This is a genomic window from Flavobacterium sp. (assembly GCF_050696275.1).
In the GTDB taxonomy this organism is placed as follows: domain Bacteria; phylum Bacteroidota; class Bacteroidia; order Flavobacteriales; family Flavobacteriaceae; genus Flavobacterium.
The window spans coordinates 102,757-150,251 of the sequence record NZ_JBOGUT010000004.1; the positions used below are offsets into that span (position 1 = coordinate 102,757).

A 47,495-nucleotide genomic window follows, 5' to 3' on the forward strand; every position below is an offset into this window, starting at 1 on the left:
ATTGCCGATAGTCCAGTTCGGAGCCGTCCACGTGCCTACCGATGGAGTCGCGCTCACAAAAGTATACCCTGCCGGGAGTACATCACTAACAACTGCGTTTGAAGCATTATGAGGACCATTTGCTGTAGCAGTTATTGTAAAAGTCACAGTACTGCCTACATTAGGGGTCGGATTATTCACTGTTTTCACAACAGAAACATCTGAACAGCCCAATATATTTACTGAAATTGGCGGAGAAACAACATTATCACCACAAGGAAGTAAAGCAGAATAAGAATATGATCCAGAAACTAATGTAGTATAAGTTTGACTATTTGCTCCTGAAATTGGAACATCATTCAAATACCATTGATAATTTGAATATCCAGATTGTGCAGTCAACAAAGCTTGATAATCAACACATGACCCCATTGAGTTATATGTAACCGAAGGAATTTCTGGCTGGCTTACAAAATTTGAAAAAATGGATGACATTGAAAACCCCCCACCTTGTTGCACCATTGAAACTGCTATATTAACCGGGCAAGTAATCAATATGTCATTTGGATTGGAAATCTGCACATTAGTAAAATCAATTAAATACCAACCTGATGTTCCCAATTGTCTCCTAACTCCAGCAATCGTTTCAATGTTAACTCCATTTACTAAGATAACAGAAGTAGCATCATGAACCAAAACATATCCAAAATAGGGTAAATTTCCTAATGCATAGTTTCTAAATTTGTATGTCTCAATAAGTCTTGAACCATTACAGGGAGAACTCACTGGAGTTACTGATGTGATATCAACCTCACAAGATTGCGCCTGACCGGCATAAACAACAACTTTTTTTGTAGCTAATATTCTATTTGCAGAAAAAGCAGTAGCACCATCACCATTTGAAAAAGTAACAAAATCTCCTGCATTGACCAATGTAGTCGTTGAAGAAGAAATAAAAGCTCCAGTAGTAGCATTATAAATTTCATTTGTCACAACAGTATTAGCTTCAGTTGCAACAACTGTATTTTGTTCAGGCGTAGCTGTACCTGAAGAACGATATACAACATATTCTAAACCTAATGAAGAAACCGGAGGTATTTGATCATAAGTACCATCTCCGCAACCTCCTGGAGAATCTAAATGCTTGTATACAGTCATAACAGAACCTTTCGACGCTGTAACCAAAGAACCCATAGCTGTTGTCGCTCCGGGAATTATATAACTCTGTCCAGCGTTTAGGGTTACTAAATTAACACCATTTAAACTAACCTGAGTTGCATTCTCAATTGCCATTATTGAATATCCCAAGTCTGCTGCAGCTCCAACATTCCTGTAATAACCAACTCTAAAATTTGTTCCTATCCCTGAACTTCCAAAACTAAATAAAGAAGCATTACCTTTAATGAAAGCATCAAATCCACCAGAATCTGACATAACATTTCTTAAATTCACTGAAATTGGCTGATCAGCAGAAACAATAATACCTGCGCCATTCAAAACTGTACTTTGTCCCCAAACAGCAGCACTATTTGGAGCAGCAGCAAACCTGTAAACCGCAGGAGTACCCAGAGTAGCGGTTAAAGCAGAAGTAATTACCGTACCATCACTTCGGGAAATTGTTATGTTTGCTGTTAAAGCTGAATTAGTACAAACAACAATTTCATTTGCATTTGTAAAATAATTCCAATCAGCAGGTGCAATGTAATGCCTAGGATAAAACTGAGCTGCGGCATCAAAACTTACCATGATTAGCACAAAAAACAGAAGATTCCTGACGGCTGTTTTCAATGCTGAAATTTTATTTTTATTGTCAACCAAATTGTAATTACTATACTTCATTTTATTTGCTTTTCAATTACTACTTTATAATTTATGTTGATTCCTGATTTTTAGGTTTTGAACATTCTTCCTTAAAAGCAATAAAATGACACTACATGCCTGATAAATTTTTCATCTTTTATTTTCCAGATCCGATGTGGATGTCTGGCGAAAATTTACAGTTGAAAATTAATCTGGATATGCATCAATTTCATCGTTCTTTTATTTAAGAAAAAAATCGATTTTCACTTTTATAATATTCTAAAATATTTTTAGATCGAGCTGGCACTCTATTATAAAATAAGACGGGTATTGGGTTTGCAAATCTTTCCCTTGTAAAAGTATTTTTACTCATAGGCGAAATTTTAGTTAGTGAGTTGTTCATTTGCCGCAAAAGTATATTAATATTTATTACGGTTTAACCGTAATAATACTTAAAAAGACAAAAGCAGGCAAAAAACCGACAAAACGCATATAAAACCGATAAAAAACATAAGATTAGGACTACGAACTCTTAATTTTCGGTATGAAAAAAGGGAATTTTATGCTTTTTGAACCTATTATTTATGTTAAAAACTTAAAATATATCTCACTAATACTTAACACTTTGAAAAAGTAATCAACAAAAATCTTTATTAATTTTACAAATATTAGATGGAAATTAGCGTGGTAAAAACCCGAATTGAAGAGCGAGATTAATCAAAAAAGTACCGTTGAAAAACGAAAAAAACAATCGGATTATATCCTGAATTTTGTCTATTGGAAAGTGTGAATGAAAAACTATTTCAGGTCTAAATGAGAAAAATTTCAGCCTTTATTTTCTCAAAAAAACTGATGAAATAAAGGCTGAAATTTTGCAATATTCTATAAAAAAAGTGACCGTGGAGGGGTTCGAACCCCCAACCCTCAGAGCCGAAATCTGATATTCTATCCAGTTGAACTACACGGTCAATAATTTACTGTTCTCCTAATAATAAGGAGGAGCAAATTTAAACGATTATTTGTTTATACCAAAAGTTTCTTAACGATTGCCGAAATTGTTTTTCCTTCTGCCTGGCCGCCAATTTGGGCTGAAGCCAATCCCATTACTTTCCCCATTGAAGCTATACCCGAAGCACCGGTTTCAGTTATTATTTTTGCAATGATAGCTTCTACTTCTGTTTCTGATAATTGTGCTGGAAGAAATTTTTCAATTACTGCAATTTGCGCCAATTCAGGTTCTGCCAGATCCGGACGGTTTTGCTCTGTAAAAATACCAGCACTGTCTTTACGCATTTTCACTAATTTCTGTAAAATCTTGATTTCTTCTGCCTCTGAGATTTCTTCTTTGCTTCCTGATGCCGTTGAAGCAAGTAACAATTCCGATTTAATTGCACGTAATGCTTCTAGTGCCACTGTGTCTTTTGCTCTCATGGCGTTTTTCATTTCGTCCATGATTTGTGTTGATAAGCTCATATTTTATGTCTTTCTAATTCGTTATTATTTAGCTGTTTGCCCCTGATGGAAGTAAAAAGCCTTTTGAGAGAAAATGGATTTTTTCTTAAAGTGGAAAAGCGACCGAAGGAAGCTCTTTACAGTTTTTAGAAAAAAGCATTTTGCGAAAAAAGCTTGAAACGTACAGCAGGATCAGGCACGCAAATTTAGTGAAATTTAGATTGCTTCGCACCTTGTAGCGATAAAAAATAACCCGAAAAATCATTAGAAATTTCGGGTTATCAAAGTTTAGTTTGCGATAGTTAATCTACGTTGTCGTGCAAAAAGGAGTTATTAGAACGCAACTGAACATCGTCGTTACTATCTAACCCCAGTGACAGACGCGATCTGTTATTGTCTATAGGATTGTTTGAAATATCTATCCCCATTCGTTTGTATGCCGGCTCTTTTTCAAATTCATCAACGCGTGCTGCATTGTTATGAAATTTATAATTGAATTCTTTCATCTTACGACGGCGCTCTTCAGCTCTCATTTTCAGAGAATCTTCGATTGACATTTCTACAGGAGAAATATCGTTTACCGGATTTTGAGTAGCGTATTGTGGCTCAATATCTACTTTTTTAACAGTAATATTCAGCTCTTCAGGAGTCGTTTCAACTACTGTATTCTCTACCTTTTTAGATTCGAATAAATGGTTTTCAATATCCATGTATTCTTCCAACGAATGTTTGATTACTCCGTTTTGAGTCACCTCAGTTATCGGAACAAATTCTACAGCTTCATTAACTTTTATCTCTTTGATTTCGTTTGTCAAATCGAAAATCAGTTTATCAGTATTTACTGTTTCCTGCACTTTCTGAATTGGCAAATCAAAAGTAAGTGCAATCTGATCCTGTTCTTTTACTACAAATTGCGGATCGACAACTTCAATTTCTTTTACTTCCGGTGAAGTGAAATAGAAATTGTTTGCCTCAATACTTTTTGCTGAAACAATTTCGAAAGTAACATCCAGATTTTTAATCAATTCGGTTGTTGGAACCAAATCCATAGCAAAAATAGGTTCAACCATATCCGGAATCTCTTCTTCTAAAGAAAAAACAATTTTTTCTTCTTCTTTTGGAGTTTCTGCAACAATCGGGTTTTCTGTTATTCCATTTGATGAAAAATCAAATCCTTTTGCTTCGAATTTTTGCGTTAGATCACGAACGATTTTCTGTTCGTCCTCTAAAGCATGGATTATTTTTTTAGGCTCCGTATTAACGATCTCGTTTTGTTGTTCTACACAAAAACCAGTGGCAATAATTGTCACCGCAATGGAGTCTCCAAGTGTTTCGTCTTCACCAACTCCCATAATAATATTGGCGTTGAATCCTGCTTCTACCTGGATATGATCATTGATCTCTCCGATTTCATCGATAGTAATTTCGTTAGTTCCAGAAACAATAAGCAACAATACGTTTTTGGCACCTGTAATTTTATTATCGTTTAACAATGGAGAATCCAATGCTGAAATAATGGCATCTTTAGCCCTATTTTCACCTTCAGCTGTTGCAGAACCCATAATGGCAGTACCTGAGTTTGAAAGTACTGTTTTAGCATCTTTTAAATCGATATTTTGCGTGTAGTGATGTGTAATTACTTCGGCTATTCCGCGCGAAGCAGTCGCCAACACTTCGTCAGCTTTAGAGAAACCTGCCTTGAAACCAAGATTTCCGTATACTTCTCTTAATTTGTTATTATTGATAACAATAAGCGAATCTACTTGTTTTCTTAATTTTTCTACTCCTAATAAAGCTTGTTCAGAACGTACTTTTCCTTCAAATTGAAAAGGAATAGTTACGATTCCAACAGTAAGAATATCTCTTTCTTTGGCCAATTGGGCAATTACCGGTGCAGCTCCTGTTCCGGTTCCTCCACCCATACCGGCTGTAATGAAAATCATTTTAGTATTTCCATCCAACATTTTTTCGATATCCTCAATACTCTCAATAGCTGATTGCTGTCCTACATTCGGATTCGCTCCAGCACCCATTCCTTCGGTCAGGTTGATACCCAACTGAATTTTATTTGGCACAGCGCTGTTATCTAAAGCCTGTGAATCTGTGTTACAAACCACAAAATCCACACCTTTAATACCTTGTTTGAACATGTGGTTAATAGCATTACTACCTCCGCCACCTACTCCAATTACTTTGATTACATTTGATTGGTTTTTTGGTAAATCAAATGAAATGCTTCCAAATTCTGAGTTGCTTTCCATACTATTTGGTTTTTATTATTGTATTATATGCAACAACGGACGATTACTCGGCGTTGTCTAAGAAATCTTTAATTTTATCTATATACTTGTCGAAAAAGGATTTACGAATCGTTTTTTCGGTACTTCTTGAGTCTGCTTTAGCTTCCTCTAATATTTTTTCTGCTTCCTGCTGGATGACTTCCCGCTCAGCAATTGTCGGCTTCTGAATCAAAACCGGCTCAGGAATGTAATTGTCCTGCGGCACAGCGCTTACCGTGTTATTGCGAACGCTATTCATAACCAAACCAACAGCAGTCGCATACAATGGACTTGAAATTTCTTCATTGGAATTCCCTGCCAAATGTTCGTTTGGATAACCAATACGGGTATCCATTCCTGTGATGTATTCTACCAATTGCTTGATATGCTTCAACTGTGAGCCACCACCTGTCAGAACAATCCCTGCAATTAATTTCTTACGAGGATCTTCATGTCCGTACGCTTTGATTTCCGTATACACCTGCTCAATAATCTCTACCACGCGGGCGTGTATTATTTTTGACAGGTTCTTTAACGAAATTTCTTTCGGATCTCTTCCGCGTAAACCAGGAATAGATACAATTTCGTTGTCTTTATTTTCTCCCGGCCAGGCAGAACCAAATTTTACTTTTAACAATTCCGCTTGTTTCTCGATAATCGAGCAGCCTTCTTTAATATCTTCTGTAATTACATTTCCTCCAAAAGGCACAACCGCCGTATGACGGATAATTCCGTCTTTAAAAATGGCTAAATCTGTTGTTCCTCCGCCTATATCAATCAAAGCCACACCGGCTTCTTTCTCTTCCTGACTTAAAACAGCATCTGCCGAGGCCAATGGTTCTAAAGTTAATCCTGACAAATCAAGCCCTGAACTTTTAATGCAACGTCCCACATTTCTGATTGACGATGCCTGCCCGACAACAACATGGAAACTGCTTTCCAGACGTCCGCCGTACATTCCGATAGGCTCTTTTATTTCAGATTGCCCATCAATTTTAAATTCCTGTGGCAGCACATGAATAATTTCCTCACCCGGCAACATCGCTAATTTTTGAACCTGATTGATTAAAACATCAATATCGTGCTCACTTATTACTTCTTCCGGATTGCTCCTCGAAATATAATCACTGTGCTGAATGCTACGAATATGCTGTCCGGCAATACCAACAACAACATCTTTTATTTTATATCCTGAATCATTCTCCGCTTCCGCAATTGCCTCCTGGATAGATTGGATGGTTTGTGTAATGTTATTTACCACACCTCTGGCCACACCGAGACTTTTAGATTTTCCGACGCCTAAAATTTCTAGCTTTCCATACTCATTTTTCTTGCCTATCATAGCTACAATTTTCGTTGTACCTATATCAAGTCCTACTGCTATATTCTCTCTTTCCATACTAATTTATTTTGTACAAACCACTTGTTTGGTAAATTTCAAATTAATTCTCTTATATGAATCTATCAAAGTGTCTTGTACAGCTTTTTGAAAAAACGCTTTATAGTTATTAAATTTTCTTTCCATTTGAATGGTTCTTCCAAAATCAATATCATAACTATAATTTCTATTCTTCATAATTACGCTTCCATCAGGTAAAATTTTAAGCCCGATGATGTTTTTTTTCAAAAAATCATCGTTATAAATTGCCTGCAAAAGCTCCACACAATTCTTGCTATAAGCATTGTTAATATCGCCATAAACAAGCGGAACTCTCGCCGTAAAATTACTTGAAAGAGGCATCTTACCTCCCTTATAATCAATATAGAAGGACGTATTATTGTTAAAAACTCTAGCAATTGGGGTCTTTTGTTTGACTATCGTTTCTAACTTCCCATCAACGCTCACATACACCTCTGAATTATCAATCATGCTGTGTTTATTGATAGTTTGCTCAATATTCTTCAAATCTAGGTCATCTTTTTGGATAGTGGAAGTGCCTCCAAAATTTTCTATCAACAACTTATTAACCATTTCATGAGTTACGAACGGACTTTCAGAATCTAAAAATTCAATAACCGGTTTCGAAATTTTTCTGTGTTCATTCCTTTTTGAAGTAAATGAATACAAAAAAACCACCAATCCTAAAATGGCGACAAGCTGAATATTTATCAAAATATTATTTCGCATCCAAAGCATTTTTTATTTCTGAAACCATTTCTCCGATATCCCCAGCGCCAATTGTAACAATTACAGGAGCATCTGAGGCCTTTAACAAGGAAATCAATTCATTTTTCTGAACTAATTTCTTATTTGGGTTCTCTATTTTATTCAACAACCATTGGGATGTGACACCTTCCATAGGCAATTCTCTCGCCGGATAGATATCCAACAGTAGAACTTCGTCAAATTGCGATAAACTTTTCGCAAAGTCATCTGCAAAATCTTTAGTTCTGCTAAACAAATGCGGCTGAAAAACCGCCAGTACTTTTTGTCCCGGATACAATTCGGAAACTGCCTGATGCACTGCATTAATTTCTGTTGGATGATGTGCATAATCATCAATATATACAAAATCCGGTTTTCTGATCTGGAAAGAAAAACGACGTCTTACCCCTTTAAAGGTTGCTAGTGCTTTAGCAATGGATTCGGTTGGGGTTCCGAAAGTTCGAGCCATTGCTAAAGCCAGCAAAGCATTGGTTAAGTTGTGTTTTCCCGGCAAGCCGAATCTTAAATCTTTTATATTTTCGGTTGGTGTTTTTACATCAAATACGTACCAACCATCTTCAATCCTGATGTTATGAGCTACAAATTTCGAATCGTCGTTTGCTCCAACCGTAATGCCTTCCAAAGGCAAACCGTTGATTACAAAAAGATCATTTTTATCAGCAACTTTGTCTGCAAATTCTTTAAATGAAGCTTTAATTGCCTCATCATCGCCATAAATATCCAGATGATCTGCGTCCATTGAGGTTACACAGGCGATATTTGGATGCAAATGCAGAAAAGAACGATCAAATTCATCCGCTTCAACTACGGTAACGGTTTTTCCTGTTCCGATTAAATTGGAATTGTAATTTTCGACTATTCCGCCAAGAAAAGAAGTCACATCGGCACCGCTCTCATACAAGATATGCCCAAGAATACTCGATGTTGTTGTTTTTCCGTGGGTTCCGGCAACCGCAAAACAAAAAGTGTCTTTTGTGATAATCCCTAATACTTCAGCTCTTTTTTTAACCACATAATCCCTCTCAAGAAAATAATTCCATTCCGAATGTGATTTCGGAACTGCAGGCGTGATAATTACCAACGTATTTTCTGCAAAATAATCTTTAGGGATTAAATCGATACTATCCTCAAAATGAATCGAAATACCACTTTCAATCAATTCATTTGTTAATATAGTAGGCGTTTTATCGTAACCAGATACGTTTTTACCAATGGCTTTAAAATAACGAGCCAAGGCACTCATTCCGATGCCTCCGATACCTATAAAATAAACGTTATGTATTTGGTTTAAATTCATTTTCTTTTATTTGATTAACTTAACTATTTCGTCAACAATTTGTTTTGTTGCGTTTGGCAAAGCCAATGCTGTAATATTTTTACTTAAATCATCCTGTTTTCCCTGATCCTTTAATAAGGATTCAAAAACAAGACTAAATTCTGATTCCAATTCCGATTCTTTCAATAAAATAGCACCGTGTTTCTCAACAATGGCCAGTGCATTTTTAGTCTGATGATCTTCCGAAACATTTGGAGAAGGAATAAAGACAACCGGTTTTCCCACCAAACACAATTCAGAAACCGAAGAAGCGCCAGAACGTGAAATCACGATGTCAGCAGCAGCATAAACCAGGTCCATTCTATCGATAAATGCTAAAACCTGAACATTTTCTCTATCTGAAAAATGCTTAAACTCTTCAAAATACAGTTTCCCGCACTGCCAAATAATTTGAACATTTTGCGTTAATAACCAATCTAATTCTTTCGAAATCAATTTGTTAATTCTTTTTGCACCTAGACTTCCTCCCAAAATCAGCATTGTTTTTTTGGATGCATCCAAATTAAAATATGCCAAAGCTTCTCCTCTTTTCTCCTCTACCGAAATCAAATCCTGACGTACCGGATTTCCAGTTAAAATCATATTTTCTTTTGGAAAAAATCGCTCCAAATTTTCGTACGCTACACAAATTTTATTGGCTTTTTTAGCCAGTAATTTATTGGTAATGCCCGGATACGAATTTTGCTCCTGAATTACAGTAGGGATTCCTATCATGGAAGCTACCTTTAAAACGGCTCCACTTGCAAATCCTCCGGTTCCAATAACGACATCCGGCTTAAATTGTTTTATGATTCCAAAAGATTTAACCAAACTTGATATTAATTTTATTGGAAACATAGCATTTTGCAATGTTAATTTTCGCTGAATGCCGGCAATCCATAAACCTTTAATTGGATAACCTGCCTGAGGCACTTTTTGCATTTCCATTTTATCTTTGGCACCTACAAAAAGAATTTCAGCTTTAGGATAGCGGGTTTTCAATTCGTTGGCAATGGCAATTGCAGGATAAATATGCCCTCCTGTTCCGCCTCCGCTGATTATAAATTTCGGATTGTCTTTCATCATTTAAATTATTTATTCAAAACAGCATTCATTGGATTAATCGCATGGTCTTCAATCGAATAATTTTCTTCAACAGTTTCTTTATCTTCTTCTAATTGTCTATCAATTAATTTTTGCAGGGCTTCGTCTCGTTGTTGTTTTTCGAGATTCTCCTGAACAATTTCTTCTTCTTTTTTAGTCACATTCAAAATAATACCGAGTGCAGCACACGTCATCCAGATAGATGTTCCTCCACTACTTATTAAAGGCAATGTCTGTCCTGTTGTAGGTAATAATTCGACAGCTACTCCCATATTTATAAATGCCTGAAAAATGATGGGAAAGCCCAATCCGGCGACAATTAATTTACCGAATAATGTCGGGGCTTTGTAGGATGCAATTATGAATCGGATGAAAAGCATCAGATATAAAAACATCACTACAAATCCACCGAAAAGCCCGAATTCTTCTATTATAATGGCAAAAATAAAATCGGAAGAAGACTGTGGCAAAAAGTTTTTCTGAATACTTTTCCCGGGACCTAACCCGTAAATTCCTCCGGAAGCAATGGCTATTTTGGCTTTTTCTATTTGGTAATCATCTTCACCAGGCTTGTCAGAAGTAAAATTCTCAATACGACTTATCCAGGTGTCTACACGATTAGGAAATGCATCCGGAAATGCTTTAACAATCAAAACAAAGAACGCAAACGACACGATTCCGAAACCAACGATGATTCCTATATTTTTAATTGGATATTTACCTATAAAAGTCAACATCAAAACCATAGAAAAAATCAAAGCTGTAGTAGAGAAATTGGCTGGTAAAATCAACATCAGGGTAAAGAAAACCGGTGCCCAAAGTTCTAATAATGATTTCTTGAATGTCATTTCTTCGACTTCGGTTTTAGACAAATACCTCGCTACAAAAAGCAGCAACGAAATGGAAGCAAAAGCAGAAGGTTGAAAAGTAATTCCTAAAAACGGAACTTGTATCCATCGGCTGGCATTTGCTCCTTCAATCATAGTTCCTTTAAGCAAAGTATAAACCAGCAATATCCAGGCCAACGGCAATAAAATTCTGGATAAACTCCTGAAATAATGGTAAGGTATTTTTTGCATCTGGTACATAATAATGAAACCCATTAGAAGATGCACGAAATGTTTAATTAAATATACCAGCGTATTTCCTGTACCATGTTTGAGATACGCTAAGTTACTACTTGCGCTGTATACCGGCATAAATGAAAATAACGCCAAAAGCGCCACGAATGACCAGATGACCTTATCTCCTTTAAGATTATGTATTAGCGTTTTCATTTTCTATATTTAGTCGATTAAACTATTTTCTTTTAATTATTGCTGTATTATAAATTCTGAACAGCTTGTTTGAATTGCCTTCCTCTGTCTTCGTAATTTTCGAACAAATCGAAACTTGCACACGCTGGCGATAATAACACAGAATCCCCTTTTTCAGCTATTCTGTAGGCTTGTCTTACCGCTTCGGTCATAGAGGTAACTTCAACCAATTCATCAACAACATCTGCAAAAGCATCAATGATTTTTTTATTATCAATTCCAAGGCAAATAATAGCTTTTACTTTTTCATTCACCAAAGCCATCAATTCTGCGTAATCGTTTCCTTTATCAACACCGCCGACAATCCAAACCGTTGGAGTTGTCATGCTGTCAAGTGCAAAAAAAGTAGCGTTTACGTTTGTTGCTTTTGAATCATTGATATATTGTACGTTCTGGATCTTCAATACTTTCTCCAAACGATGTTCAACACCTTGAAAATCAGATAAACTCTCTCGAATAGTTGCTTTCCTGATTTTTAATAATTGTGCCACCGATGAAGCAGCTAAGGCGTTTTTTACGTTGTGTTTTCCTTCTAAAGATAAGTGTGATGTTGGCATAACAAAGGGGTCGTTGTTGGTATTGATATTGATATTTTTTTCTGTTTCGAAAGCTCCGATTTCAAATTGTTTTGTCAATGAAAACGGAACTAGTTGTGCTCTTGTCTTGTTGTTTTTCAGCCAATTATTGATGGCTTCATCATCCGCATCATAAATCAGGTAATCTTCTTCCGTCTGATTCATGGTCACTCTGAATTTTGAAGCTATATATTCATCATAATTATAATTATACCTGTCTAAATGATCAGGGCTTATATTTGTAATTATGGCAATGTGCGGCTTGTAATTTATTATTCCGTCCAATTGAAAACTGCTTAATTCCAGCACATAAACATCATGTTTATCTTCTGAAACCTGCCAGGCAAAACTCTTACCGATGTTTCCGGCCAAACCCACATTCAATCCGCCTTGTTTCAGCAAATGATACGTTAGCATTGTTGTGGTAGTTTTACCGTTACTTCCAGTGATTCCGACTGTTAAAGCGTTTGTAAACTGGTTTGTAAATTCAATTTCAGAAATGACAGGAATGTTTTTCTCTTTTAGCTTTTTGATGATGGGTGCCTTATCCGGAATTCCGGGACTCTTCATTACCACATCAGCGTTCAGAATCAATTCTTCTGTGTGCTGTTCATCTTCAAATTTAATTTTATGAAGAATCAGCACTTCTTTATAGTTATTTTTAATTTTTCCAAAATCGGATACAAAAACTTCGTATCCCTTTTTCTTACCGAGAATTGCAGTACCTACACCGCTTTCTCCTCCACCTAAAACTACTAATCTCATATGCTATCTTAGTTTTAAGGTTACAATTGACACAATAGCCAATAAGATTCCGACAATCCAAAAGCGAGTCACGATTTTACTTTCATGATAGCCTTTCTTTTGGTAATGATGATGTAATGGTGACATTAAGAAAATTCTTCTGCCTTCGCCAAAACGTTTCTTTGTATATTTAAAATACATTACCTGCATGACAACCGATAGATTTTCAGCCAAAAATATGCCGCAGATAACCGGAATAAGCATTTCTTTTCGAACTGCAATGGCTAAAACTGCGATGATTCCACCAATGGTTAAACTTCCTGTGTCTCCCATAAAAACGGCTGCAGGATAACTGTTATACCATAGAAAGCCGATCAATGACCCTACAAAAGCAGCAATAAAGACCGTCATTTCTCCCGAATTAGGAATAAACATAATATTCAGGTAATTGGAGAAAATAATATTTCCTGATACGAAGGTAAAAACACCCAGTGCGATGACCGAAATGGCAGAAGTTCCTGCCGCAAGACCATCAATACCATCTGTAAGATTAGCTCCGTTTGACACCGCTGTGATGATAAAAATCACAATTGGTATAAAAATCAGCCAGGCGTAGTTTTGATAATCGTCACCTGTCCAGGCTAACAATTCGGCGTAATCAAATTCATTATTTTTAAAGAAAGGAATAGTAGTAGCCGTCGATTTCTCTTCTAATGAAACCGGATTGATCGTATTTTGAGTGGCATTTACCACAACAATATTGTTTTTTGTAACTTCTTTACGAATAGTAACACCAGGATGAAAATACAGTGTGGCACCAACAATAATCCCTAATCCTACTTGGCCAATTACCTTAAAAATCCCTTTTAATCCTTGTTTGTCTTTTTTGAATATTTTAATGTAATCATCAATAAATCCAATTGTTCCCATCCAAAGTGTAGTGACAACTAAAAGAATAACATAGATATTATCCAGCTTTGCTAACAAAACCACCGGAACTAATGTTGAAAAAATAATAATCAATCCACCCATCGTTGGTGTTCCTGCTTTTTCAACTTGTCCTTGAAGTCCCAATTCTCTTACGGTTTCTCCAACTTGCTGACGACGCAGATAGTTAATAACACGTTTACCAAAAATAGTTGACAGCAGCAGTGACAATATGATTGCCAGTGCCGATCTGAAAGTGATATACTGAAAAACTCCCGTTCCCGGAACGTCTAAAGTCTTATCTAGATATTCAAATAAATAGTATAGCATATTTTTGGTTATTTGTTTAGTTGTTCTAAAATTTCCTTAACGATCTTCATATCATCGAAATCATGACGAACACCGTTAATTTCCTGATACGTTTCATGCCCTTTTCCTGCAATGAGGATAATATCATTGGGCTGTGCCAATTGACAAGCCGTTTTTATAGCTTGTTTCCTGTCTGTAATTGACATGTACTTTTTAAAATTGACAGCTGAAATTCCAGCTTCCATTTCAGCAATAATCGTTTCCGGATTTTCAGTTCTCGGATTATCCGAAGTTAAAATAGCCGTCGTACTCATTTCGGCAGCGATGTTTGCCATTATTGGTCTTTTGGTTTTATCCCTGTCTCCGCCACAACCCACAATCGTGATTAACTGTTCGTTTTTGGTCCGTATATCATTGATAGTGCTTAATACATTTTCGAGTGCATCAGGCGTATGTGCATAATCTACAATTGCTGTGATTTTCTCTTTGGAAACAATAAACTGGAATCGGCCGGAAACACTTTCCAATTCGGACAACAATCGCAATGCATCTAATTTTTCAATACCTAACTCAATTGCTACAGCATAAATCGCTAATAAATTATACGCGTTGAAAGTTCCTATTAACCGAACCCAAACTTCCTGTTCGTTAATTTTCAACAACAATCCGCTTAATTGGTTTTCGATAATCACCGCCTTGTAATCTGCATATGTTTTTAAAGCATATGTGAGTTTTTTTGCCTTTGAATTCTGAAGCATTACAGTCCCGTTTTTGTCATCGGTATTTGAAATGGCAAAAGCGTTTTTAGGCAAATTATCAAAAAATGATTTTTTCACATCACGGTATTCGGCAAATGTCGGATGGTAGTCTAAATGATCGTGTGACAGATTTGTAAAAACCCCTCCAACAAAATGCAATCCTTCGGTACGCTTTTGATGAATTCCATGCGAGCTCACTTCCATAAAACAATAATCGCAGCCGGCTTCTATCATTTCATTCAAGTAATAATTTATCGTAAGCGAATCAGGTGTGGTATGTGTTGCCTTATATTCGACTTCATCAACCAGAATTTTCACTGTAGAAAGCAACCCGACTTTATAACCTGCCTTTTTGAATAATTGGTATAAAAGAGACGCTATCGTAGTTTTCCCATTAGTTCCTGTTATACCAACCAATTGCAGCTTTTGCGAAGGGTTATCATAAAAATTAGCCGCCAGATAAGCCAGCGCTTCGTTTGTATCTTTAACCTTTACATAGGTGATTTGTCCCAATAAATTCGATGGAAGTTCATCACAAATAATTGTAGAAGCTCCTAAAGAAATGGCTTTATCAATGAAATCGTGGCCATTTGAAACGGTACCGCGAATAGCCACAAAAGCATCATTCGATTCAATTTTTCGGGAATCAAAATGAATCGCATTCACTTCAACATCTGTTGAACCGTGAACAGCTTCGATAGCGACTTTATATAATATTTCTTTTAAAATCATTATGATAATTCTAAAATTATAGTGTTGTTTTTTAAAATAGGCTGACCTGGCTGAATGGATTGTTTTTTCACTTTTCCAATACCAATTGCTTTTACTTTCATACCCAGATTTTCGAGTAAAGCGACAGCATCCATACCTGACATTCCCTTTAAATTAGGAATTGTATTTGGCTTTTTGTTTAACTTATCGTTGTAAGTAACATAATCTTTATCCTGAAGGACATTGTGTTTTTTCAAGTTTTTCACTTCATTAGTTGAAGGCACATCGGTAAATACTTTTTGTGCAATCCTTTTAAAAACTGGTCCGGCAACATCAGCACCATAATAATTATTCATTGAAGTATTTGGCTTATGAATCACAACAATGCAAGAATATTTTGGCTGATCAGCTGGAAAATAACCTACGAAAGAAGATGCATAATACATATTCATATTTCCATCTGCTCTGTTATAGCCCACCTGTGCTGTTCCTGTTTTACCAGCCATTGAAAAATCTTTTGAATAAAGCTTCGAGCCCGTCCCTTTTTTAACTACATTTTCTAAAACAGCTCTTACCTTTTTTAAGGTTTCCTCAGAGCAGATATTTGGATTGATAACTTTTTTATCGAATTTTTTTATCGTTTTATTCCATTCTTTTACTTCTTGCACGAACATTGGTTTTACCATTTCTCCATTGTTTGCCACCGCATTATACAATGTCAGTGTTTGCAACGGTGTTACAGAAACTCCATATCCGAAAGCCATCCAGGGCAGGGAAATCCCATTCCAGCCGCGTTGACCGGGTTGTGGTATTTTGGGAACTCCCTCACCTTTAAATGGTAACCCAAGAGGCTTGTTTAAGCCCAGATTATTAATTCTGTCTACGAACTGTTTTGGGTTGCTTTTATAATTTTCATAAACGGCCTGAACCATTATGGTGTTTGAAGAAACTTCAAATCCTCTTGCTAAAGAAACTTTTCCATAACCTCCTTCATGGGAATCACGAACTTTTCTTCCATAGTATGCTATTTCTCCTCCTTTACTGTCATAGACTTTTGAAGTATCAATTTTATCATCATCTAACAATGCTATTAAATCAACTAATTTGAATGTTGATCCTGGTTCGTGAGATTCTGCAATTGCATAATTAATAGTTTCATAATAAGAACCATCACTAGCTCTTCCTAAATTTGAAATCGCTTTTACAGCTCCTGTTTTAGTTTCCATAACTACTACACAACCATGTTCTGCTTCATAAAGCTCCAATTGCTTTAATAAAGCGTGGTGTGCAATATCCTGTACATAAACATCAATTGTTGAAACAATGTCATAGCCGTCACGCGGTTCTACTTCATTGTTATCACGAATAGGCTTCCATTGTCCTTTCGAAATTTTTTGCTTTAAAATTTTTCCGTCTTTTCCATTAAGGTAATACCCAAACGCTCCTTCTATCCCAACAGGTTTTAAATCTCCATTTTCATCATAACGCTCATAACCAATTGTTCTAGCAGCAATTTTACCTATCGGATGCTCACGAACCGTTTCCTGTTCTGTAATCATTCCGCCTTTATAAGCTCCAAGATTAAATAAAGGAAAGCCTTTAATAGTCATGTATTCTGTATAACTCAAATCTCGGGCAACAAGAAAATACCTGTGTTTATTCGCTCTTGCTTTTCGGAATTCATTCAAATAACCCGAACTGGATTTACCCAATAAAACCGAAAGCGAATCCGATAATGCTTTTATATTTTCATCAAAATTCTCTTTGCTTGGCGCTAATGCATCAAAACGGATAGTATAATTAGGTATAGAGGTCGCCAGCAAACTTCCGTCAGACGAGTACACGTTGCCTCGATTAGCCGGAATTACAAAGTTTTTTACGGAACGTTCTTTGGCTAATTTTCGGTAATAGTCGCCTTCAACCCACTGTATGTTAGTGAGCTTTACGCCTATTGCCGTTACCATAATCAGGATAACCAAAGCAACGACATATATTCGTTTTAAAATATTTCTATTTTCTACTGCCATAGTTTTTCTAAAGCTGTTTTCTCTTTGATTACTTTTATTTTTTTGGGTGGAACCGATGAAGGCAAAATTCCATTTTCTTCCATTTTTGCTGCCACCGTAGATTCCATTTTTATTTTCATTAATTCCGAACGGCGATCTACAAATTCCGAACGCAATTCTTTTACTTCGTTAGTCAGATCAGAAATCTGATAAATTTTTTTCTCGTAACTGTGCGTATTTGCAATCATTATTATAGCCAGTAAAATCAAAAAAACAATGAATCTCCAGTTTTTAACTGAGTCCTCATTGACTAGAAATCTTGCTTTTAATATGCTATAAATTCCGTTTTTCATCATTTCTTTTCTGCTATCCTTAGTTTGGCACTTCTGGCCCGATTATTTATTTTAATTTCCTCGTTTGAAGGAATAATCATTTTCCCAATTAACTTGAACGGAACTTCAAACCTTCCGAAAAAATCACGTTCCGGCTCTCCTTCAAACAATCCGTTTTTCATAAACCTTTTAACCAACCTGTCTTCCAAAGAATGATAGGAAATTACGCTTAATCTTCCGCCTTCATTTAATATTTCCAATGATTGCTCTAAAAACTCTTTCAGAGCTTCCATTTCCTGATTTACTTCAATACGGATCCCTTGATAGATTTGCGCTAAAATTTTATGCGCCTTATGATTAGGCAAAAACCGCGCTAAAACTTGCTTCAGATCTTCCGTATTAACGATAGCTTCTTTTTCGCGTGCTTCAATAATAACTCTTGCTATGGCTGGGGCATTACTCAATTCGGCATATTCATAAAAAATGCGCTTTAGATTTGCTTCATCATATTCGTTCACCACCTGAAAAGCACTCAACACATTTTTTTTACTCATCCTCATGTCCAGTCCGGCATCAAAACGGGTGGAAAAACCTCTTTCAGCCACATCAAACTGGTGAGATGAAACACCAAGATCAGCTAAAATTCCATCTACTTTTTTAATTCCGTTGAAACGCAAAAATCGTTTGATATACCTGAAATTTTCCTGAATCAATGTAAACCTTTCATCAGGCAAAGCATTTTCCCAAGCATCTTCATCCTGGTCAAAACCAAATAGCTTTCCATTCTCTCCCAATCGGGACAAAATCTCTTTAGAATGACCGCCTCCACCAAAAGTCACATCAACATATATACCGTCCGGCTTAATATTTAAACCGTCAACAGTTTCTTTCAGCAAAACCGGATTATGATATTCCATTGTCATCGTCATTTATATTTCCCATTACATCCTCAGCTAAATCAGCAAAATCAACTACAGAATCATCAATCGCTTTTTCATACAGCTCTTTATCCCAAATCTCAACAATATTAACCGCAGAAGACACCACAATATCCTTTGAAACTGAAGCAAAAACAGCCAGATCTTTTGGGATCAGTAATCGCCCGGTCGCATCAATTTCGACAACTCTCACACCTGCCGTGAAACGACGTATAAAATCATTGTTCTTTTTTACAAACCTGTTCAGTTTATTGATTTTTTGCATCATCAAATCCCACTCCTGCATTGGATATAATTCCAGGCATTGCTGAAAAACAGAACGCTTCAATACAAAACCATCTTGCAATGATGCAGTCAATTGCTTCTTCAAAGGACCAGGCAACATGAGCCTACCTTTAGAATCAACCTTACATTCATATGTTCCTATGATGGTATTCAAGCAGTTATGATTTTATTGGATAATGGACAAATATAAAAAATTATTTACCACATTTTACCACAAATTACCACTTTGTTGATAAGTTTTACCGTTTTAAAACAAAAAGAAGTGCTTAATTAATTTTTAATGCTTTTTAGTTTTATGAAATTTTATCAGCCTTTCAATTCATTTTGAAAATTATTCTTAAAAAAAACACAATTTTTAAAGTTAATTATAACTTTAGTTCAACCAAATGCAATTTTAAAAAGATATTATCCATTGAAAATTAACCAGTTAACTTATCAACACATAAAAGTGCCTGAAGTAAGAAATAAAAGGCAAAAATTCTTATTTCACTTTTTAATTCTATATTTGCGATATAAACGAATAAACAAACTGAAAAACAGTGGATAACTTAAAAAAGGACGGTAAATACGAGTATTTTGAAGCTGGAGAAGGAACTCCAATTATTATTTTGCACGGATTAATGGGAGGTTTAAGTAATTTCGACGGAGTTGCCGAATATTTTCCAAAAAGAGGTTATAAAGTAGTTATTCCACAATTACCGTTATACACACAAAACATATTAAAAACCAATGTAAAAGCTTTTTCAAAATACGTGAAAGACTTTATTACATACAAAGGTTTTGACAGAGTAATTCTTGTTGGAAATTCACTTGGCGGACATATTGCTTTGTATTTCACAAAAATGTATCCTGAAAGAGTTGCAGGGCTAGTAATTACAGGAAGTTCAGGTCTTTACGAAAGCGCTATGGGAGACAGTTATCCAAAACGCGGAGATTATGAATACATCCGAAAAAAAGCCGAAGATGTTTTTTACAATCCTGAAATTGCGACAAAAGAAATTATAGACGATGTTTACAACACTGTCAATGACCGAATCAAACTGATAAAAACACTGACAATCGCCAAAAGCGCCATACGTCATAACATGGCTAAAGATTTGCCGAAGATGCACGTTCCTACAGGAATTATTTGGGGAAGAAACGACAAAGTTACTCCTCCTGATGTTGCTGAGGAATTCAATAAATTATTGCCCAACTCCACTTTATACTGGATTGAGAACTGTGGTCATGCAGCCATGATGGAACATCCTGACGAGTTTAATCGCATTCTTGAAGAATGGCTGACAACAAAATCAGAACGCGCAAACCTACAGTAAAGATATTAGTCAAAAAGTAACACATGAAAATTAATACAGCCGAATTTATAATAAGCAATTCCGATGTAAGCAAGTGTCCTAAGGATCCGTTGCCGGAATACGCTTTTATTGGAAGGTCAAACGTTGGGAAATCATCTTTGATTAACATGTTGACCAATCATAAAAATTTGGCAAAAACTTCCGGAAGACCTGGAAAAACTCAATTGATTAACCACTTTAAGATTAATTCCAATTGGTTTTTGGTCGACTTACCAGGATATGGTTACGCAAGAGTTTCCAAAAAAACTAAAGAGGTATTTCAGCAGTTTATCACCGATTATTTCGAAAAAAGAGAACAATTGGTTTGTGCTTTTATATTGATAGACATTCGCCTTGAAGCACAAAAAATTGATTTGGAATTCATTAATTATCTGGGTGAAATCGAATGTCCTTTTTGCATTGTTTTTACCAAAGCAGATAAAATCAGCAAAGGAAAAGTAGAACAGCATATCGCCGCTTACCGAAAAGCCTTACTGGCGAATAACTGGGAAGAAATGCCGGAGCATTTTGTAACTTCTTCAACAGAAGGAACCGGTAAAGAAAAATTATTAGAATATATTGACGCGGTAAATACCGAAGTTTTTAAAAATTACGATCAGTTTTAAACTTTTAAACATAAAAAAAAGCGTTCACCAAAGTGAACGCTTTTTTTATTTCTTTAATTCCAATTTTTCAGCAAAATAATCACAGAAATCCTTCATGGTATCTGTCATTCTTTCGTCTGCAGTGGCACGGTGATATGTATCAGCCATAGCTACCAGCGTTTGATGGAAAAAAACTTTCATCTCATCAACAGGCATATCTTTAGTCCACAAATCAATACGCATCGTTTCCTGCGTTTTACTGTCCCAAACTGAAAGCATTATCGCTTTTGCCTCTTCATTCTCAACACCTCCATCAGGAGCTGTCCAGCTTAGCTTTTCAGGAACGCGATTTTCATCAAGTTGAATTTGGAATTGTATTTCAGATGTAATTGTATTTCCCATTATTTTTTAGGTTTGTATTTAGATTTTTGAAATATTTCTTTGGCATCCATAACCATCATTTGCTGCATTGGCACATCATTGTTTTCCATAAAAGAGCGTACGATTTGCCAACCTACCCATGTTCCGATCCTTCCCGGAGTTTCGTTATCAGAAACCAATCCGAATTTAGAAAAAGGAGCCGGCGCAATAAATCGTTGCCCCAATTTGGAATCAGTGCTGTACAATAATTTTTCTTCAACAAAAAAACGCCAGATGTCTGTGTCATGTTCATTACACCATTGTATTTGCTCAGGTGTGTAGCAAATTTTATCTTCATCCGAATATTCAGGCAACAGCATATCTTTCAAATACAATTGCTTCCCGGCATAAATCATCATGGAAAGTAAATCTCTTTCTGTTGGCGGTTTTACTTTGGTTACCGAAAAACTCTGCACAATATCAGGCAAGATCTGCGACTGCTCAAAAGTCTGTTTCATGTAATTAGGATATTCATAAAACTTATGGTTTTTACCCAAATACAGCTCCAATGAAATAATAAGCATTTTATCCGTGTAAATAACTTTATAGTCTGTATCCATTTCTTGGATTACCGTAACCACTTTTGGAATTTTGGTTTTTGGATAATAATATTTTATATATCGGAATAAATCTTCAATTCCTTCTTCTTCTTTATCAAAATTCCCATATTTTTTTTCAACTTCATCATACAATTCACGCCAAAGAGGGTTTGTCATTTTATTTACCAGGACAGTATCGGAAATGCCTTCAGGGAAAAAATACGGATATTCCGTTTTTAGCTTAGACAACTGATTAGGAGGTGTTTCAAAAAAAGCTTTATCATACCTGTCAACAGTTATTTCGACCGGAATTTCTTCGGCTTTATCTTGAACTTTGCTCTTTTCGGAACAAGAAATGACAGCAAAAGCCACCATTACAAACAACATTATTTTTTTCATTGAATCTTAGCTTTATGAGGCAAATATTTACTAAAACGAATTCCGCTTAAAATTATTATTTTTGCAAATATACATTCGTTTTTAAAACATTGAGTTACCATGCAAAAAATTAGCACCCTTAATACTGAAAAAGTAAATACTCATATCGTAAACTGGCTGAAAACCTATGCTGAAAATGCCAAAGCAACTGGTTTTGTAGTGGGAATTTCGGGTGGAATTGATTCTGCAGTAACTTCAACTTTGTGTGCACAGACAGGATTGACGACATTATGCGTGGAAATGCCAATTCATCAGGCACAAAGCCATGTAAACAGGGCGCAGGAACACATCGCGCAGTTAAAAAAACAATTTGGAAATGTTTCAGACACCAGAATAGATCTGACTCCGGTTTTTGAAAGTTTTAAAGCAGAAGTTCCAACATCTGAAAATGAAACAAAACTGAACTTATCATTTGCAAATACCCGAGCACGCCTTCGCATGACCAGCCTCTATTATTTAGCAGGAATTCACGGTCTGCTGGTAGCCGGAACAGGGAATAAAGTAGAAGATTTCGGTGTTGGTTTTTTTACTAAATATGGTGATGGAGGTGTTGATCTGAGTCCGATTGCCGATTTAATGAAAAGTGATGTCCGTGCACTTGCAGCCTTCCTGAACGTACCTGAATCCATAGTAAAAGCAGCCCCGACTGACGGATTATTTGGTGACGACCGAAGCGACGAATATCAATTAGGCGCAAGTTACGAAGAACTTGAATTTGCCATGAATTCTTATGAAGCCGGAAAAACCGCAGAAGATTTTAGCGGGCGTGAAAAAATTGTCTTTGAAATTTACAAAAGACTCAATACCTTGAACCAGCATAAAATGAATTCGATCCCAGTTTGCACTATTCCTGAAAAATATAAGTAAATTATTACTTGTTTTACAACAGTTTAAAAAATATTGATTACCTTTACTGTTCGTTTTAGTCTAATTATTTTTAAACTTTGAACTATGGTAAAAATAGGTCTTGCTGACAACCATCCTGTTGTACATTACGGCATAAAATCGTACTTTAAAGAACATGCTGACATTTCCTTAGTAGGGATTGTAGATAACTTTGATATGGTAGAAGAAATGCTGAAACGTAAAGAAATAGATATATTACTTTTAGATTTAGAACTCGAAGGCCTTTCAAGCATCAACCTTATCAAAGCTTTATTAAAAGATTACCCAAACCTTAAAATTGTTTTATTCTCCAATCTGAATGAACAAATTTATGCGCCAAATGCTATAAAAGCGGGTGTTTCTTCGTTTGTTCAAAAATCGGAAAAACTCGATGTTTTAGCTTCTACTCTTATTAAAGTGAATCGTGGCGCTGTAATTTTCAGTGAAGCTGTGAAAAAGAATATTGCTTTGATTTCAAAACAGGCAAAATCCGAAAGATTGTATCGTAAATTATCGAGCAGGGAAATTGAAGTGCTCCGTTATTTATCAAACGGAAAGAAAAACAAGGAAGTTGCCGAAGCTTTAAATCTGAATGAAAAAACAATTAGCACATACAAACTAAGATTGTTGGCTAAATTGAATGTTACTAATCTGGTGGATTTAGTAAACAAAGCCAAAACACTGGAAATAGTTTAACTGTAACGGGACATCACACGTCCTAGTTCACTGGCAAAATTATTAATCAGTTTGACATAATCCATAACCATGGAAAGACTTTCAGAATTATCAGCATCTGCTTCACTCGAGACAGATGCTTTTATTTCTTCAATGATTTTATTTACCAAAAACCAACGTAGGGTTAAAATCGTTTCTGAAGTATATTGGCTGATGGTTTGGTCTTTTTGCTTTACATAAATTTGTTGGGCTTCCCAATTATGCAAAGCCACTCTCTCGTCATCCATTAAAATTGTGGTTACTTCCTGAGACAATTCAGGCGAAAGCCGCATTAGGTATTGTTCTGTTTCGAAGCTCTCATTCTCATTAAAATACCCAATCAAATCGTTGTATATTTCCCTAAAGATAGGTGTTGTCAGCTCTACCTCATCTTCCTGTAAGCTCAAATAAATACGTCGAAAAACCTTGTATCTATTATTTTTTTCTTTTACTTCCTCTAATTTCCCTTCCTCATTGGCCTTAAGCAAAACATCTTCGAAATCTTCTTCCACATTTCCGTAAAGCAAAAGAATTTCAATGATTTTCCGTTCCAATTCGTAAAGCACATCTACTTTAACATGCACTGAAACTCCTTCATTTTTATGAATTTCAAATGCTTTTTGTTCCGAAACTTCGGCGGTTTTTTGCTTTTTCCCGGCATCAGAAATGTCTTTTTGGATTAACTGTGCCAGCGTGTTAAACAAAACTTCTTCTGAAATATCCATAATTCGAGAACATTCCTGTACGTAAATTTCCCGTTTGATCCTATCAGGAATCTTAGCAATACTATTTACCATATCCCTAATGAGTTCTGCCTTTTTTATCGGATCGTTTTTAGCATCTTTCATTAATAAAGAAGCTTTAAACTGGATAAAATCCATGGCATTTTCATCAAGATATCTTACCAACTCATCATGAGGTGTTTTTTTGGCATAGCTATCCGGATCATCTCCGTCAGGGAAAGTACAAACTTTAACGTTCATTCCTTCTTCCAAAATCAAATCGATACCCCGAATAGAAGCCCTTAAACCGGCAGCATCACCGTCAAAAAGCACTGTGATATTTTTTGTCAATCTGTTAATCAGTCGTATCTGATCCGGAGTAAGTGCTGTTCCGGAAGATGAAACCACATTTTCTATTCCGGATTGATGCATCTGAATCACATCAGTATAACCTTCGCATAAAAAACAATTATCCAGCTTTGCAATCGCCTGTTTCGCATGAAAAATCCCATAAAGCACTTTACTTTTATGGTAAATTTCGCTCTCAGGAGAATTCAAATATTTGGCCGCTTTTTTATCATTTCCCAGAATACGTCCTCCAAAACCCAAAACACGACCCGACATACTCTGAATAGGAAACATCACACGTCCTTTGAACCGATCAAGATGCCTTCCATCTTCGCGAAGAATCGTCAAACCAACCTTATCAATATATTCCAATTTATAGCCTTGCCCAAGTGCTTCTTTGGTAAAAGCATCCCAGGTCTCAGGAGAATATCCCAAACCGAATTTCTTAATCGTTTCGTTAGTAAAACCACGCTCCTTGAAATAAGAATAGCCGATAGCTTTGCCTTCGTCGGAATTCAAAAGAGTATTATGGAAGTATTTTTGTGCAAATTCAGAAACCAGATACATGCTTTCCTTTTCACTTGCTTCAGCTTTTTCTTCTTGGGATTGCTCTGTCTCTTCTATTTCGATATTGTATTTTTTAGCCAGATAACGAATCGCTTCCGGATACGAAAAATGTTCGTGCTCCATGATAAAAGCGATCGCATTTCCACCTTTGCCCGAACTGAAATCTTTCCAAATCTGTTTTACCGGTGAGACCATAAAAGAAGGCGACTTTTCATCCGAAAACGGACTCAATCCTTTCAAATTACTTCCGGCCCGCTTAAGCAGTACGAAATCGCCAATAACCTCCTCAACTCGGGCGGTTTCAAATACAGAATCTATGGTTGCTTTTGAAATCAATTTTTAAGGATTCAAAGTTGGGAAAGTTCAAAGATACAAAGTTAGTTGGGATATTATAAAATTTCAAAAGCGCTTAAAAAAAGCGCTTTTGAAATTTTGTTATTCAACTGAAATAAATTCCAGGTTTCAAAAATTTATTTCAATCTGAAATCCGGCTTCTTTTTAACATCTTTATTAATAAATAAATTATTCAAACCTACGCTTGAAACGTTTAATAATTTATCATTTTGCATAAACCAGTTATTAACAGCTTCAACTTTTGACAATGCTTCATTAGTAAACACTTCTGCACAGCTGTCTATTGTAGAATTTAAAACCTTAACTTTCTTAAAGTTGTCTGCTTCTAAATATTTATCATCCAATGCAATAAAACTTGAAAATCCAGCAACCAAACATTTATTCACCTCAAGAAAAGAATCTGTTTTTAAAGAAATAGCTTCTTTAATTAATCCCATACTATTCTCTTCATCGTTTAACAAGCTTACATTATTCAATTTAATTAATGTTTTCTTTTTAACCGGATCGTAGTTTTCAATTTTGTCATACGAATCAATTTCAAAACATCTTGATCTTGTATTATCCGAAATAAATGGGTTACGAATAGCAATACTATTGTTTACCGTACACTGAATTCCCATTGAAAAATCGAAATCATCATCAAAAGCTCTGTAAGATATAACATTATCAAGCTCTACAGTTCCTCCAAACGCTTCAAACGAGTCATCGTTTGCGAAACTAACCTGCACATGATCTACCTTAGTTTTGCTTCCTACAGCCGCAAGAGTCAATCCGTTTAATGAGATTTTAGGGTCAATTTTTTTTCCTGCAAATTCAATTCTTACATATCTTACTATTCCTGAATCACCATTTTCATTGTCTCCGCCAAATGTATTATACAAAGGATTTGGGTCATAAAATGAAGAAGCAACTCCACCAAATCTGTTTATAGGTGCGTCTCCCATTAATATTAATCCACCCCAATCACCAGGTTTTCTATCGGCAGTCGATTTATTTGAAGTAAAAATAATTGGATCTGTTTCTGTTCCTTCAGCAATAATTTTTGACCCTTTTGTAATGGTTAAAGTTCCATTTGAATCAAAATCACCTCTAATTACAGTTCCAGGCTCGATGGTAAGCACGGCATTATTTGCAACGTGAACAGTACCCATTATTAAATAGATATTTTTCTTTAAAAGTGTTGTGTTTTCTTTTATATCTCCAATTAAGATTTGGGTTGCCGGACCGTACTCAATTGTTTTTGGTCTAAAATTTGTCCAACCATTAAACCAATTTGATTCACCAACAATACCATGATTTTTTTGGGCGTTAGCCACAGAGAATGTAACTAGAAGGAATAATAAAATTTTACTTTTCATCGGGGGTTTAAATTTATTTTTTATCATTGACCGCAAAATTACTCTATCCAATCTATTACTCAATATTCCAATCTGTTAATTAAGTGTTATAATACCATAGGTATAAAACAATTTTGGGGAGGCAAATATATATAAAAAAAAGCACTTTGATATTCAAGTGCTTTAAACATATACAATTAAACCCGAACTGCTTTAATTTGCGGCGAGACGGCTGGTAATTATGTTATTTTCTTTTAATCGGAAATCTGCTGCTTTTTTAATATCCGATTCTACAAACAAAGCTGCTCTAACCGTTTTTGAAATCAAAATATTAAATTTCTCATTATTGTACCACTCACCTATTTGTTTATTTATTGAACCGGACTCATTTTCAATATAAGCAGCACAATTATTGAATACCACATCTTGCAGTTTTATTTTTTCCAAATTTGAGATTTGAACAGCAATTTTATCCTCCAGCAGCACACACTGATTGAACCCTGAAATAATACTGTTCTTTAATTCAAAAAAACTATCGCTTTTTATATAAACAGCCTCTTTAACCAAACCCTGATCATTGTCTTCATTATTTATCAAAGTTATATTAGAAGCCACTATATTAGTCATCTTTTTGGACGCATCCAGATTTTCAATTTTGTCATAAGAATCGATTTCAAAGCATCTGGATCTGGAAATATCCGATGAAAACGGATAACGAATGGCTATACTATTATTTATACTGCATTGCGCTCCTTGTGTGAAATCGAAATCATCATCAGTGGCTCTGAAAGAAATTAAATTATTAAATTTTAAATTTCCACCGTAGCATTCAAAAGAATCATCGTTAGAGAAACTAATTTGGACATATTCAATTTTTGTTTTGGCACCAACGCCAGCAAGTGATAATCCGTTAAGTTCTTTTAAAGAATTCAGCTTTCTGCCCGAAAATTCAATTCTGACATATTTCAGAATTCCTGAATCACTTTCCGGATTAAGTCCGCCATACATATTGTATTTAGAATCCAAATTAAAATCCAAAAAACCAACGCCTCCAAACTTATTGATTGGAGCATCTCCAAAAATTATTAATCCACCCCAATCACCTGGTTTTCTTTCGGAAGCATTTTTATTTGATGTAAAAACAATAGGATCTGTTTCTGTACCTTGAGCAATGATTTTAGCTCCTTTTGCAACAACTAAAGTGCCGCAGGTATCAAAATCGCCTCTGATTACAGTACCGGGCTCAATCGTCAAAGTGGCATTGTTTACCAGATAAACAATCCCCATCAGGAGATAGGTATTCTTTTTATAAAGTGTTGTATTTTCACTAATAACGCCGGTAATGATGTTTGTAGCGTCATTGTAATCTATTGTTTTTGGTTTGAAATTCGTCCAGTTGTTAAACCAATTTGTTTCACCGATTATTCCTTTAACCTGCTGGGCGTTTAAAGAAACAACTGAAATAAGAGTAAAGATAAGCAATAGTATTTTTTTCATGGCTACCAGTTTTGTGGGGTTTTATTACGTACAAAAGTATTTCCTGAATGTTAAACCAGTAATTTCTGAATATTAATTATCTGTTATCATAATTGCATATTTTCCAAAAAACAGAGTATTCTCTTTTATTTGAATGTAAAATCAACGAAGAAAAATAGAAAACACAAAAAATTCTACAATTAATACAAAATAAAAAACGCTTCATCACTGAAGCGTTTTGACGTAAAACTAAAGCAAACTAATTAAGATCGAAACGTAATCCTAATGAAATATTATTTTGGTCAGCCGTATTATTTCTAAACAACGGATTCAAATCGTATTTTATATACAAACTGGTTTCTTTGTACCCCACATACGCCCCAACTCCATACACAAAATCATTAACATTGAAATCTCCTTTTGTTTTTTGCACCACTGAATTCCCAAATTCATCGTCAAATTTTAATGTTTGTTTTGTTTTCAGATTCACTCCGGCGAAACCTCCCAAACCGAAACGGGCACTTTTATGCGTTTTAAAAAACGGCTTGTCATCTTTAATCTGGTTCCCTGAAAAATCAAATTCCAAATACATCGGCACTACTAAATTGACATTTTTGAAACGGGTATCTTTTAAATGAATACCGGCTTCTTGTAAACCAGTCTTGTTTCCATTTTCGACAAAATATCGGTTATCTGTAGCCCTAAGACTGTTGTACATCACAGAAAAACCATACGTAAGGTGCAATAAATTATTATCTTTCAATATTCTGGTATTATAAGTCATTCCCCATTCGAAAAAGTGAGATCCCATGTACCTGAAATCGGAATGTGCCAGCCTTTCCTTCGTCATCAGGTTGTTCACCCCGAAGGCATAAATAAACTGAGAAGTAGTTCTTTTTTCTGATCTTTCAATCGTATCGTTCCTTTTAGGCGGATTATTCTTTATGATTGAGATTAGCACTTCCCCTGGAGACACACTCTTTTCCGAAATTTTTCCGTCTACTTTTTGCTTTACCAATTCTGTCAGCTTGGCTTCTTCAGCCGCTACCCTTTTTTCTATGGCAGCCGCAGATGTCTCGGCTAATTTCAATTTTTGCTCATCAGCCTGAGTTTTGTTGATATTCCCTTTATCAAGTTCAACATTTACGGCTTCGACAGCTTTTTTCAGGGCTTGTTTTTCTTCATTAACTATATTCTCGATATTAGAGGCAATGAGTTCTGCCTTCACTGAAAAGTTCTGAGCGTATATTTTGCTCATAAAAGAGCATACGAGTACTACTAAGTAAATTGTTAAATTCCTCATGATTGTTTTCTTTAAATTATTAAATATGATTATTATTCTTGATTTCGGGAAGCAACTACTTCCTTGGCATTTTGTAGTTTTTTAGAAATTCTTTTTATTGCTTTTTGTCTGAAAGTAAGCTCTATCTCGCCGTCGACTTGCGAAAGTAAAGCATTTGCATCTATTTCTATTTTAGGTTTATTTTGCTTTTGCCCTTCTGGTTTCACCGGATCGGTTGAAGCTAAAAGTTCTGTTTCTTTTGGATTTTCATCCGTTTTTTGAGGATGTATTTCTGCAACAGCTTCTTTATTTTCAATTTCTTCCTTACTATATTGTTGTTCTTTTATAACCGTGTCCGCTTGTTTTTTTTCTTTTTTCACCTCCTTTATAACTGAAGCGACAGCTGTTTCATTGATGCCTGACTGTATTTCAACTGGTTCGTTATTTTGATTTGAAGACTTTTGCGTTGTTTTCTCTTTTTCAGTATTTACATTGCTTTCCACCACGGTTTGATGATTATTTGTTTTTGGTGTTGGATTTTCCTGCTGGAAAAACAACAACCCGGCAAACACAAAACCAATCATGCTTGCTGCTACAAACAGCCATTTGAAATTACGCTTCGGTTTTTTATTTTCTTCAACCGAAAGCATCGCATCTAATCTGTCCCAAGATTGTGCTGAAGGCTTGATTTCTCTTGCATTCAGCTTTTCCTGCATTTGATTTTCTAATTTATTCGGTTCCATTATCGTAATTTTTTAGTTTGCCAACCTGTTCCTGGAGCATTTTTCTGGCGTGGGACAATTGTGATTTTGATGTCCCTTCACTGATGTTCAGCATTTTCGCAATTTCCTGATGTTTAAAACCTTCAATGGCGTATAAATTAAAAATCATTTTATAACCATCCGGCAAATTGTCAATCAGGAACTGCAGGTCTTCCACAGAAAACTGACTTTCGATATTATTGAAGCTTTCTTCAAAATAATTCTCATCTTCAACATATCTTACCTGTTTCTGAACTCTTATGAAAGAAATGCTTTCGTTTATCATTGTCCTTCGGATCCATCCTTCAAAACTCCCTTTGTGCTCAAAATTTTTAAGATTGGTAAACACTTTCATAAAAGCCGTAATCATCACATCTTCTGCCTGTTGCATGTCTTTTATATACAGACGGCAAACACTCAGCATCTTAGGCGAATATTTGGAATAAATCTTCTGTTGTGCATGTCGATGGTTTTCAACAGCCAGCCGGATTAATTCTTTTTCTTCTTGATGTAAATTGATAACTTTCAAAAAACAAGTATTAAAGTGTTTCTATTACTATAGACGAGAAGGATTGCAAAATAGTTGCATGGCACATTAAAAAAAGTAAAGATAAAGTTATAAAAAAGATTAAAATACCAACAAAATCAATACTTAACAGAGGTGTGTTTTTTTATTTTTTTCTTTCAATAACGTAATTAACCATTAGAATCAAGGCTTCTTTATAAGCAGAATTTGGGAAAGACGCTATAAGCTGCAATGCTTCCTGCTGAAATTGAATCATTTTTTGTTCAGCATAAGCCAGCCCATTATTGTTTTTAACGAAATCAATAACTTCCCGAACTCTTTTTTTGTCTTTGTTGTAGTTTTTAATGGAATTGATAAGCCAACTCTTTTCTTTAGGCAGGCAATTATTCAAAACATGGATAAGAGGCAAAGTCATTTTTTGCTCCTTAATATCTATTCCGGTTGGCTTTCCGATTGCTTCTTCTGAATAATCGAATAAATCATCTTTAATTTGGAAAGCCATTCCAATGAGTTCGCCAAATTTGCGCATTTTTTCAATTTGGGCTGTATCATCCGGATTAACCGAACAAGCTCCCAGAGCACAACAGGCAGCAATTAAAGTGGCTGTTTTTTGACGGATGATTTCATAATACACTTCTTCGGTAATATCTAACCGACGTGCTTTTTCTATTTGAAGTAATTCGCCTTCACTCATTTCGCGAACCGCAACAGAGATGATTTTAAGCAAATCAAAATCTCCATTATCTATGGAAAGCAGCAAGCCTTTGGATAATAAATAATCGCCGACCAGAACTGCAATTTTGTTTTTCCAAAGAGCATTTATGGAAAAAAAACCCCTTCTTCTATTGCTGTCATCGACCACATCGTCATGCACTAATGTTGCTGTATGTATCAATTCGATAACTAAGGCTCCGCGATAGGTTCTTTCTAAAACTTCTCCACCCGAAATCATTTTGGCGGTCAGGAAAACAAACATAGGACGCATTTGTTTCCCTTTTCGGTTTACAATATAATAAGTGATTCGGTTAAGGAGCGCAACCTTTGAAGTCATTGACTGATAGAACTTTTTTTCAAAAAGTTCCATTTCTTCCAATATTGGCTGTTTTATTTGCGAAGTGATATCCATTAGCAATCCAAAGATAGCATTTATACTGTTAAGTTACAAAATGAAAAAAGTGTTAAAATTTTAAATAAAATTTGATTTTTATTCGTTATAAAGTATTGAATAACAATAACTTAAAACAACATAATTATGAGAACCAAAATTTTTAGTTTATTTATAGCGATAGGGATTATTGCTGTAAGCTGCAACAAAGACGAAAATGCGATGGCTTCAAAGCAAGGAATTACGAGAGAAGAAATTGCAATGGAAGGTAAATTTGACAAATCAATTGATGATGTTGACAATATTATCGAACAAGGATTTTTAATACAATCCGGGGCAGACGGAAGGGCATTAAATTCTTCCAGATTTCTTTCTGATTGCGGAACAATAACTTCTGTTCTTGAAGGCAATACATGGACCGTAACAATCGATTTTGGAATAGATGGCTGTACACTGTCTAATGGAAATATTTTAAAAGGAAAAATCATTTTAAGTTTTACCAATGATTTTCAGACTATGACAAAAGTAATCTCTTATACTTTTGAAAATTTTTACCATAATGATATTTCTTTAAATGGAAATAAAACATTTACACGTGTAAAAGCCAACGCAAACGGAAATCCTGAATCCAGATTCGATATCGATATGACTTTGACCCTTGCAAATGGAGACGCTTATACCAGAACCGGGCTTCGCGTTCGCGAATGGACAGCAGGTCATGACACTCCTCACATTTATGCAGATGATATACACTTAATTACTGGTAACTGGACCACAACTTCTCCTAACGGAACAAAATCAGCAACAATAACAGTGCCTTTAAAAAAATTGGGCAGCTGTCATTATATTGTAGAAGGCATTATTGTATTTACCCGAAATGACAGCGAAGCTATTCTTGACTTTGGAAACGGGGAATGTGACAATCAGGCAATGCTCACCATAGACGGAGGAGTCCCAACGGCCATAACATTATAAAAACTAAAACTTTACGACATAGAAAGCCTTAGTTTTGAGACTTTCTATGTTTTTTATTGGTTATTTTCCTTCAATAACAGGCATTTTAATCTGTTTTTAAAAAAAAATTAACTTTTGATTAAACCTTTTGATAATTTACGCATCTAACAATAAACCTTAAAAAACTACATTATGAAAATCAGATTTTTAATGCTTTCCCTAATTTTATCTTTAGCAATTGTTAGTTGTACAAAAGATAATGAGACAACTAATAATCCTGAGATCACTCCGGAAGAAGCTGCAATAAATGCTAAAATTGACATTGCAAATGATGATGTTATTGATGTTGCTTCCGATCAGGAAACCAGCACTTATGCCAACACTACTTCCGGGAGATCCGAAAGCTTTACGGTTTCGCCCTTTACAATTTGCGCCACTGTAACAAGAGTGCCTGCTTTTGGAACAGTTATAACTCCAGGAACATTGGTTACAAAAACAATTGATTTTGGTACTGTAGGCTGTACATTACAAAACGGCAATGTCCTGAGAGGTAAAATCATCATAACTTTTACTTATGAGCCTAACGCCACATCTCATACTATAACGTATACTTTTGATAATTTCTATCACAACAGTATTAAGTTTACGGGAACAAAAACTTTTACCAGAACAATGACAATTGAAACGCCTAACTCTCCAAGTCATCCTATTGTAACTATGAATATGGACATGACCGCAACTTTCCCTAATGGAGGTGTGTACACCAGAGTTGGACAGCGAGTAAGAGAAATTATCGAAGGATATGCTACAGCTTCCTGGACAGACAACGTATATCAGGTAACCGGAAGCTGGACTACTACTTTCCCAAACACATCACTGCAAACCAGTACTATTACAACACCGTTAATTATTAAAATGAGTTGCATCGCAGTTAACAAACCACTAATTGTAAAAGGTATTATCACTTTTGAAAGAAACAATCATACCGCGACTCTTGATTATGGAAGCGGCGATTGCGATAACTTAGCCGTATTTACCATCAATGGCCTTACTTTTAATGTTGTTATTGGAAATTAGCAGATTTTCAATAATAAAAAAGCCCAATGCTGTTGTTTCAGTATTGGGCTTTTTAATTTCAAATTAAAATTACGTTATCCTGTACCTGTTCCAGATTTGATCGCCAAGTCTTTGCAATCCTGCACCTAAGTTTTCGGTTTCGTATTTTTGCTGTGTATTGTCTTCGAAGATAAAAGTTAGATACATTTTAAAATCTTCGTATGTTATTTGCCAAACGCCTAAGTATTTGTCGTCATTTTGCTGTGGCAAAGAAAGTTCACTCCCTGATACACTTTTGAATGACTCAATTTTATACATGAAAGTCATGTCTGAATACAAATACATTGAATGAACTACCTCATCATACCAACTTCCTCCAGAGTAATCATTGTCATCATTTATACGCTCCAGCTTTAATATTCTATCGGATAAAGTAGTAACCATATTTTGAATAAAACTGCTCATAATCCTACAATTTAAAAGTTGCTATTTAGTCCAGATTTTTTAAAACCACTTCTCATCATAAAACTACCAAAATACATAATACTGAAAAAGAGGGGATTACCTTATTTTTCTAAAGACTTCTGCCCCTAAAAAAAGGGGAAATATCCCCTTGTACGGCCATCCCGATAAGATTAGATTTGCCTAAACACAAAACTATTTTTATTATGAAATCAGAAGGACCTAAAACCGCAGTTTTACCAAAAAATTTAATAAGTACTGAAAAAGCGAAAGAGTTAAATCGAAATTTTAATATTAAACGTGCTGATTTACATGAAAAAGCAATAGGCAAGCAAGATGCAAATGCAGTTTGGTATTCTATAGAAGATCTGGAAAATTATATTGAATATATAAAAACTTCAGGCAGTGAAAAAGGATATGTTATTGATGGTATTCGCTTTTATTTCGGAGTGTATTCAGAAACGGATGGAAAAGGTAAAGCCGGATATTCAACATTATTTTTATCACCTACAGGAAAAAGTATTAATGCAAGAGTTGCCGAATCATCATCATCAGAACAAGATCAAGAAAGTGGTAAAGACATCACTTCGATTGAACCGCTTAATTTCGGATCAATGGGCAACCCTCCTAAAATGGAATATGGAGTTTAATTTATGTTAGAAAATCTACGATTTTATATTGTTTTTTTAGCTTTATTGTCAGGTATTTGTGGCTTAATTTTTTGGCACAAACTCCCTAATAATAAAGCTAAATTGTTCTTACTTTCAATATGGTTTTCGGTATTTACCGAAGTTGTTGGAAAATATTTTACCCTTTGGACCGGATTATTAAACTATTACGTGTTTAATTTTTACATTTTGGTCATGTTTTTTATCTATATCCTTTTGATAAAATCATTACTGAAAAAAATCGTTCATAGAAATATTGCCTCATTTTTAATGCTTATCTATATTGTCTTTTATATCCTTAACTATTTTTTCTTCCAAAATGAGTTTGGGCAGATTTTCACAAACAGTTATGCTGTAGGTGTTATATCGATTGTCATTTTAAGTTTTCTGTACCTGTTTGAATTATTTAGTTCAAATCTTGTATTGGATTATAGCAAATCAATCTTTTTCTGGTTTGTACTTGGGATTTTGATTTTTTACGTCCCTTATTTGCCTTTTATGTTATCCTTAGATTGGTTTTTAATCGATTATAACTCTTCAATTTATGATTTGATAATATTTTTCCTAAATTTACTCATGAATTTTTGCTTTTCAATAGGATTTATATGCAGCGAGAAGAAATACAATTATTAATAATTTCATTTAGCATAGTCCTTTTTTCACTATTGCTGACTTTATTTGTCCTCTTTTATTTTTTTCAAAAGAAAAAATCTAAGTTCCTGATTGACAAAATGGAGGCCGATTTGTTGTTCCAGTCCGAATTAACAAAATCGAAAATAGAAATCAAAGAACAGACACTTACAAATGTAAGCAGAGAGCTGCATGACAATATTGGACAAATTCTTTCTGTAGCTTTAATGCAGATGAATATTCTTATTGAAGATGAAAACAAATACACGAAAGAAAATTTAGTTAATCTTAAATTTTTAGTAAATAAATCATTAGACGAAATTCGGATTCTTTCAAAACTGATGAATGGTGATATTGTCCTTAAATCCAGTTTTATAGAAGCTGTTTCAGATGATCTGGAGAGAATTAAACAGCTGAAAAAAATTAAATGCAAACTGAATGTAACAGGAGAACCGCAAAAAATAAACAAAGAGCACGATACTATTATTTATAGAATTTTGCAGGAATCTATTTCCAATATTTTGAGGCATTCACACAGCGAATCAATAGCCATAAACATTGCTTTTACAGAAAATAACTGCAAAATAAGCATCGCTGATTTCGGAAAAGGATTTGATTATAAAAACGGTTCAAAAGGATCAGGGCTTGCCAATATCAAAACCAGGGCTGAACTGCTCGGAGCTACCTTTAAAATTCATTCAGAAATAAATAAAGGTTCAGAAATAACTATCGACTATCCTCTTAAAAGAGAAGAAAATTTCTAAAAAATGGAAAAAATTAAAATTACAATTGTAGATGATCATTTATTGTTTTCTCAATCGTTATCTTTTTTAATAGGTTCTTTTAAAGAATTTACTGTAATTGGGAATTACAATAATGGGAAAGAATTCATCAATTCTTTTTCGGAAGAAGCAGAAACACCTGACATCGTTTTACTGGATGTCAACATGCCAATTATGGATGGACATGAAACCATAAAATGGCTCAAAGAAAATAATCCGGGACTTAAAGTTCTTGCCCTATCCGTTAATGATGACGAGGACACTATCATGAAAATGATTACCAACGGAGCAAAAGGTTATTTACTGAAAGACACCCATCCAAATACTTTTAAAGAAGCGCTGCTGGAAGTGTTTAACAAAGGTTTTTATTATTCCGAAATGGTTTCCGGATTTTTAATCAATAAACTGGGCAACAATGAAAACAAGATTACGCTGAAAGACCGCGAAGTCGAATTCATTAAACTAGCCTGTTCCGAAAAAACATACAAAGAAATAGCTGACGGAATGTGTTTAAGTCCTAAAACAATAGATGGCTACAGAGAAAATCTATTTCAAAAACTGGAAATAAAAACCCGAATAGGTTTGGTGCTGTATGCCATTAAACACAAAATTGTCTGTATCTGATTTATCCTTCTTTATTGGCTAACTGGCCACAGGCAGCATCGATATCCTTTCCTCTGCTTCGGCGTACTTTAGCCACAATATCATTTTGCTCTAACGCCCTGATATAATTGTCGATAACCTCAGGTGAGGCTTGCTGGAATTCGCCGTCATCAATAGGATTATATTCAATCAAATTGACTTTGCAAGGTACATGTTTACAGAATTTAACTAACGCATCAATAGCTTCTTTAGAATCGTTGATTCCTTTCCAGACTACATATTCATAGGTAATTTTACTTTTGGTTTTTTTGTACCAATATTGCAGTGCTTCGCGCAATTCAGTCAATGGAAAACTTTTTGTAAACGGCATGATTTCATTTCTTACTTCTTCAATTGCCGAATGTAACGAAACAGCCAATTTGAATTTTACTTCATCATCAGCCATCTTCATAATCATTTTTGAAACACCCGAAGTAGAAACCGTAATTCGTTTTGGAGACATTCCCAACCCTTCCGGCGAAGTGATTTTCTCAATCGCTTTCATCACATTAGGATAATTCATCAAAGGTTCTCCCATACCCATGAAAACAATATTCGATAACGGATGGTTATAATATAGCCTGCTTTCTTTGTCTATAGCGATTACCTGATCATAAATTTCGTCCGGGTTCAGATTTCGCATTCTTTTCAGTCTTGCTGTAGCGCAAAAATTACAGTCCAAACTGCAACCCACCTGACTCGAAACGCAGGCAGTAGTTCTTGTGTTTGTAGGGATCAAAACACTTTCTACGATTAATCCGTCGTGCAATCGGACAGCATTTTTTACTGTACCGTCAGTGCTGCGCTGCATCGTATCTACCTTAATATGGTTGATTACAAAATTCGCTTCCAGCATGGCACGGGTTGATTTAGCCACATTTGTCATATCTTCAAAACTGTGTGCTCCCTTACTCCATAACCATTCATACACCTGATTGCCGCGAAAAGCCTGATCGCCATTGGCAACAAAAAAATCCCGCAATTGTTCTTTAGATAATGCTCGTATGTCTTTTTTCTCGATTTGCATGCCGCAAAGTTAGGGTAATTTTTCTAAAATAATATTCTCTAAAACTAATACGTCCAAAGCGGACTCCTGAAACAACTGCAATGCGTCTTCGGGAGTCTCAACCATAGGCATCCCTTTACGATTCAAACTGGTGTTCAGCAACACGGCCACGCCGCTCAGATTGTAAAAAGCGTTAACTAGTTTTGCGAACCGCGGATTCCAGCTTTCATCAATGGTTTGCACTCGGGCGGATCCGTCTTTGTGCGTTACATTCTTTAACTCCTCCAGATATTCCGGTTTGGTTTTGTCTACTAAAATCATGTACGGACTGTTTCTTCCTTTTTCAAAATAGTCTCCAACTTTATCTTTTAATACTGCAGGAGCAAAAGGACGGAAATCTTCCCTAAATTTAATATTTCTGTTAATATGGTCTTTCAGATTTTCAATCCCGGGATGGGCCAAAATACTTCTTCTGCCTAAGGCTCGGGGGCCAAATTCCGAACTGGAATGAAACCAGCCCAGCGTTTTTCCATCAAATAGTTTAGCCGCACAATATTCCAGTAACGCTTCTTCTGTATCAAATTCTTTTTGGACATACTCCCGAACCTGAATGCTTTCTAGTGCTTTCACAATCTCTTCTCTTTGATACATCTTTCCGAAACAAGTACTCCCATCAGAATTCATTTTGGGCTTACCAAGATAGTCCAGCCATCCGAAAAAAGCACAACCTAACGCTAAACCATTATCTGCAGCGGCGGGTTCTATATAAAGGTTTTCAACAATGGCTTGGTCTATTAATTTGGCATTGGCCACAGCATTAAGAGCCACACCTCCTGAATAACATACATTTTGATGTGGAAATGCTTTTATCCTATAACTAAAACATTGCAAAACAGCTTTCTCTACCTGTTCCTGTGCCCAACGGGCTACATTCGCATAATAACTGAAATTCTCTTTAAAATAGTCATATCCTTCGGACGGATTGGTAAAGTGTTCTCTCCAGGAATCTTTCACATAAAGCGATTCGGATTTGAATTCAAAAGCATCAAAATCGTAAATTCCTGTTTCACCATAAGGAGCCAACCCCATAAGTTTGCCTACATCATCCATATCACCAAAAACATACCCGCTTACCGAAGCATAAAAACCGCCTATAGAATGTTCCGTTGTAGGAAGTGACAACGACGCTTTGTCAAAGGTGGCCATTGTACTGAAATCTTTATAAAGGGGTTGTAGTTTTTGCCCGTCAAAATGATAAAAACTTTCTTTTTCGCATTGCATTTGGTTTTCCTGAAGAAATTCCGGATCTATACTGTCTTTTTGTTCCGGATGCAAATGGAGAAACTGATCCAATGGGCTGCCGCATCCGTCTATAACCATCACATGACATTCGGAAAAAGGTGCCGTTCCAACAGCACTGTAGGCATGTGCCAAATGATGCGATATATTGATGATTTCAGGAGTTTCAGTGCCTGAAAAAATTCTTTTCCCTTTAAATTGGTTTCGCTCCGGAATATTAAAATTCTCACACTGCACTACCAGCGAAACGTCTTTAAGCTCAATTCCTTCAGCATCCAGGCAATATTGAATGGCTAATGTGTCATTCCCGCCATCGTGCTTGATCCTGCTCAACCTTTCTTTCTCAATGGCAACACAAATCTGCCCGTCTTTTAGTAATACGGCCGATCCGTTGTGGGAAAGTCCGGTACCTATTATGTAAATTGGTTTGTTCATCAATTATTTTAAAAACGGTCAATTTACAAACTATTACCGTAAACCGAATGTTCCAAAAGAAGATTAACGCCAGAATCAAACATTGCTGACTGACGCTTAAAATAAAAGCGATAATTTAATAACTTTGATCCCTAATTAAAAAAGAAGAGTTACATGCATTTCCTTTCAGATGATTTAGAAGAGTACATCGAGCAGCATTCAGAAAACGAGCCTGAATTATTAGCACAGTTAAATAAAGAGACTTACCAGAAAATTTTGCTGCCACGAATGCTGAGTGGTCATTTTCAGGGACGTGTTCTGAGTATGCTTTCTAAACTGATACGTCCGGTAAATATTCTTGAAATAGGCACTTACACCGGTTATGCTTCATTATGTTTGTGCGAAGGAATGCAGGAAAACGGACAATTGCATACAATTGACATCAAAGAAGAACTGATTGATTTCCAACGAAAGTATTTTGACCGGTCACCATGGGGAAACCAAATCGTACAGCATCTTGGCGAAGCGGTTGACATCATTCCAAGTTTAGATAGTACATTCGATTTGGTTTTTATTGATGCCGATAAGGAAAACTACATTAATTATTTTAATCTGATTGTCCCGAAAATGAATAAAGGCGGAATTATTTTATCTGATAATGTTCTGTGGTCCGGGAAAGTAGTACAACCCTTGAAACCGAACGACCTAAGCACAAAAATCCTCTTGGAATACAATCAACTGCTAAAAAACGACCCAAGGGTTGAAACCGTTTTATTGCCTATTCGTGATGGGTTAACGGTAAGCCGCATTCTATAATAGCCCAGATGGAAACGGCATCCTTTTTCCCGTTTCTTTAACGGGGAAAAGATAGAGTGGACAGCTGGAAAAAGCTCCTAGAAAGAATCAGGGAAATATTTTTGTTCGGTCTTCCTGTATAATTTATAAAAAGCAAAACCGAATGTAGCACCAACCACATAGCCCGCCAATATATCTCCAGGATAATGTACCCCGATATAAATACGGCTGTAAGCAAAGATCAGCGGCCATAAAAACAATAAAAACACATACTTGAAGTGTTTCTTCAGAATCAGGTAAACGAACAGCGTCGTTGCCATAGAGTTTGTCGCATGACCGGAAAAGAAACTGAAAGTTGGTGTGGTGTGCAAAATCCTTATGACACCCACTAAATCCGGGTTATTACAAGGACGGATCCGTTGTACAGCATATTTAATCAGATTGGTAAACTGGTCACCTACCAACACCAGCAATGCGATAAAAAGAAGTATCATTAAGCCGTTTTTCCAGCCTTTCTTTTTAAAAATCAAATAGAAGATAATCAAAAAAACGGGAGCCCAATGCAACTGTTTTGTTGCAACCAGCCAAAATCCGTCGAAAAGAGGATTTCCAAGACTGTTTAAATAAATAAAAAGATTCCTGTCTAATTCCTGAAGACGTTCCAGCATTACAATTGACGTTTTATTGGTCCGGTCAAATCATCTATGTTTTCTTTAACCTTATTGATTTCTGATGTAATATCCAATGGATTTTCACCTGTATTATCCGAAACCATTTTGTTAAATCCTTGCTTTACATTATCAATTTCTGACGTAAAATCACTGGTCATTGATTTTATATCAATATCATTTGATTCTGCACTGCGTTGAATTTCAGATTTTATATCGTTTGTGGCATTTTTCAACTGTGCCATAGCTTTTCCTAATGTTCTGGCTATGTCCGGTATTTTATCGGAACCAAAAAGCATTAGCGCAATGAAAATAATCACAATTAATTCGCCACCACCTATTCCAAACATTTTGTTTTAATTTTATAAAGTTCTAAGACTGCAAAGTTACTTAAGTTTTACCTTTTATTGGTCAAATTTCGATTTTACTTCTCCTTTTGGCCAAGCATTATTGGTCACATCAATATCAGCGGTTTCTTCTTTCGGGTCAACCATAATTTTCTTGATGATTTTTTGTGTAGCAAAAGTCCTTGACACTTCTGCATCGTTCATATTCCAAATTTGAGCAGGGAATTTATGGTTTTCAGTCGTACCGTCCTCAAAAGTAATTTCAACAATAAGCGGCATAACCAATCCGCCCGGTTTATTAAAAGTTACCTGATAGAAATATTTTGGTTCTTGTAATTTAGCTCTTTCTTCCTCGGAAAAAGTAGCCTGTACATATTCATTCAATGTCTTTACTTCTTTGACTTCTAATTTTTTATTCATTTCCGTTTTGAAATCAGGGCTTTCACCCGAAATCATATACACCAATGGCCCTGAATTCTTAAATCGATTTCGTCTGTTTGCCTGTTGCGGCTGAAATCCTGCCGGAGCTTCATTACTGACAAAAAACTGTTTCACTTCTTTAATACCTATATCATTATAATCGGTAGTATAAAACCATCCGCGTACAAACCAGTCTAAATCGACTCCAGAAGCATCTTCCATGGTTCTAAAGAAATCTTCAGGTGTTGGGTGTTTGAATTTCCATCGGTTAGCGTATGTTTTGAAAGCATAATCAAACAATTCGCGCCCCATAATTGTTTCACGCATAATATTTAAACCCGCTGCCGGTTTTCCGTAAGCATTATTCCCAAATTGTCGAATACTCTCAGAATTCGACATAATAGGCTCTAATCCTGATTGGTCACCGCTCATGTAAGGAACAATTAATTTTGCCGGCCCTCTGTCTACAGGAAATGCAGCTTCCCATTCGATTTCGGCTAAATATTCCATAAAAGTATTTAATCCTTCATCCATCCATGTCCACTGACGCTCGTCAGAATTAACAATCATCGGGAAAAAGTTATGCCCTACTTCGTGGATAATTACGCCAAGCATACCGTATTTTACTCTGTCTGTATATTTCCCGTCTTCATCAGGTCGTCCGAAATTCCAGCAAATCATAGGATATTCCATCCCTTGATCCTGTGCGTTTACAGAAACCGCTTTTGGGTATGGGAAGTCAAAAGTGTGGCTGGAATAACTTTTCAAAGTATGCGCTACCGCTCTGGTAGAATATTGTTCCCAAAGCGGGTTTCCTTCTTTTGGATAAACAGAAGTAGCCATAACCGTTTTTCCGCCCAACTTAACTGCCATCGCATCATAAATGAACTTACGGGAAGTTGAAATTCCAAAATCCCTAACGTTTTCAGCTTTAAATTTCCAGGTTTTCTTTTTATCTGAAAACCCTTTTTCAGTAACCATCGCTTCTGCTTGTGTCACTATAATCACAGGGTTCTCAAATGATTGTTGTGCCTGTGCATATCTTTTTACCTGTTCCGGCGTGAAAACCTCATTTCGATTTTGCAGTGTTCCTGTCGCCTCCATGATGTGATCCGCAGGAACTGTAATATTTACTTCATAGTTACCAAAAGGCAATGCGAATTCACCATTTCCCCAAAACTGCATATTCTGCCAGCCTTCTACATCGTTATAAACGGCCATTCTTGGGTAAAACTGGGCAATAACATACAATCTGTTTCCGTCTTTAAATTGCTCATAACCGGAACGTCCTCCGTCCACCATATAATTATTAATGTTGTAATTCCATTTTATGGTAAAAGACATTTTTTGTCCGTGAGGCAATGGTTTTTCTAAATTAATACGCATCATAGTTTCATTAACCGTATACGAAATAGGATTTCCTTTAAGGTCTTTTACATATTCGATTTTGAAACCTCCGTCAAATTTTTCTTCCAAGTATTTTCTTGAAAAGCCCCGAGCACTTATAGATTGATCTACTTTAGAATTTTCAACCAAAGGTGTTTTTGATGTTTTTGCTAATATATTCTGGTCCAGCTGAATCCATAAATAGTCTAAAGATTCTTTAGCATTATTGGTATAGGTAATGGTTTCTGTACCAAATAATCTGGCATTTTTATCATCCAGTTCTATATCCATTTTATAATCAGCCTGCTGCTGATAGTATTCTGGCCCTGGCGCTCCTGAAGCAGTACGGTACATATTAGGCGTCGCTAACAAATCATACATTTGCCTGAATTTGTTTGTGTCTTCGTGACCTTGCGCTCTTTGTTTTGGCGTTTCTTTAGCCACCTGAGCGAATAAAGAAGAAGAGAATACCAGCAAAAACAACAAGTTGATAGTAGTGTTTTTCATAACGGAAAAGTAATTTTCGAACGATAAAAATAATTAAATTTATCGAAGAACAAATTCAAATCAAGGTTTTAACAAACCTTTCACATTATCAACCGTTATCAAGAGGCTTTGTTTTTTGTTGTAAATATTGGCTTGAATGATATTTTGCTGATCGTCATTTAATTCCAGCAGTGCGGTGTTCTGGATTTCGAAAGATTTTATTTTTGAAATGTCTTTGATGTTATAATAACAAATCAACACATTGCCTTCCATTTCCTTGCTCAGGTAATTTATCGGTTTACTCTGACCGTTTATTTTAATGGAAAGATTTTCCAACAGGTATTTTTTCATTAAAGCAACATCTCCCGGAGATTCATTTGCTTCTCCCAAAAATGTCTTCCTTTTGTTTTTTTCTTTGAGAACAGTGTTCAAATCATCCACAAAAATCCGTGAAGTTATCTGAATCATTTTTTTTTCCTGTACATAATTGATCTGATAGATAGACACATAAAATTTATGCACCGCAAAAGCAGAAAGGCCTACAAATAACAGGATTGAGACAGAAATAAAAAGGGATTTTTTCATGCCATAAAAATATTAATTCTTTTCAGGAAATACCATCTTTTTATACTTTTCAGCTAATTCTCCCAATAAAAAAGCAGTCAATGTCGTGTTTTTAGATTTTAATGCTTTGACCAACTTCTCGTCATCGAGAGTAAAAATCTGAAATCCTTTGACATATTCTGCAGGAATTCCTAACTTTTCAACAAAGAAAACATCTTCAAACATATGAGACAATCGTTCCTGCAATCGTTCTCTTGTTTCTACTGCAACTTCTTTTTTAAGCATTGCTGTTCGCCCTGAAATTGCATTTAATAAAGGATCAAGACCCACAGAACCACCCATCATCCCGCCGGCATTTAAACTTGCAAATGGAGCACTGGCCGTTCTCAGTCTTCTCTGTGCCGGTGTATAGGATTTTGTTCCTTTTGGAATAATTCCCAACGAAACCGCATTTATCTCCGAATAATTTTTAATGACAACCTCGTCCAGCTGATTCACCTGAGGTTTCAATTTCATAAAGAACAGGTTTTCTGAAAAATCGGATGGTCTCAATACAATTTGAGTTCCTTTGACCAATACTCCGGAAAACATCAATGTGTCTGAAGGTTTTGCCAAAATAGAAAAAAAACCACTGTTCCCTGTCAGCGTGTTTTTTTTATTCGACAAATTAATTACATGAATACCGTCAAGATTCGATGCCTCAGAAATCACTTTCCCTTTCAACAGCGTTTGAGAAAAAGCAGCTTGAGAAATTAAAATTATCAGCCAAACGAAATTTATATTACTCATCATTTTTAATCGTTTTTATGAATTCGCGAGCCAAATCAATGAGTAAAAAACTAGTCATAGCCTTATTTTTTCCAGCTACGCTTTGTCTTATATTAAAATTTTCAAGCGCAAATATTTTGAAACCTGAGACAAAATCAACAGGGATTTTTAATTTTTCTGTAAAAAAAGAGTTTTCAAAATCCTTATCAAGTTTCACCCTTAAATTCTCTTTATTTTCAACTATCAAATTTTGTAAAACGGTGGCTTTTCTTTTTGAAGAATCATTCAGAAAAGAATCAGGACTGTTAATCCCATCGATAATCTTATTAAGCTGATAAGCTGACAACGCGTTTTTCACTTTCAATTTACGTTGTATGATTGAGTAGACACGAACATCTTTATCTACAATTCCCATTTTAACTGTATTAATTTCTGGATAATTTTTTATAACCACTTCAGACAATTCATTTTTCTTTTGAATAAGAACCACCACAAATTCACGTTCAGAAAAATCACCTGGCTTTAAAGGCACTAACTCCTCTTTGAATTTTTTACTACTAAAAAACAAAGTATCACTGGGTTTAGCTAAGATTTTAAAAAAACCATCCTTGTCGGCTAATGTGTGCTTCTTATTCGACAAATTTAACACTTCGATTCCCTCTAAATTAGGAGTATCCGAAACTATTTTCCCTTTTAAAGTTAGTTGAGAAAATGCATTTTGAACGAACATAAAAAAAGAAAAGAGTAAAATTTGCTTCATACGATTAAATTACGTTGTAAAAATAGAAGCCCCTCTTCCCAATTTATTATTAAGGCCTTGGTAATTTTTTGTTAATTATAATTTTTACCTTTGATACACTTATAATTGAAACGTAAAACAATGAGCAAAAAAATCATACTTGCTAGCACCTCTACCTTATATAACGGGGATTATTTAGAATACCTGTTACCTGTCTTATCAACACATTTTGAGAATTGCAAAACCTTGCTTTTCATTCCGTATGCCAGACCCGGAGGGATTTCCCACGAAGAATATACAGCAAAGGTCAGTCAGGCTTTCGCCAAAATAAACATCGCTGTAAAAGGCATCCAAGAATTTGAAAGCCCAGTACTGGCCATTCAGGAAGCTGAGGCTATTTTTACAGGTGGAGGAAATACTTTTTTACTGGTTTCTCAATTGTACCATTATCATTTGATCCCTATCTTAAAAGAAACAATCAACAATGGAACTCCTTACTTAGGTACAAGTGCCGGAAGTAATATTGGAGGTTTGACCATGAACACTACGAATGATATGCCAATTGTTTTACCAGAAAGTTTTACTACTTTGGGGTTAATTCCATTCAATTTAAATCCGCACTATTTAGACCCAATCGAAGGTTCAACTCATATGGGTGAAACACGCGAGACCAGAATCAACGAATTCCACACGATAAGCGCTATTCCTGTTTTAGGATTACGTGAAGGAAGCTGGTTGGAAGTTTATGGAGAAAACATCATTATTCGCGGCCAGTTGACAGCAAGATTGTTCAGACAAAATGATCTTCCGGTAGAAATGGCCCCAAGTGAAAATTTAAACTTTTTACAATAAAAAAAGCCTCAAACAATGTTTGAGGCTTTTTGCAGAGCGGAAGACGAGGCTTCTCGTTGAACTCAACGAGACGACAACCAGCTTAAAATAAAAAAACCTCAGACTTTCGTTTGAGGTTTTAGCAGAGCGGAAGACGAGGCTTCTCGT

43 protein-coding genes, 1 tRNA gene and 1 pseudogene are annotated in these 47,495 nt (G+C 35.6%); 11 read left to right on the forward strand and 34 right to left on the reverse strand.

Annotated elements, in window-relative coordinates:
• From ACRDEC_RS03860 to mraZ, 16 genes and pseudogenes are all read right to left on the reverse strand, one after another.
• Positions 1 to 1,818: pseudogene (locus ACRDEC_RS03860) on the reverse strand (hypothetical protein); the annotation flags it as partial.
• 855 nt (positions 1,819 to 2,673) lie between these two features.
• Positions 2,674 to 2,747, reverse strand: a tRNA-Arg gene (locus tag ACRDEC_RS03865).
• Between the two features lie 55 nt (positions 2,748 to 2,802).
• Positions 2,803 to 3,252: a GatB/YqeY domain-containing protein gene (locus ACRDEC_RS03870; RefSeq protein ID WP_431497020.1), complete on the reverse strand. Its 450-nt coding sequence runs from the start codon at positions 3,250 to 3,252 to the stop codon at positions 2,803 to 2,805.
• 281 nt (positions 3,253 to 3,533) lie between these two features.
• Positions 3,534 to 5,492: a cell division protein FtsZ gene (gene ftsZ / locus ACRDEC_RS03875; protein WP_431497021.1), complete on the reverse strand. Its 1,959-nt coding sequence runs from the start codon at positions 5,490 to 5,492 to the stop codon at positions 3,534 to 3,536.
• 43 nt (positions 5,493 to 5,535) lie between these two features.
• On the reverse strand, positions 5,536 to 6,909 hold the full coding sequence (gene ftsA, locus ACRDEC_RS03880) for a cell division protein FtsA (RefSeq protein ID WP_431497022.1): 1,374 nt from the start codon (positions 6,907 to 6,909) through the stop codon (positions 5,536 to 5,538).
• A 6-nt stretch (positions 6,910 to 6,915) separates the two neighbouring features.
• On the reverse strand, positions 6,916 to 7,638 hold the full coding sequence (locus ACRDEC_RS03885; protein WP_431497023.1) for a cell division protein FtsQ/DivIB: 723 nt from the start codon (positions 7,636 to 7,638) through the stop codon (positions 6,916 to 6,918).
• Entirely contained in the window at positions 7,628 to 8,974 is a 1,347-nt protein-coding gene (gene murC / locus ACRDEC_RS03890; RefSeq protein ID WP_431497024.1) for a UDP-N-acetylmuramate--L-alanine ligase, read from the reverse strand. Before murC ends, ACRDEC_RS03885 begins: the two co-directional genes overlap by 11 nt.
• A 6-nt stretch (positions 8,975 to 8,980) precedes the next feature.
• Positions 8,981 to 10,075 carry an undecaprenyldiphospho-muramoylpentapeptide beta-N-acetylglucosaminyltransferase gene (murG, locus tag ACRDEC_RS03895; protein WP_431497062.1) on the reverse strand — a complete coding sequence of 365 codons (1,095 nt, stop codon included), beginning with the start codon at positions 10,073 to 10,075 and terminating at the stop codon, positions 8,981 to 8,983.
• An 8-nt stretch (positions 10,076 to 10,083) separates the two neighbouring features.
• A complete protein-coding gene (locus tag ACRDEC_RS03900; protein WP_431497025.1) occupies positions 10,084 to 11,373 on the reverse strand; it encodes an FtsW/RodA/SpoVE family cell cycle protein in 1,290 nt (429 codons plus the stop codon).
• 47 nt (positions 11,374 to 11,420) lie between these two features.
• On the reverse strand, positions 11,421 to 12,752 hold the full coding sequence (gene murD, locus ACRDEC_RS03905) for a UDP-N-acetylmuramoyl-L-alanine--D-glutamate ligase (RefSeq protein WP_431497026.1): 1,332 nt from the start codon (positions 12,750 to 12,752) through the stop codon (positions 11,421 to 11,423).
• Between the two features lie 3 nt (positions 12,753 to 12,755).
• A complete protein-coding gene (mraY, locus tag ACRDEC_RS03910) occupies positions 12,756 to 13,988 on the reverse strand; it encodes a phospho-N-acetylmuramoyl-pentapeptide-transferase (RefSeq protein ID WP_431497027.1) in 1,233 nt (410 codons plus the stop codon).
• Positions 13,989 to 13,996: 8 nt separating this feature from the next.
• Positions 13,997 to 15,457 (reverse strand): UDP-N-acetylmuramoyl-L-alanyl-D-glutamate--2,6-diaminopimelate ligase, encoded by a 1,461-nt coding sequence (locus ACRDEC_RS03915; protein WP_431497028.1) that lies wholly within the window; start codon positions 15,455 to 15,457, stop codon positions 13,997 to 13,999.
• Positions 15,457 to 17,463, reverse strand: a complete 2,007-nt coding sequence (locus ACRDEC_RS03920) for a penicillin-binding protein (RefSeq protein WP_431497029.1) — start codon at positions 17,461 to 17,463, stop codon at positions 15,457 to 15,459. Before ACRDEC_RS03920 ends, ACRDEC_RS03915 begins: the two co-directional genes overlap by 1 nt.
• A complete protein-coding gene (locus ACRDEC_RS03925) occupies positions 17,454 to 17,795 on the reverse strand; it encodes an FtsL-like putative cell division protein (protein WP_431497063.1) in 342 nt (113 codons plus the stop codon). The genes ACRDEC_RS03920 and ACRDEC_RS03925 overlap by 10 nt, the downstream gene beginning before the upstream one ends.
• Positions 17,795 to 18,703, reverse strand: a complete 909-nt coding sequence (rsmH, locus tag ACRDEC_RS03930) for a 16S rRNA (cytosine(1402)-N(4))-methyltransferase RsmH (protein ID WP_431497030.1) — start codon at positions 18,701 to 18,703, stop codon at positions 17,795 to 17,797. Before rsmH ends, ACRDEC_RS03925 begins: the two co-directional genes overlap by 1 nt.
• Entirely contained in the window at positions 18,678 to 19,151 is a 474-nt protein-coding gene (gene mraZ, locus ACRDEC_RS03935) for a division/cell wall cluster transcriptional repressor MraZ (protein ID WP_431497031.1), read from the reverse strand. The genes rsmH and mraZ overlap by 26 nt, the downstream gene beginning before the upstream one ends.
• A gap of 385 nt (positions 19,152 to 19,536) precedes the next feature.
• On the opposite strand from mraZ, the gene ACRDEC_RS03940 reads away from it, so the two are divergent.
• Both ACRDEC_RS03940 and yihA read left to right on the forward strand, forming a co-directional pair.
• Complete coding sequence (locus ACRDEC_RS03940; RefSeq protein ID WP_431497032.1) at positions 19,537 to 20,313, forward strand: alpha/beta fold hydrolase; 777 nt, start codon at positions 19,537 to 19,539, stop codon at positions 20,311 to 20,313.
• Positions 20,314 to 20,336: 23 nt separating this feature from the next.
• Positions 20,337 to 20,957 carry a ribosome biogenesis GTP-binding protein YihA/YsxC gene (gene yihA, locus ACRDEC_RS03945; protein WP_431497033.1) on the forward strand — a complete coding sequence of 207 codons (621 nt, stop codon included), beginning with the start codon at positions 20,337 to 20,339 and terminating at the stop codon, positions 20,955 to 20,957.
• 45 nt (positions 20,958 to 21,002) lie between these two features.
• Here the strand turns inward: yihA and gldC are convergent, their stop codons facing one another.
• Both gldC and gldB read right to left on the reverse strand, forming a co-directional pair.
• Complete coding sequence (gldC, locus tag ACRDEC_RS03950; RefSeq protein ID WP_431497034.1) at positions 21,003 to 21,338, reverse strand: gliding motility protein GldC; 336 nt, start codon at positions 21,336 to 21,338, stop codon at positions 21,003 to 21,005.
• Positions 21,338 to 22,294, reverse strand: coding sequence for a gliding motility lipoprotein GldB (gldB, locus tag ACRDEC_RS03955; RefSeq protein WP_431497035.1), 957 nt, complete (start codon positions 22,292 to 22,294; stop codon positions 21,338 to 21,340). Before gldB ends, gldC begins: the two co-directional genes overlap by 1 nt.
• Before the next feature lie 99 nt (positions 22,295 to 22,393).
• On the opposite strand from gldB, the gene nadE reads away from it, so the two are divergent.
• Positions 22,394 to 23,200: an NAD(+) synthase gene (gene nadE / locus ACRDEC_RS03960; RefSeq protein ID WP_431497036.1), complete on the forward strand. Its 807-nt coding sequence runs from the start codon at positions 22,394 to 22,396 to the stop codon at positions 23,198 to 23,200.
• 84 nt (positions 23,201 to 23,284) lie between these two features.
• Positions 23,285 to 23,914, forward strand: coding sequence for a LuxR C-terminal-related transcriptional regulator (locus tag ACRDEC_RS03965; RefSeq protein WP_431497037.1), 630 nt, complete (start codon positions 23,285 to 23,287; stop codon positions 23,912 to 23,914).
• Here the strand turns inward: ACRDEC_RS03965 and dnaG are convergent.
• The 7 genes from dnaG to ACRDEC_RS04000 form a co-directional block, all read right to left on the reverse strand.
• Positions 23,911 to 25,905, reverse strand: a complete 1,995-nt coding sequence (gene dnaG / locus ACRDEC_RS03970) for a DNA primase (RefSeq protein ID WP_431497038.1) — start codon at positions 25,903 to 25,905, stop codon at positions 23,911 to 23,913. The two genes, ACRDEC_RS03965 and dnaG, sit on opposite strands and share 4 nt — an antisense overlap.
• A 134-nt stretch (positions 25,906 to 26,039) precedes the next feature.
• Positions 26,040 to 27,281, reverse strand: coding sequence for a hypothetical protein (locus ACRDEC_RS03975; RefSeq protein ID WP_431497039.1), 1,242 nt, complete (start codon positions 27,279 to 27,281; stop codon positions 26,040 to 26,042).
• Between the two features lie 192 nt (positions 27,282 to 27,473).
• Entirely contained in the window at positions 27,474 to 28,757 is a 1,284-nt protein-coding gene (locus ACRDEC_RS03980; protein WP_431497040.1) for a hypothetical protein, read from the reverse strand.
• 238 nt (positions 28,758 to 28,995) lie between these two features.
• A complete protein-coding gene (locus tag ACRDEC_RS03985; protein ID WP_431497041.1) occupies positions 28,996 to 29,994 on the reverse strand; it encodes a hypothetical protein in 999 nt (332 codons plus the stop codon).
• 77 nt (positions 29,995 to 30,071) lie between these two features.
• A complete protein-coding gene (locus ACRDEC_RS03990; protein WP_431497042.1) occupies positions 30,072 to 30,761 on the reverse strand; it encodes a hypothetical protein in 690 nt (229 codons plus the stop codon).
• The gene (locus ACRDEC_RS03995) at positions 30,748 to 31,308 is read right to left on the reverse strand and encodes an RNA polymerase sigma factor (RefSeq protein WP_431497043.1); all 561 of its coding nucleotides are present in this window, start codon (positions 31,306 to 31,308) and stop codon (positions 30,748 to 30,750) included. The genes ACRDEC_RS03990 and ACRDEC_RS03995 overlap by 14 nt, the downstream gene beginning before the upstream one ends.
• A 142-nt stretch (positions 31,309 to 31,450) precedes the next feature.
• Positions 31,451 to 32,431 (reverse strand): polyprenyl synthetase family protein, encoded by a 981-nt coding sequence (locus tag ACRDEC_RS04000; protein WP_431497064.1) that lies wholly within the window; start codon positions 32,429 to 32,431, stop codon positions 31,451 to 31,453.
• A 126-nt stretch (positions 32,432 to 32,557) separates the two neighbouring features.
• Here ACRDEC_RS04000 and ACRDEC_RS04005 point away from each other — a divergent pair, with 126 nt between their 5' ends.
• Positions 32,558 to 33,385, forward strand: coding sequence for a hypothetical protein (locus ACRDEC_RS04005; protein ID WP_431497044.1), 828 nt, complete (start codon positions 32,558 to 32,560; stop codon positions 33,383 to 33,385).
• A 171-nt stretch (positions 33,386 to 33,556) separates the two neighbouring features.
• Positions 33,557 to 34,441, forward strand: coding sequence for a hypothetical protein (locus ACRDEC_RS04010; RefSeq protein WP_431497045.1), 885 nt, complete (start codon positions 33,557 to 33,559; stop codon positions 34,439 to 34,441).
• Between the two features lie 69 nt (positions 34,442 to 34,510).
• On the opposite strand, the gene ACRDEC_RS04015 is transcribed toward ACRDEC_RS04010, so the two are convergent.
• A complete protein-coding gene (locus ACRDEC_RS04015) occupies positions 34,511 to 34,885 on the reverse strand; it encodes a hypothetical protein (RefSeq protein ID WP_431497046.1) in 375 nt (124 codons plus the stop codon).
• 203 nt (positions 34,886 to 35,088) lie between these two features.
• Between ACRDEC_RS04015 and ACRDEC_RS04020 the strand changes: the two genes are divergently transcribed.
• The 3 genes from ACRDEC_RS04020 (at position 35,089) to ACRDEC_RS04030 (ending at position 37,586) form a co-directional block, all read left to right on the forward strand.
• On the forward strand, positions 35,089 to 35,532 hold the full coding sequence (locus ACRDEC_RS04020; RefSeq protein ID WP_431497047.1) for a hypothetical protein: 444 nt from the start codon (positions 35,089 to 35,091) through the stop codon (positions 35,530 to 35,532).
• 623 nt (positions 35,533 to 36,155) lie between these two features.
• On the forward strand, positions 36,156 to 36,944 hold the full coding sequence (locus ACRDEC_RS04025) for a sensor histidine kinase (protein ID WP_431497048.1): 789 nt from the start codon (positions 36,156 to 36,158) through the stop codon (positions 36,942 to 36,944).
• Positions 36,945 to 36,947: 3 nt separating this feature from the next.
• Entirely contained in the window at positions 36,948 to 37,586 is a 639-nt protein-coding gene (locus ACRDEC_RS04030) for a response regulator transcription factor (protein ID WP_431497049.1), read from the forward strand.
• 1 nt (position 37,587) lies between these two features.
• Here the strand turns inward: ACRDEC_RS04030 and rlmN are convergent, their stop codons facing one another.
• Together rlmN and ACRDEC_RS04040 are read right to left on the reverse strand one after the other, a co-directional pair.
• Positions 37,588 to 38,631: a 23S rRNA (adenine(2503)-C(2))-methyltransferase RlmN gene (gene rlmN, locus ACRDEC_RS04035; RefSeq protein ID WP_431497050.1), complete on the reverse strand. Its 1,044-nt coding sequence runs from the start codon at positions 38,629 to 38,631 to the stop codon at positions 37,588 to 37,590.
• Between the two features lie 9 nt (positions 38,632 to 38,640).
• The gene (locus ACRDEC_RS04040; protein WP_431497051.1) at positions 38,641 to 40,344 is read right to left on the reverse strand and encodes a carbamoyltransferase family protein; all 1,704 of its coding nucleotides are present in this window, start codon (positions 40,342 to 40,344) and stop codon (positions 38,641 to 38,643) included.
• A gap of 153 nt (positions 40,345 to 40,497) precedes the next feature.
• Here ACRDEC_RS04040 and ACRDEC_RS04045 point away from each other — a divergent pair, with 153 nt between their 5' ends.
• A complete protein-coding gene (locus tag ACRDEC_RS04045) occupies positions 40,498 to 41,139 on the forward strand; it encodes an O-methyltransferase (RefSeq protein WP_431497052.1) in 642 nt (213 codons plus the stop codon).
• Between the two features lie 77 nt (positions 41,140 to 41,216).
• Here the strand turns inward: ACRDEC_RS04045 and ACRDEC_RS04050 are convergent, their stop codons facing one another.
• From ACRDEC_RS04050 to ACRDEC_RS04075, 6 genes are read right to left on the reverse strand one after another with little or no spacing between them, the layout of a single operon-like run.
• Positions 41,217 to 41,786 (reverse strand): phosphatase PAP2 family protein, encoded by a 570-nt coding sequence (locus tag ACRDEC_RS04050; protein ID WP_431497053.1) that lies wholly within the window; start codon positions 41,784 to 41,786, stop codon positions 41,217 to 41,219.
• Entirely contained in the window at positions 41,786 to 42,136 is a 351-nt protein-coding gene (locus ACRDEC_RS04055; RefSeq protein WP_431497054.1) for a Sec-independent protein translocase subunit TatA/TatB, read from the reverse strand. Before ACRDEC_RS04055 ends, ACRDEC_RS04050 begins: the two co-directional genes overlap by 1 nt.
• 54 nt (positions 42,137 to 42,190) lie before the next feature.
• Positions 42,191 to 44,446: a M1 family metallopeptidase gene (locus ACRDEC_RS04060; RefSeq protein WP_431497055.1), complete on the reverse strand. Its 2,256-nt coding sequence runs from the start codon at positions 44,444 to 44,446 to the stop codon at positions 42,191 to 42,193.
• A 60-nt stretch (positions 44,447 to 44,506) separates the two neighbouring features.
• Positions 44,507 to 45,010: a DUF6702 family protein gene (locus ACRDEC_RS04065; RefSeq protein WP_431497056.1), complete on the reverse strand. Its 504-nt coding sequence runs from the start codon at positions 45,008 to 45,010 to the stop codon at positions 44,507 to 44,509.
• A 12-nt stretch (positions 45,011 to 45,022) separates the two neighbouring features.
• Positions 45,023 to 45,781 (reverse strand): hypothetical protein, encoded by a 759-nt coding sequence (locus tag ACRDEC_RS04070; protein WP_431497057.1) that lies wholly within the window; start codon positions 45,779 to 45,781, stop codon positions 45,023 to 45,025.
• The gene (locus tag ACRDEC_RS04075) at positions 45,771 to 46,517 is read right to left on the reverse strand and encodes a hypothetical protein (protein ID WP_431497058.1); all 747 of its coding nucleotides are present in this window, start codon (positions 46,515 to 46,517) and stop codon (positions 45,771 to 45,773) included. Before ACRDEC_RS04075 ends, ACRDEC_RS04070 begins: the two co-directional genes overlap by 11 nt.
• A gap of 120 nt (positions 46,518 to 46,637) precedes the next feature.
• On the opposite strand from ACRDEC_RS04075, the gene pepE reads away from it, so the two are divergent.
• Positions 46,638 to 47,348, forward strand: a complete 711-nt coding sequence (gene pepE / locus ACRDEC_RS04080; protein ID WP_431497059.1) for a dipeptidase PepE — start codon at positions 46,638 to 46,640, stop codon at positions 47,346 to 47,348.
• Positions 47,349 to 47,495 lie beyond the last annotated feature (147 nt).

Bases quoted from the DNA above. Each gene is read 5' to 3' on its own strand.
- murC (WP_431497024.1), bottom strand. From the start codon at position 8,974: ATGAATTTAAACCAAATACATAACGTTTATTTTATAGGTATCGGAGGC.
- gldB (WP_431497035.1), bottom strand. From the start codon at position 22,294: ATGAAAAAAATAATGTTGTTTGTAATGGTGGCTTTTGCTGTCATTTCT.
- ACRDEC_RS03900 (WP_431497025.1), bottom strand. From the start codon at position 11,373: ATGAAAACGCTAATACATAATCTTAAAGGAGATAAGGTCATCTGGTCA.
- ACRDEC_RS03975 (WP_431497039.1), bottom strand. From the start codon at position 27,281: ATGAAAAGTAAAATTTTATTATTCCTTCTAGTTACATTCTCTGTGGCT.
- ACRDEC_RS04010 (WP_431497045.1), top strand. From the start codon at position 33,557: ATGAAAATCAGATTTTTAATGCTTTCCCTAATTTTATCTTTAGCAATT.
- ACRDEC_RS03980 (WP_431497040.1), bottom strand. From the start codon at position 28,757: ATGAAAAAAATACTATTGCTTATCTTTACTCTTATTTCAGTTGTTTCT.
- nadE (WP_431497036.1), top strand. From the start codon at position 22,394: ATGCAAAAAATTAGCACCCTTAATACTGAAAAAGTAAATACTCATATC.
- ACRDEC_RS04020 (WP_431497047.1), top strand. From the start codon at position 35,089: ATGAAATCAGAAGGACCTAAAACCGCAGTTTTACCAAAAAATTTAATA.
- ACRDEC_RS04000 (WP_431497064.1), bottom strand. From the start codon at position 32,431: ATGGATATCACTTCGCAAATAAAACAGCCAATATTGGAAGAAATGGAA.
- ACRDEC_RS04070 (WP_431497057.1), bottom strand. From the start codon at position 45,781: ATGATGAGTAATATAAATTTCGTTTGGCTGATAATTTTAATTTCTCAA.
- ACRDEC_RS04060 (WP_431497055.1), bottom strand. From the start codon at position 44,446: ATGAAAAACACTACTATCAACTTGTTGTTTTTGCTGGTATTCTCTTCT.
- pepE (WP_431497059.1), top strand. From the start codon at position 46,638: ATGAGCAAAAAAATCATACTTGCTAGCACCTCTACCTTATATAACGGG.
- ACRDEC_RS03915 (WP_431497028.1), bottom strand. From the start codon at position 15,457: ATGATTTTAAAAGAAATATTATATAAAGTCGCTATCGAAGCTGTTCAC.
- murG (WP_431497062.1), bottom strand. From the start codon at position 10,075: ATGAAAGACAATCCGAAATTTATAATCAGCGGAGGCGGAACAGGAGGG.
- gldC (WP_431497034.1), bottom strand. From the start codon at position 21,338: ATGGGAAATACAATTACATCTGAAATACAATTCCAAATTCAACTTGAT.
- ACRDEC_RS04015 (WP_431497046.1), bottom strand. From the start codon at position 34,885: ATGAGCAGTTTTATTCAAAATATGGTTACTACTTTATCCGATAGAATA.
- ftsA (WP_431497022.1), bottom strand. From the start codon at position 6,909: ATGGAAAGAGAGAATATAGCAGTAGGACTTGATATAGGTACAACGAAA.
- ACRDEC_RS04025 (WP_431497048.1), top strand. From the start codon at position 36,156: ATGCAGCGAGAAGAAATACAATTATTAATAATTTCATTTAGCATAGTC.
- ACRDEC_RS04045 (WP_431497052.1), top strand. From the start codon at position 40,498: ATGCATTTCCTTTCAGATGATTTAGAAGAGTACATCGAGCAGCATTCA.
- ACRDEC_RS04050 (WP_431497053.1), bottom strand. From the start codon at position 41,786: ATGCTGGAACGTCTTCAGGAATTAGACAGGAATCTTTTTATTTATTTA.
- ACRDEC_RS04055 (WP_431497054.1), bottom strand. From the start codon at position 42,136: ATGTTTGGAATAGGTGGTGGCGAATTAATTGTGATTATTTTCATTGCG.
- ACRDEC_RS04005 (WP_431497044.1), top strand. From the start codon at position 32,558: ATGAGAACCAAAATTTTTAGTTTATTTATAGCGATAGGGATTATTGCT.
- ACRDEC_RS04075 (WP_431497058.1), bottom strand. From the start codon at position 46,517: ATGAAGCAAATTTTACTCTTTTCTTTTTTTATGTTCGTTCAAAATGCA.
- rsmH (WP_431497030.1), bottom strand. From the start codon at position 18,703: ATGACGATGACAATGGAATATCATAATCCGGTTTTGCTGAAAGAAACT.
- ACRDEC_RS03985 (WP_431497041.1), bottom strand. From the start codon at position 29,994: ATGAGCAAAATATACGCTCAGAACTTTTCAGTGAAGGCAGAACTCATT.
- ACRDEC_RS03990 (WP_431497042.1), bottom strand. From the start codon at position 30,761: ATGGAACCGAATAAATTAGAAAATCAAATGCAGGAAAAGCTGAATGCA.
- mraY (WP_431497027.1), bottom strand. From the start codon at position 13,988: ATGCTATACTATTTATTTGAATATCTAGATAAGACTTTAGACGTTCCG.
- ACRDEC_RS03925 (WP_431497063.1), bottom strand. From the start codon at position 17,795: ATGAAAAACGGAATTTATAGCATATTAAAAGCAAGATTTCTAGTCAAT.
- ACRDEC_RS03920 (WP_431497029.1), bottom strand. From the start codon at position 17,463: ATGGCAGTAGAAAATAGAAATATTTTAAAACGAATATATGTCGTTGCT.
- murD (WP_431497026.1), bottom strand. From the start codon at position 12,752: ATGAGATTAGTAGTTTTAGGTGGAGGAGAAAGCGGTGTAGGTACTGCA.
- rlmN (WP_431497050.1), bottom strand. From the start codon at position 38,631: ATGCAAATCGAGAAAAAAGACATACGAGCATTATCTAAAGAACAATTG.
- ACRDEC_RS04030 (WP_431497049.1), top strand. From the start codon at position 36,948: ATGGAAAAAATTAAAATTACAATTGTAGATGATCATTTATTGTTTTCT.
- ftsZ (WP_431497021.1), bottom strand. From the start codon at position 5,492: ATGGAAAGCAACTCAGAATTTGGAAGCATTTCATTTGATTTACCAAAA.
- ACRDEC_RS03870 (WP_431497020.1), bottom strand. From the start codon at position 3,252: ATGAGCTTATCAACACAAATCATGGACGAAATGAAAAACGCCATGAGA.
- ACRDEC_RS03885 (WP_431497023.1), bottom strand. From the start codon at position 7,638: ATGCGAAATAATATTTTGATAAATATTCAGCTTGTCGCCATTTTAGGA.
- ACRDEC_RS04065 (WP_431497056.1), bottom strand. From the start codon at position 45,010: ATGAAAAAATCCCTTTTTATTTCTGTCTCAATCCTGTTATTTGTAGGC.
- ACRDEC_RS03965 (WP_431497037.1), top strand. From the start codon at position 23,285: ATGGTAAAAATAGGTCTTGCTGACAACCATCCTGTTGTACATTACGGC.
- yihA (WP_431497033.1), top strand. From the start codon at position 20,337: ATGAAAATTAATACAGCCGAATTTATAATAAGCAATTCCGATGTAAGC.
- ACRDEC_RS04040 (WP_431497051.1), bottom strand. From the start codon at position 40,344: ATGAACAAACCAATTTACATAATAGGTACCGGACTTTCCCACAACGGA.